The sequence below is a fragment of the Nosocomiicoccus sp. HMSC09A07 genome, from assembly GCF_001808485.1.
GTDB lineage: Bacteria > Bacillota > Bacilli > Staphylococcales > Salinicoccaceae > Nosocomiicoccus > Nosocomiicoccus ampullae_A.
In genome coordinates this window covers 1-41,760 of record NZ_KV793636.1, presented here as the reverse complement: position 1 = coordinate 41,760, position 41,760 = coordinate 1, and the positions used below count along the sequence as shown (strand labels likewise).

42 protein-coding genes and 1 tRNA gene are annotated in these 41,760 nt (G+C 37.2%); 7 read left to right on the top strand and 36 right to left on the bottom strand.

Annotated elements, in window-relative coordinates:
* Window positions 1-155: 155 nt before the first annotated feature.
* Window positions 156-662, bottom strand: coding sequence for a MogA/MoaB family molybdenum cofactor biosynthesis protein (locus tag HMPREF3177_RS06990; RefSeq protein WP_070458116.1), 507 nt, complete (start codon window positions 660-662; stop codon window positions 156-158).
* Between the two features lie 10 nt (window positions 663-672).
* Complete coding sequence (locus tag HMPREF3177_RS06985; protein ID WP_070458113.1) at window positions 673-1,674, bottom strand: ThiF family adenylyltransferase; 1,002 nt, start codon at window positions 1,672-1,674, stop codon at window positions 673-675.
* Between the two features lie 157 nt (window positions 1,675-1,831).
* On the opposite strand from HMPREF3177_RS06985, the gene HMPREF3177_RS06980 reads away from it, so the two are divergent.
* On the top strand, window positions 1,832-2,533 hold the full coding sequence (locus tag HMPREF3177_RS06980) for a response regulator transcription factor (protein WP_070458111.1): 702 nt from the start codon (window positions 1,832-1,834) through the stop codon (window positions 2,531-2,533).
* On the top strand, window positions 2,526-4,283 hold the full coding sequence (pnpS, locus tag HMPREF3177_RS06975; RefSeq protein WP_070458109.1) for a two-component system histidine kinase PnpS: 1,758 nt from the start codon (window positions 2,526-2,528) through the stop codon (window positions 4,281-4,283). The genes HMPREF3177_RS06980 and pnpS overlap by 8 nt, the downstream gene beginning before the upstream one ends.
* A 31-nt stretch (window positions 4,284-4,314) precedes the next feature.
* Here the strand turns inward: pnpS and HMPREF3177_RS06970 are convergent, their stop codons facing one another.
* Complete coding sequence (locus tag HMPREF3177_RS06970) at window positions 4,315-4,941, bottom strand: hypothetical protein (protein WP_070458106.1); 627 nt, start codon at window positions 4,939-4,941, stop codon at window positions 4,315-4,317.
* A gap of 125 nt (window positions 4,942-5,066) precedes the next feature.
* On the opposite strand from HMPREF3177_RS06970, the gene HMPREF3177_RS06965 reads away from it, so the two are divergent.
* Together HMPREF3177_RS06965 and HMPREF3177_RS06960 are read left to right on the top strand one after the other, a co-directional pair.
* A complete protein-coding gene (locus tag HMPREF3177_RS06965; RefSeq protein ID WP_068129717.1) occupies window positions 5,067-5,819 on the top strand; it encodes a hypothetical protein in 753 nt (250 codons plus the stop codon).
* Window positions 5,819-6,415, top strand: a complete 597-nt coding sequence (locus HMPREF3177_RS06960; RefSeq protein ID WP_168161320.1) for an LOG family protein — start codon at window positions 5,819-5,821, stop codon at window positions 6,413-6,415. Before HMPREF3177_RS06965 ends, HMPREF3177_RS06960 begins: the two co-directional genes overlap by 1 nt.
* Window positions 6,416-6,432: 17 nt before the next feature.
* Here the strand turns inward: HMPREF3177_RS06960 and HMPREF3177_RS06955 are convergent, their stop codons facing one another.
* The 3 genes from HMPREF3177_RS06955 to HMPREF3177_RS06945 are packed head-to-tail and all read right to left on the bottom strand — an operon-like array spanning window position 6,433 to window position 7,540.
* The gene (locus HMPREF3177_RS06955) at window positions 6,433-6,984 is read right to left on the bottom strand and encodes a GNAT family N-acetyltransferase (protein ID WP_070458102.1); all 552 of its coding nucleotides are present in this window, start codon (window positions 6,982-6,984) and stop codon (window positions 6,433-6,435) included.
* Complete coding sequence (locus HMPREF3177_RS06950) at window positions 6,981-7,292, bottom strand: hypothetical protein (RefSeq protein ID WP_068129709.1); 312 nt, start codon at window positions 7,290-7,292, stop codon at window positions 6,981-6,983. The genes HMPREF3177_RS06955 and HMPREF3177_RS06950 overlap by 4 nt, the downstream gene beginning before the upstream one ends.
* 5 nt (window positions 7,293-7,297) lie before the next feature.
* Entirely contained in the window at window positions 7,298-7,540 is a 243-nt protein-coding gene (locus HMPREF3177_RS06945; RefSeq protein ID WP_040929517.1) for a hypothetical protein, read from the bottom strand.
* 107 nt (window positions 7,541-7,647) lie between these two features.
* On the opposite strand from HMPREF3177_RS06945, the gene HMPREF3177_RS06940 reads away from it, so the two are divergent.
* Window positions 7,648-7,899: a hypothetical protein gene (locus tag HMPREF3177_RS06940; RefSeq protein WP_040929518.1), complete on the top strand. Its 252-nt coding sequence runs from the start codon at window positions 7,648-7,650 to the stop codon at window positions 7,897-7,899.
* 28 nt (window positions 7,900-7,927) lie between these two features.
* On the opposite strand, the gene HMPREF3177_RS06935 is transcribed toward HMPREF3177_RS06940, so the two are convergent.
* The 13 genes from HMPREF3177_RS06935 to HMPREF3177_RS06875 all read right to left on the bottom strand — a co-directional run bounded on the left by HMPREF3177_RS06935 (window position 7,928) and on the right by HMPREF3177_RS06875 (window position 20,173).
* Window positions 7,928-8,410, bottom strand: coding sequence for a DUF456 domain-containing protein (locus HMPREF3177_RS06935; RefSeq protein ID WP_068129706.1), 483 nt, complete (start codon window positions 8,408-8,410; stop codon window positions 7,928-7,930).
* Window positions 8,411-9,616: a sugar efflux transporter gene (locus tag HMPREF3177_RS06930; protein ID WP_070458099.1), complete on the bottom strand. Its 1,206-nt coding sequence runs from the start codon at window positions 9,614-9,616 to the stop codon at window positions 8,411-8,413.
* Window positions 9,617-9,624: 8 nt separating this feature from the next.
* Window positions 9,625-10,473 carry a LysR family transcriptional regulator gene (locus tag HMPREF3177_RS06925; RefSeq protein ID WP_070458096.1) on the bottom strand — a complete coding sequence of 283 codons (849 nt, stop codon included), beginning with the start codon at window positions 10,471-10,473 and terminating at the stop codon, window positions 9,625-9,627.
* A complete protein-coding gene (locus tag HMPREF3177_RS06920; protein ID WP_070458093.1) occupies window positions 10,463-11,005 on the bottom strand; it encodes a ribonuclease FAU-1 family protein in 543 nt (180 codons plus the stop codon). Before HMPREF3177_RS06920 ends, HMPREF3177_RS06925 begins: the two co-directional genes overlap by 11 nt.
* A 396-nt stretch (window positions 11,006-11,401) precedes the next feature.
* Window positions 11,402-13,387 (bottom strand): hypothetical protein, encoded by a 1,986-nt coding sequence (locus HMPREF3177_RS06915; protein WP_070458090.1) that lies wholly within the window; start codon window positions 13,385-13,387, stop codon window positions 11,402-11,404.
* On the bottom strand, window positions 13,359-14,264 hold the full coding sequence (locus tag HMPREF3177_RS06910; protein ID WP_070458088.1) for an ABC transporter ATP-binding protein: 906 nt from the start codon (window positions 14,262-14,264) through the stop codon (window positions 13,359-13,361). Before HMPREF3177_RS06910 ends, HMPREF3177_RS06915 begins: the two co-directional genes overlap by 29 nt.
* Before the next feature lie 18 nt (window positions 14,265-14,282).
* Window positions 14,283-14,648 carry a GntR family transcriptional regulator gene (locus HMPREF3177_RS06905; RefSeq protein WP_040929525.1) on the bottom strand — a complete coding sequence of 122 codons (366 nt, stop codon included), beginning with the start codon at window positions 14,646-14,648 and terminating at the stop codon, window positions 14,283-14,285.
* 124 nt (window positions 14,649-14,772) lie between these two features.
* Window positions 14,773-15,672, bottom strand: a complete 900-nt coding sequence (locus HMPREF3177_RS06900) for a Rossmann-fold NAD(P)-binding domain-containing protein (RefSeq protein ID WP_070458085.1) — start codon at window positions 15,670-15,672, stop codon at window positions 14,773-14,775.
* 3 nt (window positions 15,673-15,675) lie between these two features.
* Window positions 15,676-16,821, bottom strand: a complete 1,146-nt coding sequence (locus HMPREF3177_RS06895; protein WP_070458082.1) for an MFS transporter — start codon at window positions 16,819-16,821, stop codon at window positions 15,676-15,678.
* A gap of 88 nt (window positions 16,822-16,909) precedes the next feature.
* Entirely contained in the window at window positions 16,910-17,746 is an 837-nt protein-coding gene (locus HMPREF3177_RS06890) for a nucleotidyl transferase AbiEii/AbiGii toxin family protein (RefSeq protein ID WP_070458078.1), read from the bottom strand.
* Window positions 17,743-18,342 carry a type IV toxin-antitoxin system AbiEi family antitoxin domain-containing protein gene (locus HMPREF3177_RS06885; protein WP_070458075.1) on the bottom strand — a complete coding sequence of 200 codons (600 nt, stop codon included), beginning with the start codon at window positions 18,340-18,342 and terminating at the stop codon, window positions 17,743-17,745. The genes HMPREF3177_RS06890 and HMPREF3177_RS06885 overlap by 4 nt, the downstream gene beginning before the upstream one ends.
* Before the next feature lie 111 nt (window positions 18,343-18,453).
* On the bottom strand, window positions 18,454-19,641 hold the full coding sequence (locus HMPREF3177_RS06880; protein ID WP_068129682.1) for a dicarboxylate/amino acid:cation symporter: 1,188 nt from the start codon (window positions 19,639-19,641) through the stop codon (window positions 18,454-18,456).
* 28 nt (window positions 19,642-19,669) lie between these two features.
* Entirely contained in the window at window positions 19,670-20,173 is a 504-nt protein-coding gene (locus tag HMPREF3177_RS06875) for a GNAT family N-acetyltransferase (protein ID WP_068129679.1), read from the bottom strand.
* Window positions 20,174-20,280: 107 nt separating this feature from the next.
* Here HMPREF3177_RS06875 and HMPREF3177_RS06870 point away from each other — a divergent pair, with 107 nt between their 5' ends.
* Window positions 20,281-20,559 carry a hypothetical protein gene (locus HMPREF3177_RS06870; protein ID WP_040929530.1) on the top strand — a complete coding sequence of 93 codons (279 nt, stop codon included), beginning with the start codon at window positions 20,281-20,283 and terminating at the stop codon, window positions 20,557-20,559.
* Window positions 20,560-20,615: 56 nt separating this feature from the next.
* Here HMPREF3177_RS06870 and purD read toward each other — a convergent pair whose 3' ends face one another.
* The 9 genes from purD to HMPREF3177_RS06825 all read right to left on the bottom strand — a co-directional run bounded on the left by purD (window position 20,616) and on the right by HMPREF3177_RS06825 (window position 30,888).
* The gene (gene purD / locus HMPREF3177_RS06865) at window positions 20,616-21,857 is read right to left on the bottom strand and encodes a phosphoribosylamine--glycine ligase (RefSeq protein ID WP_070458071.1); all 1,242 of its coding nucleotides are present in this window, start codon (window positions 21,855-21,857) and stop codon (window positions 20,616-20,618) included.
* Between the two features lie 13 nt (window positions 21,858-21,870).
* Window positions 21,871-23,349 carry a bifunctional phosphoribosylaminoimidazolecarboxamide formyltransferase/IMP cyclohydrolase gene (gene purH, locus HMPREF3177_RS06860; protein WP_068129673.1) on the bottom strand — a complete coding sequence of 493 codons (1,479 nt, stop codon included), beginning with the start codon at window positions 23,347-23,349 and terminating at the stop codon, window positions 21,871-21,873.
* A complete protein-coding gene (purN, locus tag HMPREF3177_RS06855; RefSeq protein WP_068129670.1) occupies window positions 23,346-23,903 on the bottom strand; it encodes a phosphoribosylglycinamide formyltransferase in 558 nt (185 codons plus the stop codon). Before purN ends, purH begins: the two co-directional genes overlap by 4 nt.
* The gene (gene purM / locus HMPREF3177_RS06850; protein ID WP_070458068.1) at window positions 23,896-24,915 is read right to left on the bottom strand and encodes a phosphoribosylformylglycinamidine cyclo-ligase; all 1,020 of its coding nucleotides are present in this window, start codon (window positions 24,913-24,915) and stop codon (window positions 23,896-23,898) included. Before purM ends, purN begins: the two co-directional genes overlap by 8 nt.
* A 2-nt stretch (window positions 24,916-24,917) precedes the next feature.
* Window positions 24,918-26,300 carry an amidophosphoribosyltransferase gene (gene purF, locus HMPREF3177_RS06845; protein ID WP_371440541.1) on the bottom strand — a complete coding sequence of 461 codons (1,383 nt, stop codon included), beginning with the start codon at window positions 26,298-26,300 and terminating at the stop codon, window positions 24,918-24,920.
* A 24-nt stretch (window positions 26,301-26,324) separates the two neighbouring features.
* Window positions 26,325-28,487, bottom strand: a complete 2,163-nt coding sequence (gene purL / locus HMPREF3177_RS06840) for a phosphoribosylformylglycinamidine synthase subunit PurL (RefSeq protein WP_070458065.1) — start codon at window positions 28,485-28,487, stop codon at window positions 26,325-26,327.
* A 30-nt stretch (window positions 28,488-28,517) separates the two neighbouring features.
* On the bottom strand, window positions 28,518-29,624 hold the full coding sequence (gene purK / locus HMPREF3177_RS06835; RefSeq protein ID WP_070458062.1) for a 5-(carboxyamino)imidazole ribonucleotide synthase: 1,107 nt from the start codon (window positions 29,622-29,624) through the stop codon (window positions 28,518-28,520).
* The gene (gene purE / locus HMPREF3177_RS06830) at window positions 29,611-30,093 is read right to left on the bottom strand and encodes a 5-(carboxyamino)imidazole ribonucleotide mutase (protein ID WP_070458059.1); all 483 of its coding nucleotides are present in this window, start codon (window positions 30,091-30,093) and stop codon (window positions 29,611-29,613) included. Before purE ends, purK begins: the two co-directional genes overlap by 14 nt.
* Window positions 30,094-30,237: 144 nt before the next feature.
* A complete protein-coding gene (locus tag HMPREF3177_RS06825) occupies window positions 30,238-30,888 on the bottom strand; it encodes a DsbA family oxidoreductase (RefSeq protein WP_070458055.1) in 651 nt (216 codons plus the stop codon).
* A gap of 161 nt (window positions 30,889-31,049) precedes the next feature.
* On the opposite strand from HMPREF3177_RS06825, the gene HMPREF3177_RS06820 reads away from it, so the two are divergent.
* A complete protein-coding gene (locus tag HMPREF3177_RS06820) occupies window positions 31,050-32,033 on the top strand; it encodes an oxygen-dependent tRNA uridine(34) hydroxylase TrhO (protein ID WP_070458052.1) in 984 nt (327 codons plus the stop codon).
* A 30-nt stretch (window positions 32,034-32,063) separates the two neighbouring features.
* On the opposite strand, the gene HMPREF3177_RS06815 is transcribed toward HMPREF3177_RS06820, so the two are convergent.
* The 8 genes from HMPREF3177_RS06815 to HMPREF3177_RS06780 form a co-directional block, all read right to left on the bottom strand.
* Complete coding sequence (locus tag HMPREF3177_RS06815; protein WP_070458049.1) at window positions 32,064-32,579, bottom strand: C40 family peptidase; 516 nt, start codon at window positions 32,577-32,579, stop codon at window positions 32,064-32,066.
* Window positions 32,580-32,629: 50 nt separating this feature from the next.
* Window positions 32,630-36,322, bottom strand: a complete 3,693-nt coding sequence (locus HMPREF3177_RS06810) for a S8 family serine peptidase (RefSeq protein ID WP_070458046.1) — start codon at window positions 36,320-36,322, stop codon at window positions 32,630-32,632.
* 165 nt (window positions 36,323-36,487) lie between these two features.
* Window positions 36,488-37,834 carry a phosphoglucosamine mutase gene (gene glmM, locus HMPREF3177_RS06805; RefSeq protein ID WP_070458043.1) on the bottom strand — a complete coding sequence of 449 codons (1,347 nt, stop codon included), beginning with the start codon at window positions 37,832-37,834 and terminating at the stop codon, window positions 36,488-36,490.
* 9 nt (window positions 37,835-37,843) lie between these two features.
* Window positions 37,844-38,782 carry a CdaR family protein gene (locus HMPREF3177_RS06800; protein ID WP_070458040.1) on the bottom strand — a complete coding sequence of 313 codons (939 nt, stop codon included), beginning with the start codon at window positions 38,780-38,782 and terminating at the stop codon, window positions 37,844-37,846.
* Window positions 38,769-39,590 carry a diadenylate cyclase CdaA gene (gene cdaA, locus HMPREF3177_RS06795; RefSeq protein WP_070458036.1) on the bottom strand — a complete coding sequence of 274 codons (822 nt, stop codon included), beginning with the start codon at window positions 39,588-39,590 and terminating at the stop codon, window positions 38,769-38,771. Before cdaA ends, HMPREF3177_RS06800 begins: the two co-directional genes overlap by 14 nt.
* A gap of 17 nt (window positions 39,591-39,607) precedes the next feature.
* Window positions 39,608-40,546 carry a helix-turn-helix transcriptional regulator gene (locus HMPREF3177_RS06790; protein ID WP_068129601.1) on the bottom strand — a complete coding sequence of 313 codons (939 nt, stop codon included), beginning with the start codon at window positions 40,544-40,546 and terminating at the stop codon, window positions 39,608-39,610.
* A gap of 101 nt (window positions 40,547-40,647) precedes the next feature.
* Window positions 40,648-41,556: an arginase gene (gene rocF / locus HMPREF3177_RS06785; RefSeq protein WP_070458031.1), complete on the bottom strand. Its 909-nt coding sequence runs from the start codon at window positions 41,554-41,556 to the stop codon at window positions 40,648-40,650.
* A gap of 131 nt (window positions 41,557-41,687) precedes the next feature.
* Window positions 41,688-41,760 (bottom strand) — tRNA-Lys (locus HMPREF3177_RS06780).

Below are 41,760 nucleotides of genomic sequence, written 5' to 3'. Positions count from 1 at the left end.
TTTGTTAATTATCTTGATATATCTAACAAATTCATAGAATTTTTGTAAATAAGCGCACCACACACAGCAAAGCACTCTTACTTCTCTTTCCAAAAGAACAAAAACCTACTCCGACCGCACGTCTTTACAACTTACTACAATAGTTCGTGCCCCGACTAGTTCTCTTTGTTTAACTCAAATACTAAATGGTTTAACTCTGGGACGATGAGTTTGTCCATACCGAGTTTGACTGCACCTGTTGAGCCTGGGAGGCTGATGATGAGTTGGTTATCGTGCGTGCCCATTGCTGCGCGTGATAATAGACTTCTAGAGCCTATATCTTCTGTGTAAGATAACATTCTAAATAATTCTCCGAACCCTTCGACTTCTTTGTCAAAGAGCTCGCTCACCGCTTCTATTGTGACGTCTCGCTTTGCGATTCCTGTACCGCCTGTCGTGATGACGACGTCTAGATCTTTTTCGAGTAATCCAACAACCGCTTTACGGATTTTTTCTTTATCGTCTGTCACGATTAAGTGATTATCATCTTCGACAACTGCGTTAATGTCATTTAACTTTTCGATGACGAGTTTTCCGCCTTTGTCTGTTTCTTTTGTACGCGTATCACTTACTGTAATTACGCCAACGTTAATATCTCTCTCAATTCTTTCAACGATACTCATATTATCTCTCCTATCCAAATAGTTGTGCGACGATTGTGCGTGCTTTTTCAATTCTTTTTAGACCGTGTATTAACATTCGACCGTTTTTAAATACGATAATTCGATAATCATCATAATAAAATTCGATGAAGTACGGTGTCTCCTTATAGTCACCGAGTCGCTTCGCGGTGTTTAACGAAAGTTCATAAGTAATAGTGTCATCATATATTTGAACGGTGTCTCTTCCACATAAGCTTAACGCTTGATGTGATTCATTATATGAGGGATAAAGTTCCAACTCACACGTGTCGCACTCTTTATTTTTAATGTTATCAAACGCGATGCGACTATGCTCTCCTGACCATAATTCTCCAAATGTCATATAGTGTCTGTCAAACGTTTCACCGATGAGTAATTTGATTGCCGTCGTAACTTGTATTGACACGGCCGTATGAATGGCTGGAGATATCACACCTACTGTGTCACACGTTAACGTGTTTGACGGAAGTACTGGCATCACACATCTATAACACGGTGAATCCTGTGTAAATGGTGCCACTAAGTATGACGCTTCGACGACAGCTGCGTGGACCCACGGAATCCCGACTTTATACGCCACGTCGTTAATTACGAGTCTCGTTTCAAAGTTATCTGTTCCGTCTAAAATTAAATCGACGTCATGAGTTTTTACGAGCGATTCTAAAAAGAGTGCGTCTACGTGATTCACATGAACTTCAATATCGAGATCACTACGAATTTCTTTTAAATGTTCGAGTGCCGCGATTGCTTTTGGTTTTTGTTCATCTGCGTCACGTTCAGTATATAACGTCTGACGTTGTAAGTTCGATAGCTCAACGTAGTCTCGATCGACTAAAATGAGTTTTCCGATACCTAAACGCGCAAGCATCTCACTTGAAACTGAACCGAGTGCACCGACTCCGACAATTAAAACTGTACTTTCAAGCAGTTTTCGTTGACCGTCTTCACCTATATTTTTATATAAAATTTGTCGACTATAACGTTCGATATCCATAGTTTCACCTTAAAAAGTATAATCTCAATTACAATACTATATTCTACACTATTCCATGAGTATTCTACATTGTAAAGATTGTGTAAAATATAAGTGAATAATTGTAAACATGATAAAATGATTAACATATAACAAATTCGATATGCAGGAGGTTACTATGCATAAAATTCTCGTTGTTGATGATGAAACATCAATTGTAACGTTACTTAAATTTAACTTAGAACAAAATGGCTTTGAAGTTGTTACAGCAAACGACGGTTTAGAAGCAATTGAACAAGTGAAAAAAGAATCACCGGACGTAATGGTTTTGGATTTAATGCTTCCAAAAATAGATGGTATGGACGTCGTGAAAACTTTACGACTCGATAAAATTCATGTGCCTGTTTTAATGCTCACTGCAAAAGATGATGAGTTCGATAAAATACTCGGTCTTGAAATGGGGGCGGATGACTATATGACAAAACCGTTTAGCCCGCGAGAAGTCGTAGCGAGAGTTCGCGCTATATTAAGACGCATTGACTTCGAAGCAAATCAAGAGACTACAGAAGACAACACTGTAATAATCGGTGAACTAACAATCGATTATGACAACTATGCTATTTATAAAAACGATAAAAAAATCGACCTCACTAAAAAAGAATACGAGCTTCTCGTTTACTTAAATAAAAATAATGGACGTGTGCTATCTCGCGACCAACTGTTAAACGGAATTTGGCAGTTTGATTTTGACGGTGATACACGAATTGTCGATGTCCATATCGGTAAACTAAGAGAAAAAATTGAAGACAATCCGAAGTCGCCGAAATACATTCATACCGTTCGTGGATTCGGTTATAAGATGGAATATATCGATGAATAAACTATGGGTGCGCATCACACTTTCGTTTTTCATCGTGTTAATTGTCGGATTATGTATGATGTTTTTCTTTGTAGATAACGTGAACCGTACGACGTATAACGCGATGACGAGTAAGCAACTTACTGAAGAAAGTGAACTGCTCGAAAGTATGATTACAAAAGATTTGCTAACCATTCGTAATACGAAGGAAATGTTTTCAAATCTTAAGTTGCCTGAAAACTTACGCTTTACGATTATCGACAAGGACGGGAGAGTCATTTTCGACACGGATTCAAACATTTGGACGATGAGTAACCACATCGATCGCCCAGAGATTAAAGAAGCGAAACGAAAGAAAACGACGAGTGAATCTTACATTCGACAAAGTGACACTGAAGAAATACAGATGATGTACGTCGCTGTACCGATAACTGAAGATGGTGAAGTCATTGGGTATGTCCGTAGCTCTACACCACTTGAGACAATCGAAGCAGCTGCACAACAAAAATGGGTGTCAATCGTCATCGTATTTACACTCATTTTAGTCGCAACGATCATTTCAGCAGCACTACTCGCATATAAAATTACGAATCCAATTCAAAAAATTATAGAAGTGACAGAGCGTCTGAAGAAAAATGATTATAGCGCACGTATTAACGACACTTTTCCTGGAGAACTGTACACGCTTAGTGAGTCCGTCAATTCTCTAGCAATTAGTCTAAATGCCCACGTCACAGAGATTAAAGACCAGTCTAAACAGCTTGAGAGTATTTTATCGAATTTAAACACGGGTGTTATTTTGATTAACCCAGAAGGTGAAATTGACGTGATTAACGACGCAGCGTTAAAAATGATCAACCAAACGCGAGATAAAATTCTCAATAATGACTATCAGGAAAGTCTTGTTAAATTAAATGTACTAAGAGACATTCGTCACGTTTATAAATACGATGAAGTAAAAACGAGTGAAGTACATTTATACAATCCTGAAGAAATGATTTTAAACTTTTATGCTGCACCGTATTACGGTGAACGTTGGGAAAAGCGTGGTGTAATCGTTGCGCTTCACGATATTACGGATATTAAGCGCCTTGAAAATATACGAAGAGATTTCGTGGCAAACGTGTCTCATGAGTTAAAAACGCCGATCACATCTATTCAAGGGTTCTCTGAAACGTTATTAGAATCCGGTGATTTACCTCGAGAAGTTGAGAGAGAGTTTTTAGAAATTATATATAACGAAAGTGTTCGGTTAAATAAGCTGATCATCGATATTTTAAATTTATCGAAAATAGAAAAACACCAAATTCGACTGAACGAAACGAATTTTGATTTAACTGAACTCGTTCATACGACAGCACGTCCAATGAAACGTTTATTTAAAGATAGAAACTTACAACTCCATTTACCAGAAAATGAGGAGCACATGCTTTATGCGGATAAAGAACGCGTCGCGCAAATACTCGTAAACTTACTTTCAAACGCTGCAAATTACACGCATGAAGGCGACACCGTTGAAGTAAAAATAGAAGAGACGAACGATTCTATAGAGTTAAGTGTTCATGACACAGGGGCTGGAATTCCAGAAGAAAGCCTCAGTCGACTGTTCGAACGATTCTACCGCGTCGATTCTGCACGTAGTACAGCAGATGGTGGTACTGGCCTAGGATTATCGATTGTCAAACACCTCGTCGAACTTCATAATGCGTCTATAACTGTAGACAGTGTTGAAGGAGAATATACGACATTTACGGTAACATTTAAAAAGTAAAATGACGCCACTTTTAAAAGTGGCGTCATTATTATTTTCGGCGAATTAATTGTTCAAGTGCAATCATTTCTACAGCGACCTGCTCTAAACGTTCTAATCTATCATAGACAAATTCTACATCAGCATCGAGTGGCTCACTATTATAATCATTCGAGACATCTCGTAATTTCTCAAATCCTTTAACGATTTCCTTTTCTTTACTTTCAACTTCTACGTTATACACTTCCGCATGTTTATCTGAAACGACAAGCGGGTGTACCGTATCTTCGAGAAGTTCACTATAATCATTTAAAACTTGTTTGACTTTATCGTATGCGTGATGCACGTTTTCGTCTTTTAATTTTTTCTTCGACACTTTTTTAACATATTCATGTAAAACGGGCAATTCATCTTTTAAATCTTCGATATAACGGTCGTGTACTGTTTTTGTAAGATCTTGCTTCGTATGATTGACGTAATTTGTGACATGCTCGTCTTCTACAAAGTCTTTTAAATCGTTCACGACAGCTTCTACATCTAAATTATTTTTAACCGCGACATCTTCGACTGTTACCGTATCGTCGACAGCAAATTTAAGTGATAAAGGACGGATGACCTCTCCGATATTTGGATAATCTATAAATAAATGTTGTACGCGTGTAGTTTTATCTAACGCCATAATTAACGCCTCCTCGTTTACTTACATATTGCCGATTATTTATTTTTATAAACACAGTCGTTTCGTGTAAATGATTAACGGGTACGTTATAATAATAAGTAATTCGTTAACCGGAGGTTATTTTTATGAAAGAGAAGCTAAGAATGGCTGCGACAATTTTACCTGTTTTACTCGTACCATTACTCAAAAACAGAAATGAAATTAAAGACCATCCAGACGTGCAAAAACTCGCAAAAAACAGTAATATTTTATATAGTAAAGCTAAAGATAAAACACAAACTGTCACTGAAGCGGGTGTTAAAGGATTTAACGAAACGCGTGACTTCGTTTCAGAAAAATACCACGCTTCAAAAGATAAGCGCGAGTATAATAAACAGATGAAAGCACACGACAAATCGTTAAGTAAACTTAACAAACTAGAGGCACAGTTTGAAGCTGACAAAGAAAAACATCGTAAAAAACGTATGGAAAGTCTCGTTTCAACAGAGACTCTAAATCACGATGAAAAAGAATCACGTATGAACGTATCGAAAGGACATCAGAAATTGACTACTGAAAGACCAGACACAACAAACGTAAAAGAACTCAATGAACAATTCGTTGAACAAACGGAGTATGAAGATGATTATTCTCCAGGTGCATTACATTTAAAACATAAAGATTTACTCGACCCAAGAAGTGCACACCTTCGTGAAGAAGCTAAAGAACGTAAAGTTGAAAGAGCCGAAAAGAGAGACGACTCACTATTTGGTAAACATCGCCGTCAAAATGAGCGCCACATCGAAAATCACGGAAGAAAAACAGGATACGGTGAGAAATATCAAAAATCTGATTCTCTAAAACAATTTATCGAATGGAAAGACAAACACAACGACTAATGGAAATTAGTAAGGTTTCTGTTTTTTGTGGTGCACGTTTAGGTAATAGCGATAAATTTAGAGAAGATGCATACACGCTCGGCGAAACGCTCGCAAACGAAAATGTCGAACTCATTTATGGTGGGGGCGGCCTCGGTTTAATGGGGGCTGTTGCGAACGGTGCGTTAGACGCCGGAGGCGACGTGACTGGCATTATCCCGACAGTATTAGTCGATAAAGAAATGGCACACCCTCGCGTTAAAAACATGAAAATCGTCGACACGATGAGCATACGTAAAGATATGTTAATCGACGAAGCGGATGCGATCATCATTTTACCTGGTGGCGCAGGCACGATGGAAGAGTTTTTCCAAGTATTTGTCGGTGGACAAATTGGACACGCTCAAAAGCCAATTGCACTCGTCAATACAGATGGTTATTATGATTCACTTTTTGATTTATTTGAATCATTTATTGAAAACGACTTTTTAGAGCGCAGATTTTTAGATTTAATTATTAAACTCGATTCAATCGAAAACGTACTCGACGAATTAAAACAATTCCGTCCAGTTGCTGGACGTAGTCGAGAAGATATAGAAAACGGACATCATGATTAATTTCAAGATGTCCGTTTTTATGTGTGTATTTTAAAAATTAAACTATCCGCTTTACGATGCCCTTCTACATAATACGGGTTCGTATATTCAAATATAGGATCCATGCCAATTTTGTCGATTACATTTAACCACGGAAGATTGAGCTTGGAAGTGAATGCATATACTTCTTGAATGTCTGTTTTTTTACGTACAAACTTCATCACCGCTTCAGCCGCTTCAGTTGCGAGCCCTTGATTCCAGTATCGTTTGTCAAGTAATAAATATAACTCAACACACGGAAATAAATGTTCGATTTCATCTAAATTTAGATGTTCGTCGTACTGTTTAATACGAATGCCCGCGATTCCTATCATTTCATTATTACTTTTTCTTTCTACCGCAAACACTCCAAATCCTCTGTCGCGAATACTTCCTGACATTTCTCTCACAAGCGTTTCTATTTCAACGTCAGATAACGGACTTGGAAAGTACTGCACGACATCTCTATCACGCATCATGTTTCTAATACGATCGATATCAGACGACGTATAATCTCTTAATAATAAACGCTTTGTTTTGATATGTGTCATTGTCGGTCACGTTTATTATAGTTAATTAACTTTACAGTAAGTCCTTTTTCATTTAAATCATAATCGACTAAATGCTTTTCTTTACTTACATCAGCTACAACGCTAACAAAATCATTAGAACCTTCAACATCAAAATGAATGTAGAACGTGTCGTAACGATCTTCAGGTTTTGGTTGTTGTGAGACGCTACGCTTCGTTTGTTCAGCGTTATATACGCACTTATTTTGAATGATGTTGCTGAGTTCTTGACGTAATGCTTCTAAAGACATCGTTTCGTTTTCCATTAAGACAAAATCACTTTCGTACATACTCTTTACTCCTCTTCTTCATCTTCTTTATCTTTTTCATTATCTTCTTGTTCGATTTGACTGAGTTCATCTTGTTTCGTTTTTAACTTCTGTTTTAAATCATCGTTATCTCTTTTTAATTCGTTAATTTGGCGTTCTAAGTTTGTAATGCTTTCTTCGAGTGCTTGGATGTCTTTTTCTTTTTGAGATTGTCCACTACACGCACTGAGAAACACCGTGCATATTAACAATATTAAAACACGTTTCATATCATCACCTACATATATAATAATAGTATAGCACTTCACATATACGTTGAAAATTCTCTTGTAGATTCTATCATTTTAAGCGATACTAAACTTAAGAGGTGGAACGAATGTTTGAATGGATTAAACTCGGAGTTACTGTTGTTTTCATCATTTTAATGCTCGTCGTGTTTTTTAAAAATAAAAACGTTACTCGTTCATTGATCATACTACTTATCGCACATTCTATTATTATATTTTCACTTCGCTTTTTTGTCGGTAACGAACCGTTAGTCGATTCTATATTAGGCGCAGTGTATTTAATTGTAATTGCTGTGTTTTCAGTATTAATATTTAGAGCGTTAAAACAACAAGACAATTGATAAAACGTCCCAATTTTGGGACGTTTTTTTAAAATACAAATACGTCTAATACGAACCATAAAATAATTAATGTGTAAACGACTGCTTTAAAAACAATTGTCGTTACAAATGCAGCTAAACTACCAAGTGCTGCCTTTAATGCTTTCGATGCATCTTTATAAATGACAAATTCTGTAAAGAATACTAGAAATAGGGGCACAAAAATAACACCGAGAGGTGGGTATATAAACATCCCTAATACGACACCGATAAGCGCCGCCCATTCCCCTTGTTTAGTACCTCCGAGTTTGCCGACGTAATATTTTGTGATCGCCATGTCAGAGACAAACGTAAGTGCTGTAAATACTCCGAGTATTAACCAGAACATAATTCCTAAATTATCACCGATGAAGAACGCGTATATCGCAGCACCGAGCCAATACATAAATATAGACGGAATGACTGGATATACAAGTCCAACATATCCAATGACAAACGATAAAACAACTAAAAGCCAAAGTAATGCTTCCACTTAAATCTCACCTTCTCTAAACTGTGTTTTCGTAAACATAAACAATATGACAGACGTAAACATTAAACCACTGCTTACTAAAAATGCAGTATTCACACTAAACATATCTGATACAAATCCTCCGATTAAGTTTCCGAGCAACTGACCAACGACCATTGCATTCGCAAATAATGTCGATGCGTATCCTGGAAAGTCAGGGAGTAAATCTTGGAAATAACTAATTCCTAATCCAAGTAAAATTGCTAAGAAAAATGCAAGGACCACTTGTCCAATAAGTATAACTGTAAAACTTTGGAATAGCCCAATCGAAAGGAAGAATAATCCTCCGACAACTCCAGCAAACATGAGTAAATGTTTCGTTTCAAATCGAGACGCGATCCAGCCAATCCCAATCATAAACGGCACTTCTAATCCTGCACAAAGCGATGCAAGAACTCCGACTTTCCCTCTATCTTCACCGAGTACTTCCGTCACGTATAGAGGCATATTTAGTAAATACCCCCACTGCCCGACGTGTAACATTATAAATGCAATAAACGGAACGATTAGGACGGGTGCACTGAATAATGACGGCGCTCTTTTTTCATCGATTTGTTGAATAGATAATTCGCGTTCTGTTTTTACTGGTTTAATAAAAAGTGTCGTAATAAAGACGACCCCAAATAAAATCATCGTTCCAACAAACAGCCCAGTAAAATCGTATCTCGCAATTAAAATTGAACCGATTAATGGACCAAATAAAAATCCGAAGCTAAACATCGAACGTAAAACAGTATTTGCAAATATTTTTAACCTTGCGTCATTTCCGTTGTCTTTATTAACAGACTCACGTGCTGATGCATATAACTGCGGAATCCCAGGTGCACCGAGTGAGAAGAATATTACGTATCCAACAACTAAAATTATCGTATCTTTGACGATTAAAAATAGACTAAACGTAATAATCTCCATAACGATAGCAACGAGTAATAAATACTTTCTATCAAACGATAGCTTATCGCTAAATCGCCCAACAATTGTATTAACGATAAACGACCCAATCGCTCCAGCAGCCATAAATATACCGTGCTGCGTAATTGTTAAACCGTGCTCTCCTGTCATAAAAAGTACAAGGAATGGCGCCGTAATTGCGATTGCCATTCCAAATAAAATCATATTTACTAAAAATAATTTATAGTTCTCAATTGAAAATAACTTTTTAAACATACGAATTCCTACTTATATTCTTCATCTAATAATTTTAAAAATTTCTCTACTTGCGGGAGTTCTGCCATTTGATGATCGTACGCGACATACGTCGAACGCGTCAATGGTACGTGGTCAATTTCTACTTTTTCAGTATGGAATTTCGATAGATCCATCGTCTTCGTAATAATCGTTGGCAAGACTGTCATCCCTACACCTTTAAGTAACAATTCTCGACACGTCGTCACTTGATCGACATAGAGTTGTGGCTTATATGGTTTATTAAAACTCTTTTCAAAAAACTGTTTGAGCTGGTTAATATACCAAGGGTCTGCTTGAAATTCAATGAGTGGTTCGTTTTCAAGCGACTTATTTTTTGATGCAACTAAATAGTGCTCATCCGTAAATAATAAACGATTTTCCAAATTTAATATTTTATTGCCACGTATAATCGCTAAATGATATCGATCGACGTTATCAATAATTTTTGAAGACGATCCAATCTCAAGCTGTATATCTACGTTCGGATATCGTTTTAAAAACTTCTCGAGTAACGTCGGCATAATCATATACCCAAGTAACGACGCCACTCCGATTTTTAATTTACCTTCAACTTTGTGTTTATTAATATGAATATTTTCTTTTAGTAAAAGCTCTGTTTCAACAATTTGTTTCGCATGCTCGATAATCTTCTCACCAGCACTCGTCTTAATGAGTTCCTTTTTTGTGCGGATAAAAATCTGCACTCCCCAGTAGTTCTCAATTGTCTTTAAACGCTGACTCACAGCAGGTTGCGATATATATAACGCTTCAGCTGCTTGGCGTAACGTCTTTTCTTTATCGAGTGTAACGAGCAGTTCGTAATCATCAAATCTCATTTTCTCTCTCCATCATTTCATACATAAACTGCCCTCTTTTAACGACCTCATCGAACTGATACTCTATTAAACGCTCGACGTATGATGCAACTTTATAGGCAAAATCTCTCTCTTCTGGTGTGACTTTACCGTATTTTAACGCACGAATGATATCATCTTCATCGACGAGTTCGCTTCGGCCGTCTGGTAGAGCTAGAACATCTAAATATAAATCTTCTCGTCTCGCTCGACCGAGTTCTAACGTGTTTGATTTATTTATATCAAAATAATATTGAACCGCTTCATCATTCTCATCGAACATTACTGTAAGACTATAGTGATCGCCTTCACCCATCATCGTAATCCACTTATAATTATCGTCTGCAACTTTAATCTTTTCACCAACAATCGTCACAGTCAGTGGATGATACACTGAATGAATATAATAGCATCCGATGAGAACCTTTTTACCTTCATATGTTGTTAATACTTCTTTATAGTCGGAATGTCTAATTCGGCGCCAGTCTTTTTTATTTAAATACTTTGTCTTCATCGCCTCATCTCCTTCTATAAGTATACAAAATTTATATCGTTAAAGTATAACTTAATACATTAAAAAGGAGAACCTTTCTGCTCTATAGCTATGTTTTTTTACGAATATTTTAGTTGAAACAATGGTGTGCTGCAATTTGCGTCAACGAAATTAATTCATTTTTACGTAAATCGTTTTTGTGTTAAATTGTTTTTCATCTTTTAATACAAAATGCTTTTACGTAAAAAGAGGTGATGATTCGTTAACACAAACTCGCTAATCGTCAAACTAATCAACAGCTCGTTTACGCAAATGCAATTTGCGTAAAATTAACACACGAAACAACCTATCCCATCACGAAATTTTACGGATGAAAAACTAAAAAAGACTGTAGACAATGTCTACAGTCTTAAACTTTTACTTTACAACTACTGATAATTCAACATACATTGGTGCATCTCCATCGTTGTAATGATCTCCGATAATGTAGAGTGTATCTCCTGACATATCAAAGTTCATTTCGTTGAGTTTATTAAATTCTTCTTCTTTGTCTGTTTCAGCTACTTCAACAAAATCGTACTTTTTAGATACTTCACTGTACGGCTTCGTTTTAATATCATTAAATAGTTGCTTCACATCATCGACTTTATTTAAATCGACTTTATATAACATATTTCCACTGTAACCATTAAACTCATAATCGTGTTCTTTCATAAATGACTGAAGTGCTTTGTTGTATAGTGATGTCAGACCGGAATACGCACTAAATACATTGTAATTCGTGTTCACTTCTATATTAATAGTTCCTGTTTCAGTATATATGTTAGATTCTGTGTCGATGTTGTTCATCTCATTTTGATAACCTTTAGCTAATACATTGAAATCTTTTAATGATATCTCTTCTGGATCAAACATCATACTACCAATTGTCATTGTAGAGATTGATTCAAACTTCTCACTTTTTACTTGATATAAAAAGTCTTTGTCTTTACTAAACGATGGTATATCTGAATTGATAATACGCTGCCCGACGTCGCTTGATGCACTGATTTCTCCGAATTGTCGCGACACTAATTTACCATTTTTTAGTAAGTAAGTGATTGTAACAGTTGGTGCGAGTTCTTCATTATTTCTACCTGAATCAGTGCGTACAATTTCGCTATGCAGATCACGTACTTCTTTGATTTTGTCTGTTTCGATATCAAACGTATAGTTTTCGTTAAACTTGTCTGAGTCTTTAACGTTGACATTGTGAATACCATTTCCATCGTTATAGTTTACACCTTTAATGTCTGCTTCATTCGGTACATAACTTGTATAACGATCCCAGTAGACAAAGAATCCGACTAGGAATAATACGACACTTATAAGTGTAATCATCGCTTCTTTTAATCTGAATTTGATGCGCACTGTGTCTTGAGTAAACATGAGTACAAATACGTATGTGACGACTGCACTAAACGTAATGATTAAGATCGATAACGTTCTGTAATCTGGTAAGAGTACTGATAATACACCACTTAATAGTAACATTCCGAGAATCGATAGTAATACGACGAGTACGTAGTACATAAATTGATAGTTAAACGGTTGGTTCACACGCTCGTTACGTCTAATTTTATATAGGTACGCACTGCCGACTAGTAACCCGATAATCACAACTAACCAAATGATGAACGAACTTCCACCAAATCCGCCTTCTCCAAATGCTTTAAATAAGTATATGACTATACTTGTGTTTTCCATCGGTTCAAGTAGCGTTCTAAATCCACCAGCTGTGTATAGCATAATACCGTCAAAGAATGTTGCTGCATTAAATACAATCGCAAACCATAATACATAAGGTACAAACATCATGATGAGTATCATTTCAATATGCAGTGTGATTGAGTTTACGAACATCCCAGCAAACACACTGATAATAAACACCATTACCTGAGCGATTAGTATAAATAATAGCCAAACAGCGATGTGCTTCATTGAAATTGGTATACTGATAAATGTTTTTTCAATCATGATGACGAATGCTGTAAGTAGTGTCGGCACTAAAATTGCACATACACCAACAAAAATTCCGCTATTAAAAATCGCGAGTCGCTTAATTGGAAGACTGTGGATAAAATCATTCGTGTCCGCATTGTTTTTATAGTTATAAATTACGATCGCTAAAGTCGCACTGAAAATAATAGAAATAATTAAATGAGCATGACCATACAAGAATAATACATTATCATTCCCAAAAGTCGTTCCATAATCTGCAGCACCCATATTCAGTGATGATATATATATTGGTAACGGTAATGATAGTAATGATAATAAGAAATATCCGACCGTTAACCACATAACTGAACTCGTAAAGTTTTTAACGAGTACTTTATTCAACAATGATGTTTTCGATTGCATATCCTGTCTCCCCCATTTCATAAGCGAACATCTCATCTAACGTAATTGGTAAAATATCGTACATGAGTGGTTCGTATTTTGAAATATTAACTTCGACATTTTTAATGTCACCTTTAATAATTGCTGTAATCACACGCCCTTGAATAGAGTGTTGAACGACGTTTAACTTTTTGTAGAACGATTCGTCTGGTAACTCTTTAAACGCGATTTGTAGTTTACAATGCGTATCTTTCATATCGTGAATACTGTTTGTGTACAGTACTTTTCCGTCATGCATAATAGATATCGCATCACATATATTTTCCATTTCGAGTAAGTTATGGCTCGATAAGAATACTGTTAAGCCGTAACTTTCAACGTCCTGTAAAATGATGTTTTTAATTTGTCTTCGAACGATTGGGTCTAACCCGTCAAATGGTTCGTCGAGTAATAGTACGTCTGGTTTAGATGAAAACGCGAGTATAAATGACGCTTGACGTCTCATCCCTTTAGACATTTCATTTAATGGTTTTTTCGGATTTAACTTAAAGTAACTATACAGCTTTTCAAAACGCTCGTCGCTCCAGTTACTATAAATCGTCTTATAATGATTTGCCATTTGCATTAACGAAAACCCACTAAAGAAAAACGGCATATCTCCTATAAAAATTACACGGTTTTTCACGTCTATGTTTTCAAAAACAGGTGCGTCATCGAATAGTGCTTCACCTTCATCTGCTTTATAAATACCTGCTAATATTTTTAAAAGCGTCGTTTTACCTGCTCCGTTAGAACCGATAAGCCCGTGAATCGTTCCACTTTTGACGTTTAAGTCAACTTTATTTACTGCAAGTTCATCGATAAAACTTTTGCTGAGCTTGTGTGTATTTATGTTCATTTACTTAACCTCCTATATTTATACTTCGCAACGGTCGACAGCACGTTTGATATCTTCTTTAGTTTCATTCATATGTAATAGCTCGAGTACCACACGATTGAAACTTCCATACAGTTCTTTAATGTATTGGTTATTTTGAGTGTCATCGGCCATTTCTTGTACGTAACTTCCTTTTCCTGGAATCGAGTAAATGTATCCTTGTTGCTCAAGTTCACCATAAGCTTTTTGAATCGTATTCGGACTGATTGTCAGTTGACCCGCAAGCGCCCTTACTGATGGCATCTTTTCATCTGGTAATAATACTTGTTTAATAATCATTTCTTTTATATGATCAATCAACTGTTCATATATTGGGGTATCTTTTGAAAATCTTAAATCGAACATATTGCACCTCCATCTAACTGTCTCAATTAATATGATACAGTTAGTTTTAAAAAATTACAACTGTATTACTCAAATTAATACAGATATTTTTAAAATAAAAAATAGAAGTGGTAATCCACTTCTATTATTCTGGATTATTTTTAATATTTTCTTCAATAATCGTATCGTTGATAATCATTTCCATTTGATATATACGGCTCACTAAACCGTGAAGCGGTGCTTGAGTGATTGCATATATTGGCCATGGTAATGCAGGATCAAAATCATGTAATGCCATAATGAATGATTTTTCGTGTTTTAACTCTCTAAATTCTAACCAACTGTCACTTCTTTTAGCTAAACGTCCTCCGACGACGTCAAAAACGATTTGCCTTTCAGGTGTGTTTTTTCTACGCCTTAATGTGAGTAATGGTGTTCGAGATGTTTCTATCGTCATGTGGATTTCATCGCCAACAGACTCAATTTTAAACATACCGAAAATAATTTCGTCGAGCCATTTAAAGTAATATTTCATAACTCCTTCAAGCGTCCAACCTCTCGGTATTTCAGCGCGCTGAGCACTACGCATCGTTTTGTTATGAGAGTTATTATATTTTAAACTTTTACCGAGTCGCTTCACTCTCGTATCAGTAGCTATCACGTTAACATCATACGATGTCAACGTACGTTTAACGTCTTCATGCACTATTTCTTCTGAAATATAGATAATGTCTTTCACACCATTATATTCGGCTGCACGGCCGACGTTATCTGCAATGAGTTCAAAGAATGTATCGAAACGCCCTTGTGTGATTTTACTGAACCGCATTATTGGATCTTCAAAAAATATAATTAAATCCATTCCTTTAACCACTTCAACCATATGTTCTAATTTATATGGATTTGAATAAATTGGGTGAATTTTATCTAACGTTTCTGTATCCTCTTTGTTCATAAACGCATACAGTTCATTTGTATCTTTTAAAGTTTCATACAGATTTCTACCGATTTCTCCGTATACACCAATAAGTAATATCTTTTTCATGCGTTACACCTCTTTAAAGTTTATACCTCTATCGAGTACTGCAAATACTACTAACAACACGATTAATACGATTGCCATGCTGAAAAATGGAATCGTAAACTGTTCTGTAAAGTACCCAGCAAGTGTAGAACCAACAACTGATCCAACTGAGAAGAACGCATAAAATATACCGTTCGCTTTCCCACGTTCACTCATCGTCGTAAATTGGCCGATTAATTTATTCATCGATGGGAATACGAGCGCATATCCTATTCCGTATATACCGAGTGCTGCGTACAACATGCTCATACCTTGTCCAAAGTGAATGAGAATCATCGCAAGCGAAATAATGACGAGACCGATTTTTATTAATCTGTTTACAGCGACTCGGTTAAACATATTATTTAACGGAGATCCAAATACGATTACAGCTGTAATTCCAAACACACTTAAAAGCATCCCTGTCACTCGATCATCTAATCCGAGCGACATCGTTTTAATCGGTAATGCAAAAGATAAAGCACCCATTGACGTCATTAACGCTAAAGACGAAATGTATGCAATGACTAACGGACGTCTCGTAATTAACGTCGTCCATTTCGTCTCATTATATTCTCTTCTCGACTGTACAGTTGTACTTTCTTTGACCGCAACAATCGTAAGTAAAAGCCCAACCACATACACAAGTGCTAGTATTAAGTACGTATTCGCGTAGCCATACATGCTCGAAAGAATACCGCCTGCTGCAGGACCGAAAATCGCAGCAAGTCCAATCGAAACACCAGTTAACGCCATCGCTTTACCAATCGCTTCACGTCTAGAAATATCTTGTACTAAACTAAACGCAGCCGGCGTAATCATACCGCTCGTAAATCCGTGCACGACTCGTATACCTATTAACACACCAATCGTTGGCGTCGATATATATGAGCTAATAATTAGCACTTGTAGAATCATTCCAAGAAGAAGCGTTCTCTTCCTACCAAATCTATCAGAAAAGTATCCACCGAGAACGTTACCGAGAACATTCGTTACAGAATACGCTGCAACGACGACACTCGCCATAAACTCACTTGCACCAAGTTCAAGCGCGTAAGGGGTAACGATCGGGAATTGAACAAACAAATCTAAAAAACATATGATAATAATGACATATATTAACTTTCTCAAACTAAACCTTCCCTACATTTATATAATAGTTCTATTATATTAAAATAGATGTATAAAGTCATGGTGTGGGGTTGATACTGGTGCACTTCTAAGATATCTTCTGCAAAACTTCTTCTAGTATTTCTATTACTTCAAGGAACTCAACATTTCCAACATATGAATTATCGTTGATGTAATTCACCCAATTTCTTTTTAATTGTGAATCTCTTTTAATATCAGCTGTAATCTCTTTAGATTCTTGTATAAGCATCACAGAGTCTCTTTGCGAAGAGGTATTTTGAATCGCAATTTTAAGAAGATCAAAATTAATAGTCTGCTGGTAAAGCTTATACAATACATATACATCGTAAAAGTCTCTCATTCTTGTTGTTGCGATATTCCTACGTATAATTGTCTCAATTTTTTCTGCTAAAATTGTTTCTATTGGATAAGCCATTATATTAATATAACCGCTATCAAACATTAATGGATATTCATATAATTGTTCTTTAGGAGTGATAAAATCTCCGGTAGTGATATCCAGTTTCATTGGATTATTGATTTTTCCAAGGCGTGCCATGATACTGATACGATAATGTTCATAGTCATCATTTTCTCTGATTTCTGATATACCTTTTAAAGAAAATGTTATTCCATCATCAATATCCTTTTTTAAAATTTCCTTCATCATACTTGTTATGCTATCTTTATTTACGGCCATTCCTTTGATTGTAACGTCCATATCCATAGTTGTTCGACTCTCTATTCCAATTAACGAGGCAATTAGCAGTCCACCTTTTATAATAAAAATATCATGATACCTTGATTTCTCTATTCTTTTTAAAACTCTTTCGAAAAAGTACATCTGAAATACTTCTTGTGGTTTTAAATTCTGTTGTTTTGCGATAGTATTTACAATACTCTTAACCTGAGCGCTCGTTTTCATTGGAGCACCTCTAAGTATTGACGTATTTCGTTTTCTACATTTAATATATCTGCGTATTTTATTAATTCTCTTACATTAATTTGTTTATTCGAAAAGTATTGTTTTATTGCATGAGTGAATATTTGAGGATCAATTTTATCTTTATTCTTTACAACATCACATATTGTGCGCTCAATATTATAAAGAATGATTTCTCCTCCAAAAGGGCTTCTACCTTTCACTTTTCCAAGATCAAGCACATCTTTTTTTACATAATGTACTTTTAGGTTTTCATGTCGCCTTTTTAATCTAGATGCATTATACCCTTGAGGTACAGTAATATGGATGTGTGAAGGAACTCTATCCGATAAATCGTGAAAATATAAAGCCGTATGATAAGAATAAATAACCCGATCACTTGTCTTTTGTAGGAGTACATACTCATCTATAAATTCATCTTTTAGAGCATATATACCATGTGCGATTCTATCAATTTTATTTTCATTTGCTAAATATGATAATTTAAATCGATCAATACCATGTTGTTTTGCTTCTTTAACGTATATGAAGCCATCGTTTTTTGATAGTTGTTCTAATATGTATCTATTTTTGTTCATGATATCCCTCATTTCACATTCGTGCTTTAATTATATGATTTTAAAGTACATTTGTAAATTGATTTATCTCATCACAAAAAATGCTCCTGACTAAATCAGGAGCGTTGTTCGTTATTTATTATTTAAACTTTGGTCATAAGCATCGATGATACCTGCAATAGCACCATCACCTGTGATGTTTGCTGCAGTTCCAAAGCTATCTTGTGCCATATATAATGCAATCATTAACGCGACTGCCGCTTCGTTGAAGCCTAAATGTGATACGAGTATTCCACTGGCTGCCATGACTGCGCCTCCTGGTACACCAGGTGCTGCTACCATCACGACACCAATCAGTAATACGAATCCGAGCATTTTTAACAGACCAGGTGTATCGTATTCTGGTAATACACTCATTACAGCAATAGAACATGATGTAATTGTAATTGCTGAGCCTGATAAGTGAATGTTCGCTCCGAGTGGGATAACAAAATCTGCGATTTTGTCTCGTACTCCCATCTCTTTTGCTTTTGGTAGTGTGACTGAAATTGTCGCTGCACTACTCATTGTACCGAGTGCTGTTACGTATGCTGGGAGCATTGTTTTAATCATCTTAAATGGATTTTTACCAAGTAATGAACCTGCGATTGTATACTGAATTGTAATCCATATCCAGTGGAGTGCAATCGCGATGAGTAATACGACTCCAAATACAGAAAGTGTCTTAAACACTGTACCTGTAGATGCCATTCCAGCAAATACCCCTGCGATGTAGAATGGTAAAATTGTAATGACTACTTTTTCGATTAAAAACTCAACGACCTGTTTACCGTCATGTATCCATTGTTTCATCGTCTCAGCTTTGATGATGTTAATGACGATACCAACTGAAAACGCAAGTACTAGCGCCGTTAGAATATCAAGCGGTGCCGGGATATCAAACTCTAACAGTGGACCGAGCTCTGTTCCTTCCTCTTGAATTTGTCCGCCTTTAGTAACGATTGGCATTAAGAATTTAGCAACGACAAATGCTAAAAGTCCTGCACCAATTGTAGAGATGTATGCAACTCCTATCGTTGCACCGACAACTTTTCCGGCACCTCGTCCAATAGAAGAAACCCCGTCAGCAATAAAGAAAAATATAATTAATGGAATTAAAAAGAATATAAACGATCCGAGTATGCTTTGCATTGTGATGAATAGTCGTGTGACGATTTCCATAATGCTGTGGAACGTTGTGCCATCTGCCGAGAAGTAATAAATTGAACCAACAATAATTCCGGCAATGATTCCTGAAAATAACTTAAGAAGTAATTTCATTTTTTATCCTCCTAATCATTTTAAAATTCTAAAACACCTTTTCGTATGCAACATACCATTCATTTAAATTGTTATGAAGGTTAAGTTTACCTTTGTACTCGTATCCGCGCTTTTCGAATAGTTTTTGCATCGGTAGGTTATTTAGATTGGTGTCCGTATGGACACCGAGATACCCTTCGTTTTTGAAGTATGATTCAACTTCGTCAAATAATTTCGAGGCGATACCTTGCCCTTGTGCTCTTGGGTCGACTGCAGCCCTATGAAAAGCAATACTATCTAATCTTGCAAGCTCCCAAGGAATATCATCGTATTCATACGCATGATGATTATCTGCAACGATAAACCCAAGTACTTTCCCATCTTCTTCATAAATATATAAGTTTTCGTTCTCTATGTCATTTAAAAGCGTGTCACGTGCTGGATAACTTTCGCTCCACTGGTTGTTTCCGCTTTCTTTCATAAGTATAACAACGGCATTTTTTATTGACATTATGTCGTCAATATCAGAATTTTTACCTTTTCTTATCCCCATATTCATCTTCCTTATTAAATTCAGTGCTTTAAAATATTTCTTATACATGATATTATACAGATATATATATCAAGTTTGAAGATAATTTTGAAAAAGGCGGTGCCTAAATGTTTAAGTACGATAAAGACACAAAACCGTACCACATTAAGAATTTTATTTTTTACATTTTTGCTTTTATTGTTTTGGGAGCGATTTACTACTTCGCATTCCTACCACCATTACTTGACGCGACGAGCGGAGAATTCTTTAACGAATTTGGATTTAGACAGTTTGTTGGAAGTATTTTCTTCCTTATCTTATTCGTCTTACCGTTCGCTTTAATTTACGGCGCGTTTTATCATTTTAAAGGCTTTACTGATAAAAATGTAAGAGCACATCAGAAGTAATTATTATTGATTACATAGTAATATCCTCTTAAGTAATAAACTTAAGAGGATATTTTTTATGCTTTATATGCGATATCTTTTCTATAAAAGAAATCTGATGATTCGTATTTCACTTTAGATAGTGTATCATATGCATTTTCTTTAGCTTCTTCGATTGTTTCTCCGCGTCCAATCGCAAGTAATACACGGCCTCCATTTGACTCATATGTGTCACCGTCTAAATGCTTTAGCGCACTGACGTAAATATCAGACATCGTATCTTTTTCGATTATGATCTCTTTTGCTTTCTCATAATCACCTGGATATCCTTCTGAAGCGAGTATGACACCAACCGCATATTCATCTTTAAACGATAATTGAAGGGGCTGTTTATTGTACATACTCTCTAACATTTCAACAAAATCTGTTTCTAATAAGTCGAGAAGAATCTGTGCTTCTGGGTCACCGAATCTTGCGTTATACTCGATTGTTTTAACGCCGTCTTTTGTAATGATGGCACCGAGATAAAGAATCCCGAAATAATTTAATCCTTCATTAACCATTGCATTTACCGTCGGACGTACAATTTTATCTACCGCTTCATCGATTATATTTTGAGAAATATAATCTACAGGCGCATATGCACCCATTCCACCAGTATTTGGTCCTTCATCGTTATCAAATGCACGTTTATGGTCTTGTGCGATAATGTTAAATGGCGTGAACGTATCACCATTTACTAGGACCATTAAACTAAATTCGTCCCCGTCTAAAAATTCCTCAATGACGACTTCGCCGTCCGTTTCCATAAGTTCATCGAGCGCCTTCTTTGCTTCGCTTAAATCTTGAGCGATGATGACACCTTTACCTGCTGCAAGTCCATCTTTTTTAATGACGATTGGAAAATCACCATTTTCTAAGGACGTTGTTGCTTTCGCCTTATCTGTGAACACTTCGTAGCTTGCTGTTGGGACGCTGTATTTTTTCATTAAGTGTTTTGTAAATGATTTCGACGACTCCATTTGTGCTTCATTTTTTCTAGGACCAAATACTTTTAAGTTAAATTTGTCCTCGAGTCTATCTACAATGCCTTCAGATAATGGATCTTCTGGACCAACCACAACCCATTCAACATTATTCTCTTTACAAAACTCACCAATTTGGTCGAACTCAGAAACTGGGATCCCTTCGACAAGAGTCGCTTCCGTCATGCCATCATTCCCAGGTAACGCAAATACTTCATTTACTCTATCTGAGCGATTCAATGCACGCACAATCGCATGCTCTCGCCCACCGCTTCCAATAACTAAAGTATTCATATATTATTCTCTCCTAATGTTTAAAGTGTCTCATACCAGTTGTGACCATCGTCATATCATGTGCGTCACAGTAATCAATCGAATCTTGGTCACGCTTAGATCCACCTGGTTGAATAATTGCGTTGATGCCTGCTTCGTGTGCGACTTGTACAGAGTCTGGCATTGGGAAGAACCCATCACTTGCCATAACAACTGTTCCGTCTAATTCTTTTGTTGCACGTTCAATCGCAATTTTTAACGCACCGACACGGTTCATTTGACCTGCACCGATACCGACTGTACGATGTTCATCAGCAAGTACAATCGCGTTTGATTTTACGTGCTTAACAACTTCTAACGCGAGAGCAAGTGCACGGTATTCACTGTCTGTCGGTTCTTTTTTCGTTACGACTGTTACGTCATCCATATTTAACGGAGCGTTATCTCTATCTTGGATTAAATACCCACCTGATACGCTAACGATTTCTTCATCGCCTGTTTGTTCAGTGAAGTCAATTTCTAATACACGTAAGTTCTTTTTCTCTTGAAGTTTTTCTAATGCCGCTGCAGTGTACTTAGGTGCAATTATCACTTCTAAAAAGATTTTGCTTAATGCTTCTGCTGTTTCTAAATCGACTTCTTTGTTTAACGCAACGATTCCACCGAATATTGACTGTGGATCTGCGTCATAAGCATTTTGAAACGCGTCGTAAATCGTATCGCCAACGCCGACACCACACGGGTTCATATGTTTAACAGCAACTGCTACAGGACCGTTAAATTTACGCGCGAGTAAATACGCACTATCTGCGTCACGGAAGTTGTTGTATGATAGCTCTTTTCCGTTTAAAATCTTTGCATTTAAAATCGTGTTCGGTGCACTTGTCGTACGAATATAACGTGCTTTTTGGTGCGGGTTCTCACCGTAACGAAGTGTTTTTTCAGCTTGACTAAAGAAGTTCGTGATTGCTTGGTCATAATTTGTCGTATGTTTAAATACTTTAACCATTAGCTCTCTTCTAAAATCTTCTGTTAAGTCATCGGTTTGAATTCGGCTAATGACCGCATCGTAATCAGCTGGGTTTACTACTGCGAGTACGTGTTTATAGTTTTTAGCCGCTGCACGTAACATCGTCGGACCACCGATATCGATATTTTCAATCGCATCTTCAATCGTTACGTTTTCATCTTTTACCGTCTCTTCAAACGGATAAAGGTTAACGACAACCATGTCGATTAAATCAATATCTTGCTCTTTTAGTTCATCTAAATGAGACTGTTTACTACGATCTGCAAGTAAACCACCATGTACTGCTGGATGTAATGTCTTCACTCGGCCATCCATAATTTCAGGGAAGTGCGTGAGTTCTGACACACTTTTTACAGGGACGTTCGCGTCTTCTAACGCTTTAAGCGTACCTCCTGTACTAAATAATTCGTAGCCGTTATCTACGAGTTTCTGTCCAAATTCAGTAATTCCTGTCTTATCTGAAACACTGAGTAACGCTCTCATTCTTTTACCTCCAACACTTTTTTAAGCGCGCGAATATATAACTTATATTCGGCTTCGTGAATTTTCTCTTCAAAACTTTCTAACGTATCGTCATCTCTTAAAACTACTGGTTCTTGATCGATAATTTCACCAGTATCGATACCACTGTCGACGTAATGAACCGTAACTCCACTGACTTTTACACCGTAATTATAAGCATCTAATATGCCGTTTTTACCTTTAAAGCTCGGTAATAACGACGGGTGGATGTTAATAATCTTACGGTCGTATCTATCGATAAATTCTGCGGATAAAATTTTCATAAATCCTGCGAGTAATATGTACTCGATATTTTTGTCTTTTAAAATATTTAATATTTCTGCTTCAAACTCTTCTTTAGTTTTACCGCTTCTTTCGACAATTTCATACGGTACATTTAAACGTTTTGCGCGTTCAATTGCTTTTGCGTCTTTATTGTCGACAATTAATACTTTTATAGACAGTGGTAAGTCGCTCGTCGCGATATTTTCAAAGTTACTTCCGCTTCCTGAAGCGAAAACTGCAACATTAACCATGGATTGTAAGTCCTTCTTCATTCACTACTTTACCTAAAACGACTGGACTTTCACCTGACGCTTTTAAGTTTTCAAGTGCTTTGTCTTTATCGTTTTCGTCGACGACAATCATAAAACCTACGCCCATGTTAAAGACGTTATACGCCTCGTCACGGTTAATGTTTCCTTGGTCGATTAACCACTCTAAAATCTCAGGTAGTTTAACGTCTGTCACGTCAACTTCAGCACCGAGCCCTTCTGGTAACGCACGTGGAATGTTTTCATAGAAACCTCCACCTGTAATATGGCTCATCGCTTTAATTTTAACGTCTTCTTGGAGTTTAAGTATTTGTTTGACGTAGATTCGAGTTGGCTCGAGTAGTAAATCGATTAAAGGCGTACCGTTTAACGTATCGTTTACGTCAACGTTGTTATCTTTAATGATTTTACGAACGAGTGAATATCCGTTTGAATGAATACCACTTGAGGGTAACCCGATAATGACGTCTCCAGCATTGACGCTATTAAAATCAACATATTCTGATTTCTCAACTGCACCGACTGCAAATCCTGCGATATCATACGCACCTTCATCGTACATATCACCCATCTCGGCAGTTTCTCCACCGATTAACGCACATCCTGCTTGTTTACATCCTTCACTTACGCCTTTAACGAGATCAGCAACTTGTTCAGGGACTACTTTATTTACAGCAATGTAGTCTAAAAAGAATAGTGGTTCTGCACCTGTCGTTAAAATATCGTTCACGCACATCGCAACTGCGTCAATTCCAATCGTATCGTGGCGATTTGAGTCGATCGCAAGTTGTAACTTCGTACCAACACCATCCGTACCCGATACGAGTACTGGCTCTTTTAAATTTAACTGCGATAAATCAAACGCTGCACCGAAGCCTCCAAGACCTCCGAGTACTTCTTTACGCATAGTTTGTTGTACGTGCACTTTCATTTGTTTAACCGCTTCATACCCTGCTTCAATATCTACGCCAGCTTGTTTATATTGCTCAGACATAATTAAACTCCTTTAGATTTTTGTTCTTTTTCTTGTGGTAATAAATCGTCCACAACTTCAATCGGATAATCTCCTGTAAAGCATGCGTCACACTCACCTCTAGAACCGAATTGTCTATAGACGTCATGCATACTTTCGACAGATAAATACGTGAGAGAATCTGCATCAATTTCTTCACAAATTTCTTCAACAGACTTTCTTGAAGCGATAATCTCTGCATGAGTTGAGACGTCGATACCGTAATAGCACGGATCTTTTAACGGCGGCGACGAGACACCCATGTGCACTTCTGTTGCGCCTGCTTTTCTCAGTGCGCGAACGATATACTTACTCGTCGTCCCTCTCACTATTGAATCATCGATGACGATGACTCGTTTCCCTTCAACGATATCTCTCACCGGAGATAACTTCATACGTACTGCACGTTCTCTAGCTTCTTGACCTGGTGTAATAAACGTACGTCCGACATATCTATTTTTAAGTAGTCCAGCCTCTTGTTTAATACCAGATTCTGATGAAAAACCTCTCGCTGCAGCGAGACTTGAATCGGGCACCCCGATAACGAGATCTGCTTCATGTTTAAACTCTTTCGCAAGTGCAGCTCCGAGCGCTTTACGAATACGGTATGTGGACTGATGACGAAACTCTGAGTCTGCGCGCGCAAAATAAATATATTCCATCGAACATAAATTTGGACGCTCGACATAAGAGTACTTATCAAAGTCGATACCGTCGTCAGTAATCGTTATAAATTCACCTGGTTCAATATCACGGACATACTCCGCACCGATTGCAGTAAATGCACACGTTTCACTCGCGACACACCACGCATCGTCAATTCGTCCGAGCATTAACGGACGAACACCGTGGTTATCCATTGCAATCGTTAAACTATTTTCTTGTAGTAGTAAAAATACAAAAGCACCTTTGACTTGTCTAAGTGCACTTTTAATTCTATCTTTATTAGTTCTTGCTTTAGATCGTTTTAAAAGATGCGCCATCACTTCGACGTCTGTCGTCGTTTGAAAGATTGACCCTTCAGATTCTAAAGCTTTTCGTAATTGTATCGCGTTCGTTAAGTTACCGTTATGACATATACCTAAGTCACCAGAATAACTTTTTAGTAATATCGGTTGGACGTTTGCGAGTTCAGACGAAGTTTTTGTCGCATAACGGACGTGTCCAATCGCATTTTTAAACGGCTTTAATGACTCGAGCTGTTCTTTAGATATCGCGTCATTTAAAAGGCCCATACCGCGCGCACCAAATAAGTAGTCCTCATTTGATGCGACGATACCTGCACCGTTTTGTCCTCGATGTTGTAAACTATGGAGCGCGATATATGTGAGTTCTGATGCATTTTCATGACCCCATATACCAAACACGCTAAATTCCTCCTCCAGTTATTCTTAATTTAAGCGACTTGTAATTGCTGTTTCATATAGTTCTTTTACTTCTGACATCGGTAAGTCTAATTCAAAGCCTTCGGCTTTCACTTTAAAGTTTTCACCTGTCACTGTACCGATTTCTACAGCGTCTTTAATATTTAATCCTTTTTTACCAACTACGATATACGTACCTGCTGTTTCACTGAATAATAGATCACCACGAACGTCTAATTGAACGTCTGCCCCTAAGTCATAGTGCGATAGGAGTTGTGCAAGTTTGATAATGAAACCACCACGACCGATCGGTGCGATTTTTTCTAAATCACCATCTAATAATAGTTGTCTTAACTCCATACCACGTGCGTATTCTTTATCTAAATCAACCGTACGTTCTGTATGACGCACTGTGTTGTCGACGAGTTTTTCGATTTGGCTTCCACTAAATTCAGGTGTTAACTCTCCAACGACGTAAATGCTGTCGCCTTCTTTTACAAATCGCTCAGTTAAATACGTCACGTCTTCAATTAAACCGACCATACCGATAATTGGTGTCGGTAATACTGGGCCGTCTTTTGTCTCGTTATATAACGAAACGTTTCCTGAAATTACTGGTGTATTTACAGCAACTGATGCTTCAGCCATACCTTTAGTTGACTGTTTAATAATTTCATACATTTCTTTATTTTCAGGGTTACCGTAGTTCAGGCCGTCCGTCATCGCAATTGGTAACGCACCTGTTGCAAGTGTCGTTCTAAACGCGTGTAATACTGTCTCTTTCCCACCGTTATATGGATCTGCTTCAACGTAACGTCCTTTACCGTCAATCGCTACAGCAATCGCTTTATTGCTGTCTCCAATACGGACAATTCCTGCACCAAATCCAGAACCTTGTAGCGTATCTTCTTTACGATCGAATTTGTTGTAAATGTATGACTTATCTCCAAGTGTTGGATGGTGAATGAGTTGTTTAAAGACGTCGACTAAATCTTCGTTACTATAGTCTACTCTACTTTCATCTAATTCTCTTTCTTTACCTTCTAAAATAACTTCTGGTGCGTTTTCTAAATGTTCTGTTGGAAGGTCTGCATACTTTTCACCTTCGTAATATAAAACGAGTGATTCACCTTCAGTAACTTCACCGATCACTGCAGCTGGTAAGTCATGTTTCTCGAAAATTTTAAGAAATTCTTCTTCTGAACCATCTTCTACGACGAGAAGCATTCTCTCTTGTGTTTCAGATAACATCATTTCAAATGGTGAAATTGTATCGTCAGATACAGGTACTTTATCTAAATGCATTTCAATACCGTATCCACCTTTAGCTGCCATTTCTGCTGAAGATGAAGTAAGACCCGCTGCACCCATATCTTGAATACCGACGAGCTTATCATGTTTGATTGCTTCTAGTGTTGCGTGCATTAAACGTTTACCGATTTCAGGATATCCTTCTTGAGTATCTGGAATTTCTACTTTACGGTCCTCACCTAACTCTTCACTTGAGAATGATGCACCTAAAATGCCGTCTTTACCTGTTTCAAGACCTGCATAAACGACTTTGTTCCCGACACCTTGTGCGAGTCCTTTTTGAATATCATCATGATTAATTAAACCGACCGCCATCGCGTTAACGAGTGGACGTCCTTGGAAACGTTCATCGAATTCTACCTCTCCAGTTACAGCGCTAATTTCCATCGTATTACCATAGAATTGTAAACCGTCTGTTGCTTCTTTTAATAACCACTTACTGTTATCGTTATCTAGTTCACCAAATCTAAGAGAGTTTACGAGCGCAATTGGCGTTGAACCGATCGATACGATGTCACGTAAAATTCCTCCAATACCAGTCGCAGCGCCATGGAACGGCGCAACCGCTGACGGAGAGTTATGAGATTCCACTTTAAATACGACCGCTTCATTATCTCCAATATCAACAACACCTGCACCTTCACCAGGTCCCATTAATACACGTTCACCTTTAGAATTAAACTGACGTAAAAATGTTTTAGATGTTTTATAGCTACAATGTTCACTCCACATTGATGCGAAGATTCCAGTTTCAGTATAGTTCGGTTTTCTTCCGAGTAACTCAACTACCTTTTTATATTCGTCTTCACGTAGCCCCATTTGTGTGTAAAGTTTTTCTTCTTCAATTTGGTTTGCAGTAGGTTCATTAAATTTAGTCATTATTTTCCTCCAACGTTTTAATTTCTTATTTTAGAAATGTTGTTTAATATCGTTTAATGTCGTTTCGATTTCATCTGTGAGTATTGTGACGTGGCCCATTTTACGTTCAGGTTTACGGTCTGATTTTCCATATAAGTGAACGTTCCAGTCTGAGTGTTTATATAGTTCATCTTCTAAGCGATCTAAATCTTGTCCGAGTAAGTTCATCATAATCGCTGGCTGATGCTGATAAACTTCTGGTAATGGTAAATCACATACCGCTAATATATGTGCGTCAAACTGACTGATGTTACACGCTTCAATCGTATAATGTGCTGAGTTGTGAGGTCTTGGTGCGATTTCATTGACGTAGACGTTGTTGTCTTTGTCCACGAAAAATTCTACTGTAAAGACTCCGACGAATAGTAACTCTTCCATAATGAGTTCAACTTGTCGCTTAGCCTCTTCAAATACGTCAATTCTTGACGGTGCAATCGTACGATATAGAATTTGATTGCGATGTAAGTTTTCTTGAAGTGGGAAGACGACTGTTTCACCACTTGCGCTTCTTGCTACTGTTAAAGACACTTCTCGTTCTAGGTCGATATATTTTTCTGTAACGAGTTCAACGTCTCCAAATGGCACGTCTTTAATATCTTTTTCTGACTCAATTAAATATTGCCCTTTACCATCATAACCACCTGTTGCAGTTTTTACGATCACAGGGTAATCATGTTTTTCGATAAACTGCTGCAATTCTTCTTTTGTATTCGTCTTTTGATACGGTACGACTGTCGCTCCTGATTTTTGAATTGCTGCTTTTTCAGTTTCTCTGTCTTGAAGGGTGAGTACTGTCTCTGCACCTTGAGGAACATAGTGATGTTCGACTAAATCTCTCAGTAAATGTGCATCGATGTTTTCAAATTCATACGTTAGAACATCTGACATTTCTGCAAGTTGTTTAAGCGCACTTTCATCACTAAAGTCCGAATGAATAAATTCGTGACACGTCGCACGAGCAGGGGCATCTTCAGATGGATCTAAAATCGCAACTTTATAACCCATTCGAAGGGCACTTTGTGCGAGCATTTTACCGAGCTGTCCACCACCGATAATCCCGATTGTTTTCATTGGTAATATCGTCTTACTTGAGGTCATTTTGCATATCCTCCACTTTTTTTTCTAATGATTTTGTGTATGCTTCTAATTTGTCATAGACTGATTCGTCTTCTATCGCGATCATTTTCGCCGCATAAATTCCAGCATTCGTCGCTCCAGCTTCACCAATTGCCATCGTCGCCACTGGTACGCCACCTGGCATTTGAACGATAGAATATAACGAATCGATACCGCTTAACGCTTTCGTTTGTATTGGTACACCGATGACTGGTACGTTCGTCATCGAAGCGATCATCCCTGGTAAGTGCGCCGCACCACCGGCACCTGCGATGATTACTTTCGTTCCTTTTTCTTTTGCATTTGTAGCAAATTCATACATATTTTTAGGCGTACGATGCGCACTTACGACTTCGACATTTGTTTCAATCCCGAAATAGTCGAGCATGTCTTTTGCTTTTTTCATCGTTGGCCAATCAGAAGAACTACCCATTACGATACTAACTACCAAAATACTCACTCCGTTTTTTAAGAATTCATTAATAATATACCACATAAAACATCGACAAAAAACCGAAAATACGAACGTTTTTTATTTTTTAAAAGCGAATGTTTGTGTTTTAACGAAAACAAACATAAAAAAGGGCGATTTAAATTATAAATCGCCCTTTTTTATATCATCTAATGTTTTTTCAATTGCATAAATATATAAATCTACTTCAGCTGCTCCGTTCATTTTAAAGCGCTCGTTAAAAATAAAGTGTGGCACACTTTGAACGCCGAGAATTTTCCCGTAATTAAAGTCCTCGAGTACAAGTTCAGCAAATTCTGATTCATCTTCAATCACTTCTTTTGCGCGTGCTGTATCGAGTTCTACCGCTTCAGCAACTGATAAAAGCACATCTTTATCAGCAACATTTTCGTTCAACTTAAAATTACGGTAGTATAATTCGTCTAACATTTCACTACCTTTTCCTTCTTGAATAGCAAACTTTAATAAACGATGCGCATCACGTGTATTTGATGGCACAACGTTTTCTAAATTCAATTCAATACCTTCTGCTTTTGCAGACTCGATTAAAATACGGTATTGTCTCTTAATTTCTTCTTCAGACACACCGGTTCTTTCTGATAATGACGTAATCAACGTTTCCTCTGGATATTTTGGTGCTTCATAGTTGAGTTCAAAGCTTTTATATTCAATGTCAAAGTCGACTTCGTCAAATTCCTTTAACGCTTCTTCAAATTTCTTTTTAGCGATATAGCAATACGGACATGCGATATCTAAATATATTTTAATATTCATACAGCTCATCCTAATTTCAAATAGTCGTACTTTTATTTTACCAAATATTATACTTTTTTGAACAGTATCATGCGAAAACAGACCGTTTCTGCTATAATATTTAATGCATGATTATCTATCGGGTATAACTTGCAATTATATGTATGATAGGAGAAAACAAAATGAAATATCGAGTATTACTGTATTACCACTACGTTACGATTGAAGATCCAGTAGAATTTGCTGATGAGCATCTTCAGTTTTGTAAAGACCTCGGTCTTAAAGGCCGTATTTTAGTTGCGAACGAAGGGATTAACGGTACAGTGTCTGGTGATTACGAACAGACTGAAAAGTACATCGAGTACATGAACAATCACCCACTCTTTAAAGGAATGCCGTTTAAAATTGACGAAGCTGATACACACGCATTTAAGAAAATGCATTGCCGTCCACGTCCTGAACTCGTGAACTTAAGTTTAGAAGATGACATTAACCCACACGAAATTACAGGTGACTATTTATCACCTGAAGAGTGGATGGAAGCCATTCAAGATGAAAACACTGTAGTATTAGATGTAAGAAATGACTACGAATATGACGTTGGACACTTCCGCGGTGCAATTAAACCTGAAGTTTCAACATTTAGAGATACACCGGAATGGGTGAGACAAAACAAAGACCTATTTGAAGGTAAACGTGTCTTAACATATTGTACAGGTGGAATTCGTTGTGAGAAATTCTCTGGCTGGTTAAAACGTGAAGGTATTGGAGAAAACGTCGGACAACTTCACGGCGGTATCGCAACTTACGCTAAAGACGAAAATACAAAAGGTCAACTATGGGACGGTCAAATGTACGTATTTGATGAACGCCTAACAGTACCGATTAACCAAGTCGACCCAACAGTTATCGGTGTAGATCATTATGACGGCACACCATGTGAACGCTACGTCAACTGTGCGAACCCAGAGTGTAACGCACAAATTTTATGTAGCGAAGAAAACCAACACAATCATTTAGGCGCTTGCTCAATGAAATGTGCAAAGCACCCTAGAAACAGATATATTACGGTTCATAACATTCCACAAGAAGAAGTCGAAGAACGCCTTGAAGCAATGCGTAATAGTGACTTTGCTAAAACTGAAATGATCGGACCACGCGCATAATAAAAACACGTCACAATTGTGACGTGTTTTTTAGTATCTATAATACCCGTCCACTTTACCATGGACATATGATACTGCACGTAGTCCGACACCTTCGTCTGGATTTAATGCGTCGACCATCATTCCATCTCCAACATATACACCAACGTGTGCAAAGTCGTTAAAGAACACTAAGTCTCCTGGTTCAGGGTTTTCTACTCGTGTACCTTCTCTCACTTGATCATATGTTGTTCTAGAGATGTTAATCCCTTTAAATTCTCTTAAAAACTGCTGTGTAAACGCAGAACAATCAACTTCTGTATTAGAGTTCCCACCCCATACATATCGTTTCCCTACAGCTAGTTGTAACGCAAAATCCGCAGCGTCAGTATCAGGTTGTACAAAATGTTCATCTACAAACTTTCCATATGTATACGTTATAGAATCATTTTCCTCTTCTTCTTCAGAGAATGGTTGACTCGGCTGTAACATTAACGCATGCGCTTCGTTTGATAATACAAAGCACGCACATGCTGATAAAACAAAAGAAAGTATTAGCTTCTTCATATAATCCTCCTCTTCTAAAGAATAGAAGAACGAGCTTTCGCTCGTTCTTACTATTGTTCTACAACTACATATGCGCTAAACTCTTTAGTTTTCAACTCAAGTTGTCCAGATTTTTTATTAAATAATCCATTACCTTTGAATTGTTCACCAGAGTTAACATTTAACACATTAACTTTTTGTTTTGGCGACTCTAGAAGTACGACAAAGTTTGAATTTAACTGAGATACTTCTTCTGCGGCACCATTTGATTCAACGATAAGTTTTACATTAAGTTGATCTGATAATCCATCTGATTCAAATTTTTCGAGAACAACATATACGTTGTCATAGCCATTTAATTCTTTGAAGTTATCTACGTTAAACTTAACGCCGTAACCACCTAAATCAAATGTTAACGATTTGTTCTTTTTAAGTTTTGAAAGTGTGTTTAGTGCATTATTATCTAACTCAACAGCTACGCTGTTGTATTCAGAAAAATCAGCGACAACATCACTTCTACCATTTACGAATAAGCCGTCATAGTTGTTTGGATCGAATGAAACAACTTCTCCTTCAAACTCTCCTTCGTCATCACCTGGCTCTGGTTCTGGCTCAGGATCTGGCTCTGGTGCTGGTTCGTTTGGTAATTCGTGATGTCCTTCTTTTACATCATTTTCAGCAGGGTTTACAGTGTACTCATATGTCTTACTGTTACCAGCTGCATCCGCAAAGTCGATAGTTAAGTGGTAAGCAGTATCGAACTTCTGATCGAAGTTGAACTTACCTTCTTTAGTGAATTGTCCGTTACCAGTTAACTCTTCTTCACCATTACTTAATTTCACTTTACCTTTAACGAATAAGTTCGGATCGTAATCTAATCCATAAAGCTCTTTAAGTTTTGGTAATGCGTTGATATAAAGATCGTCTACAGTAATATCTAAGTTGCCATCTACAACTTTTGCTTCTGTAATTTCAGTCGCTTTACGTTTAACGAATAATGGACCGTCGAACTCAGAGTTTAATTGAGATTGTCCATCAATTGATAGAACATCTACTGTGTATACACCGTCATCAATTTTACCAGGTACACGTTTTTCATCTACGATATTGTACATATCACCTGTAATCGGTAATTGATTTTTTAATTCTGGTAAGAATAAGAAATCAATCGTACCTTCATACCCATCGTTATCTGGACCAGATTTAGGGTCGAGTAAGTTAAAGTATGAAACAAGTGCATAGCTTTGTGGTTGACCAAACTCGAGGTCGAGTACAGTTTCATCTTGTACGCCGTCATCGTTTGGTGAAATGTGTAAGTCTTGTAATTCAACTTTCTTAATGCTTTCGCCACCTGCATCATCACCGATTAAAGCAGCAAATGGAACGCTGTAATCACCGTGGTCACTCTTCACGTGAATGTAACCTTGGACTTCTGTTCCGTCTGGTGTGTCTTCAGGAGCATCAATCGTAAACTCTACAGACGCGTTGTCTGCTGTTGATACTGATGTTTCGCTCGCTTGAAGGTTAATTCCAACATCTGATAACATCTCAATTTCGATGTTGTAGTTTACAGATGAACCACTATTATTCTCGATGAATAATTCTTTAGTTTTTGATTCACCACTTTGCATTTTTCCAAATGACATTGTACCACGTGTATGCTCATGAACTGTTCCGTCCATTTCTGTTTCATGATTCACTTTAAGTAGTGAGTCAGTCGTTGCAGCTGCATACGGCTGTACAAGTCCAGCACCTTGATCGAATACATCAAATGTAGATGTGTCGAGTAATTTCGCTGTGTTTGAAAGTGCAGATTTCACGTCAAACGGCGTGTAATCAGGGTTTAACTCTAAGATTAACGCTGCAATACCTGCAACATGTGGAGTTGCCATAGAAGTCCCTGTGTACTCTGCGAATGCATACGTGTAATCCATATTTTCATCGAATGCTTTAAACACTGGTACTGTAGATAAGATGTTTGTACCTGGTGCTGAAACATCCGGCTTAATGTCAAAGTTTGGTTTCGACGGACCTCTAGAAGATGAATCGTTCATTTCGTCTCCGCCTGATACTTCATCTTTAAATGAGTTGAACGTCACTTTACCTTCTTTGTTTTTGTCGATTGCTTCTTTGAACTCTTTACCGTCAGTGTAGCCAACATCTAATGTCGGTACGTAGTGGAATGATTTACCTAAGAATAATCCTGTTGGACCAGGTGCGCCGCTTCCACTTTCAGAGTTATAAATAATAACTCCTTTTGCACCTTGCTCTTTAGCGTTTTGAATTTTTTCAACAAATGGAATATCTCCACGTTGAATGAGTGCAACTTTATCTTTTACATCAAGACCTTTAAAGTCTTCTACTTTACCAACATTCGGTACTGCAACTACTTCTTCAGTATCACTTAGTTGGTCTGCTGGATTTTCATTCATTGTGTATGTCATAAAGAGTACGTCTTTTAACTCTTTTTTATAGTCTCCAGATTCTAACGTAACATTTGCGTAGTATTTTAACTCAGGTAGTGTCGTGTTACCTACACCGATACCAATCGCACCTGAAGCTGGACCACCAACTGTAGAACGATTAGGGCCTGAGTTACCTGTCGCTGATACTGCAACTGTACCAAGTAACATCGCGTTGTTTACAGCAAATGAGTTTGCTTGTGCTTCTTCTGGTGAGCCGTTACCGAGTGATAAGTTAATAACGTCCATGCCGTCTTTAACTGCGTCTTCAATACCACTTACAATCCAGTTCGTATATCCGCTACCATATGCTCCAAGCACGCGGTATGCATATAATTGAACGTTCGGCGCAACACCAACAACACCGTATTCGTTGTTACCTTGTGCTGCAATTGTCCCCGCTACGTGTGTACCGTGAGTTGTCCAGTACTCACTTCCGTTTCTTTCTTCTGGAACATTGTCTGGACGCTCTGCCGGATTAGTTTCATACGGATCATCTGCTGCACGTGGTGATTTGTATTCATTACCTTCTACGTAGTTACGTCCACCTTTATAAACATCTTTTAAGTCTGGGTGGTTGTAGTCAATTCCAGTGTCGAGTACTCCGACTTTAACGCCGTTACCTTTTTCACCAATTTCCCAAACCTTTTCGATTTCAAGGTGTTTTAAAGCAGGTATTAGGTTAGATGAAACATCATCTTCACCTTTTGCTACTTCAGCTGATTCTGGAGTATGTACTTTCGTAATTTCAGGGTCTAAAGTTACAACAGTATCTTTTTCAACAAATGCAACATCTTTAAGCTCTAAAAGCTTATCTAAGTCTTTTGCATCAACTGTTAATGCCTCAGCATTTAAGACTACGTCGTATTTCTTCTTCTCCTTAACTTTTATCTTCTTAAACTTTCTTTCTTTTTGAACACGTAATCGCTCTTTTGCGATATCGTTTTTAATCTTCTTTTCGTCTGCTGCTGTAAAGTTTTTGCCTTGCGCATTCGCGATACCTTTCGCTAACCCTACAGACGGCGTACGGTAGTGGACAATTACATCTACTTGCCCTGTCTCTCCTTCTAAGTTTTCAGAGATTGTTGCTGGACCATTAATAAGTTCTAATTGTTCAGCAATTGCTCGCTGTTGTTCAAGTTGTTCTTTTGTCAGTTTAACATCGTGCTTTAATCCTTCTACTCTAAGCGTACTGTCTAAATCAAAATCATTTTCAGCCGCATTAGCGAGTGGCGAGAACGAGGTTAAAACAATTAGAACGATCGAGAACAGTAAAAACAAACGTCTAAGTTGCTCTACCATATACAAGCCTCCTAAAAATTTTAATATCGAATTCTGAAAATTTGATATTTACAGTTATGTTAACGCTTTAGTAAAATTAATGCAATACAATTTATAAAAACTATTTTAAAATCCGAAATAAAAAACGCACATCGAGTTGATGTGCGTTTTATATGAATGAAATTTTTATAATCCCATTTCTTCTTCGACTATTTGAGCAATTTTTTCTGCATAAGATTTCGCTTGTTCTTCTGTCTCAGCTTCTACCATTACACGTACGAGTGGCTCTGTTCCGGATGCACGAACTAAAATTCGTCCATTGCCTGCCATTTCTTCTTCGACAGATTGTATAACTGATTTTACTTTTTCGTTATCAGTGACATGATATTTGTCCTCAACTTTTACGTTCACAAGTTCTTGAGGGAATTTCACCATTTCACCATGTAATTCACTTAGTGTCTTACCACTTTTCTTAATGATGTGTGCGAGTTGTACACCTGTTAATAACCCGTCACCTGTCGTATTATGGTCGAGCATAATAATGTGACCAGATTGCTCTCCACCTAAGTTATAGTTGTGTGTTTTCATTTCTTCAACTACGTAACGATCTCCAACTTTTGTTTTGTCGCTTTTAATATTTAACTTTTCAAGTGCTTGATAAAACCCTAAGTTACTCATTACTGTACTTACGACCATGTCGTCATTTAAAAGACCATTTTCTTTTAAGTCCTTTGCTAAGATGTACATGATTTTATCTCCGTCGACGAGCTGTCCTTTCTCGTCAACCGCAATGATACGATCGCCATCTCCATCGAACGCAAGACCAAAGTCAGCACCGAGTTCGACGACTTTTTCTTGTAATTTCTCTGGATGTGTTGAACCGAATCCAGCGTTAATGTTTGTACCATCTGGATTACAGCCAATCGTATCAACGTCCGCTTCTAAGTCACCGAATAAGTACGGAGCAAGTGAATACGTCGCACCATGTGCACCGTCAAGGACGATATGTTGATCGAGTAGATCTCCGTCAATTGTCGCTTTTAAATGACTTAAATATTTTTGACCACCTTCGAAAAAGTCTGTTATAAATCCAACATCGACACCTGTCGGACGTGGCAATTCAGCATCTTCTTCTAACATACTTTCAATTTTTGCTTCTGTCTCGTCATCGAGTTTAAATCCGTCGTTTTGGAAGAACTTAATACCGTTATCCTCCACTGGGTTATGTGATGCAGAAATCATCACACCGAGGTCCGCTTCCATATCTTTTGTTAAATATGCAACACCTGGTGTTGAAATAACCCCAAGTCGAATGACTTCTGCTCCGATTGATAATAATCCAGCAATGAGTGCAGATTCTAACATCTCTCCAGAAATACGTGTATCTCTTCCGATCAGAACGCGCGGTCTTTCTTCTTTACTATTTTCAAGTAAAACACTGCCTCCAACACGTCCAAGTTTAAATGCGAGTTCTGGTGTTAAAAAGTCATTTGCTACTCCTCTAACACCGTCTGTTCCAAAATATTTACCCATAATTAACTCCTATTTCTTACTTATTTTGACTTCAGCTTTTACGTTCGCTGGTTCAGTTTTTTGTATATTACTTGGTAGTGATAGTGATACATTAAAACTACCAGATTGATCGATATCTTCTAAATTAATTTCCGCTTCGACTCCGACGATTTCATCGAGCATATCTTGTGGTCCGTATATTGTTATCGTCTCATTTTCTAATGAGATACCATCGAGTTGGTATCCACTTTTTAAACTACCGACGACATTTAAATAGACCGGCACTTCTTTACTATTTTCTTTCACTTTAATATCTACTGCAACTTTCTGCGGCTCGATTACGACATCTAATTTGTTATAAACGCCGTCAAAGACACTCACTTCCGCACTTTCTCTAATCGCATCAGTAATCTTCTCAGTGCCAGAAATCATTGCACGAACATACTGTATACGTGCCATATCATCTTCTCCACCTCTAACAGTGACGACTTCTGGGTCTGTCGTAATAGACTCGATTGTATAGTTAGATGATAAACGACTTTCATTTACTTCCGCCTGAACTTCAAATGTTTGTTCGACTAAGTTTTGAATCGATACCATAGTCTTTTTCGGTAAAACTGTTGCTGTGACGTCTTCAGGTATTCCTTCTACTTCATACGTCACTTCAAACTCACCAAGCTCATAATTTCGTAAATCTAATATGACGTTAAAGTTATCTGTCGCTTGAATTTGCTTTAACTTTGATGGTGTTCCTGAGAAGTTCACTTGGACTGTTTTTTGTGCCCCTGTCACGTAGTACTCTTCTTCATCATACTTTAATTCAACAGGTACATTTTCAATCGTAATCGTATTATTACCACCACTTTGTCCAAACAGATTAAAATCTTCAAATATCTTATTGGCACTCGCAACCATGAATAACGCGAGTATCAGTGATACGAAAAGTATACCCGGTTTACTTTCTAGCAAATAGACCACCTCCGTCTTTCTTTACGGATGTCATTATCCAGTACTTCTTTAATTCTTCATCGAGTTCGTCTATCGAAATATTTTTTCTTAAACGGCTGTCAATAGTCGTAGAAACGTCACCAGTCTCTTCAGAAATGACGATTGTAAATGCATCTGTAACTTCTGAAATACCGACAGCTGCTCGGTGTCTAGTCCCAAGTTCTTTGCCGATTTTATTACTCTCTGATAGCGGTAGATAACTCCCTGCTGTAATGATTTTATCGTCTCGTACAATCATCGCACCGTCGTGGAGTGGCGTATTCGGTACGAAAACGTTAATTAGTAATCCAGCAGTTAAATCTGCATTCATCGGCGTTCCTGTTTCGATATAGTCTTTTAATCCAGTTTCACGTTCAAACACAATTAAAGCCCCGATTCTACGTTTGGCCATATATTTCACAGCAGTAATCATTTCTTCACGATACTTCTCTAATTCGTCTTCACGATTTGTCGTCGACTTTTTAAAGATCTTTCCTCGTCCGAGTTGTTCTAACGCTCGTCTTACCTCAGGCTGGAATATTACAATTACTGCTAAGAATCCCCATTGAAGTACAAGGTCAAATATTTGTGTCGTCGTCGTCAGTTCAAGGAAGTTACTCACTGCTCGACCGATGATTATGAAAAATATACCTTTGATTAACTGGATTGCTTTTGTCCCTTTAATCACATTAATTAGTTGATAAAATACAAACCATACAATTAATAAGTCGACAATACTTGTAATTAAATGGAGTGTTGGTGTTTCTTCAAATAGTTTTCCTATAAGCATGTCGTTTCTTTTCCTCTCTAGATAATAGATTTGAATCGCTCGTCGAGTTCGTCTATTATCTCATTCAATGCATTGAATTCACGCGTGAATTCAATCGTTCCATATATATCAAGCGCAGACTTAACGTCCCCTTTCGCAAGAAGTGAATATGAATACAATACTTTATCGTACACATTAGTTTTGTGTGCTGTAATTAGTTCTAGTGTATCAAATTTTTTCTCATGATACAGGCAAATACCCTTCATATAACGTACGTCGTCCTCTTTATAAGTGATATTCACTTGACGAGATAGATATTCCATTCTATTGATAATTCTAAGTACTGTATAGTACTGCTTTTTATCGAAATAAATATTCGCCATTAAAAATAAGTTTTGAATCGATTCTAGTTGAAACTGATTCGTATATGACATTTCAACGAGTGCACGTTCTAAAACGTCGAGTGCTTCATCATAATCATTATTTTTAACATAGTAGCGACTGATCACATTCGTATAACGAATAAAATAATCGTTCACAGGCATTTTTAACAGTATATCTGCTGCATCGTCTAGATATCGTTTACATAACTTGTATTGAGATCGATTTAAATAATATTCTCCATATATTAAATAGATTCTCGCTAGATCTAACTTTTTAATATCTTCTTTTTCTTCATAGTGGTTGTCGATAAATTGTTCAATGACGTCAAATTCTTCATTTTGAATTTTATTTTCATAAAAAATTATCTCACGACTCATATCGATATCGCTGTATTGATAGTTCTTACTTTCAACCATCAAGTCATTCACATTTACACCAAGTCGTTCACTTAACTTAACAAGCACGTTATTCGATGGCTGAACCGATCCTTTTTCAATTAAACTTAAATACGTTCTCGATACGATGCCCTCAGACAATTCTTCTTGAGTTAGTTTTTGATTGTTCCTTAATTCTTTAATTCTATTACCAATCATATGTACACCTCACGTTTCACTCTTTTAGAGTATGAACGTTTTTATAACAAAATGCAACAATGTTTAATAAACGTTAAAAAAGCTAGTGCAATTGCACTAGCTTACTTTGTACGTTTACCGAATAAATATTCTGTTACGTGTACAGCTGTTTCTGCTGTTTTATTTTCCTCATCGAGTAAAGGATTCACTTCTACTAAATCCATTGAAGTGAGTTTGTTTGTTTTACTTAATTCTTCCATAAACATGATGACTTCAGAAGTAAAGAGTCCTCCTGGTACTTTAGTACCTGTACCTTTTACTTCCATCGGGTCAATTGAGTCTACGTCAAATGATAAATGTAAACCATCTGTATGCTTTAAATGCTTTAAAGTACGGTTTAAAATCTCATTTAAACCAAGTATTCTTACGTCACTCATAGAGAACGTTAAAATATTCTTTTCTTTAATTAGTTCTTTTTCTCCATCGTCTAAATCTCTAACTCCGATTAAGACGACGTTTTCAAATTTAAGTTTTGCATTAAAGCCGTTCACCGACGTTAACTTATCATTACCTACACCTAATAATTCTGCTAAAATCATACCGTGAATATTACCACTCGGAGATGTTTCTGCTGTATTTAAATCACCGTGTGCATCAAACCAAATGACGCCTAAGTTGTCATAGTGAGGTGCAATTCCTGATAAACTACCAAGCGCAAGCGAGTGATCCCCACCGATAGTTAAAGGGAATTTATTGTTTTCTACACTTGATGATGTTGCTTTAGCGAGCGCTTCAGAGTAGTCTCTTACTTCATCTAAATTTTTAAGATCATCTGTTACTTTAATATTTTGTTTAGTAAAATTATGAGGATAGTTACCGATAATATTTCCAACATCAGTAACAGTATGTCCATTTTGTTCAAGCATTTCTACAATGCCCGCGATTCTTAAAGCATCTGGTCCAAAAGTCACTCCAGGTTTACCTTGCCCAAATGCTGTTGTTGCTCCAATTAAGTCAATCTCAAATGACATATTAAAACCCACCTTTATGTATTATATATATAGTTTATATGAGGTGAGATGGATAAACAATATGTAAATTAAAACGTTTTCATGTATATATTATGCATAAAAAAAGCACTAGCTATTGCTAGTGCTATTAGTGAGCCGTACAGGAATCGAACCTGTGACCCTCTGATTAAAAGTCAGATGCTCTACCGACTGAGCTAACGGCTC

Coding starts and splice junctions, on each gene's coding strand:
- HMPREF3177_RS06810 (WP_070458046.1), bottom strand. CDS start 36,322: ATGGTAGAGCAACTTAGACGTTTGTTTTTACTGTTCTCGATCGTTCTA.
- purL (WP_070458065.1), bottom strand. CDS start 28,487: ATGACTAAATTTAATGAACCTACTGCAAACCAAATTGAAGAAGAAAAA.
- HMPREF3177_RS06905 (WP_040929525.1), bottom strand. CDS start 14,648: ATGTTCGATTTAAGATTTTCAAAAGATACCCCAATATATGAACAGTTG.
- HMPREF3177_RS06990 (WP_070458116.1), bottom strand. CDS start 662: ATGAGTATCGTTGAAAGAATTGAGAGAGATATTAACGTTGGCGTAATT.
- HMPREF3177_RS06900 (WP_070458085.1), bottom strand. CDS start 15,672: ATGAAAAAGATATTACTTATTGGTGTATACGGAGAAATCGGTAGAAAT.
- purM (WP_070458068.1), bottom strand. CDS start 24,915: ATGTCTGAGCAATATAAACAAGCTGGCGTAGATATTGAAGCAGGGTAT.
- HMPREF3177_RS06815 (WP_070458049.1), bottom strand. CDS start 32,579: ATGAAGAAGCTAATACTTTCTTTTGTTTTATCAGCATGTGCGTGCTTT.
- HMPREF3177_RS06980 (WP_070458111.1), top strand. CDS start 1,832: ATGCATAAAATTCTCGTTGTTGATGATGAAACATCAATTGTAACGTTA.
- glmM (WP_070458043.1), bottom strand. CDS start 37,834: ATGGGTAAATATTTTGGAACAGACGGTGTTAGAGGAGTAGCAAATGAC.
- HMPREF3177_RS06910 (WP_070458088.1), bottom strand. CDS start 14,264: ATGAACATAAATACACACAAGCTCAGCAAAAGTTTTATCGATGAACTT.
- HMPREF3177_RS06945 (WP_040929517.1), bottom strand. CDS start 7,540: ATGAAACGTGTTTTAATATTGTTAATATGCACGGTGTTTCTCAGTGCG.
- HMPREF3177_RS06985 (WP_070458113.1), bottom strand. CDS start 1,674: ATGGATATCGAACGTTATAGTCGACAAATTTTATATAAAAATATAGGT.
- HMPREF3177_RS06950 (WP_068129709.1), bottom strand. CDS start 7,292: ATGTACGAAAGTGATTTTGTCTTAATGGAAAACGAAACGATGTCTTTA.
- HMPREF3177_RS06940 (WP_040929518.1), top strand. CDS start 7,648: ATGTTTGAATGGATTAAACTCGGAGTTACTGTTGTTTTCATCATTTTA.
- HMPREF3177_RS06955 (WP_070458102.1), bottom strand. CDS start 6,984: ATGACACATATCAAAACAAAGCGTTTATTATTAAGAGATTATACGTCG.
- HMPREF3177_RS06965 (WP_068129717.1), top strand. CDS start 5,067: ATGAAAGAGAAGCTAAGAATGGCTGCGACAATTTTACCTGTTTTACTC.
- HMPREF3177_RS06915 (WP_070458090.1), bottom strand. CDS start 13,387: ATGCAATCGAAAACATCATTGTTGAATAAAGTACTCGTTAAAAACTTT.
- HMPREF3177_RS06925 (WP_070458096.1), bottom strand. CDS start 10,473: ATGAGATTTGATGATTACGAACTGCTCGTTACACTCGATAAAGAAAAG.
- HMPREF3177_RS06790 (WP_068129601.1), bottom strand. CDS start 40,546: ATGATTGGTAATAGAATTAAAGAATTAAGGAACAATCAAAAACTAACT.
- HMPREF3177_RS06825 (WP_070458055.1), bottom strand. CDS start 30,888: ATGAATATTAAAATATATTTAGATATCGCATGTCCGTATTGCTATATC.
- HMPREF3177_RS06890 (WP_070458078.1), bottom strand. CDS start 17,746: ATGAAAACGAGCGCTCAGGTTAAGAGTATTGTAAATACTATCGCAAAA.
- HMPREF3177_RS06960 (WP_168161320.1), top strand. CDS start 5,819: ATGGAAATTAGTAAGGTTTCTGTTTTTTGTGGTGCACGTTTAGGTAAT.
- HMPREF3177_RS06880 (WP_068129682.1), bottom strand. CDS start 19,641: ATGAAATTACTTCTTAAGTTATTTTCAGGAATCATTGCCGGAATTATT.
- purK (WP_070458062.1), bottom strand. CDS start 29,624: ATGACCTCAAGTAAGACGATATTACCAATGAAAACAATCGGGATTATC.
- purH (WP_068129673.1), bottom strand. CDS start 23,349: ATGAGAGCGTTACTCAGTGTTTCAGATAAGACAGGAATTACTGAATTT.
- pnpS (WP_070458109.1), top strand. CDS start 2,526: ATGAATAAACTATGGGTGCGCATCACACTTTCGTTTTTCATCGTGTTA.
- purN (WP_068129670.1), bottom strand. CDS start 23,903: ATGGTTAATGTTGCAGTTTTCGCTTCAGGAAGCGGAAGTAACTTTGAA.
- cdaA (WP_070458036.1), bottom strand. CDS start 39,590: ATGCTTATAGGAAAACTATTTGAAGAAACACCAACACTCCATTTAATT.
- HMPREF3177_RS06930 (WP_070458099.1), bottom strand. CDS start 9,616: ATGTTTAAAAAGTTATTTTCAATTGAGAACTATAAATTATTTTTAGTA.
- HMPREF3177_RS06875 (WP_068129679.1), bottom strand. CDS start 20,173: ATGGGGATAAGAAAAGGTAAAAATTCTGATATTGACGACATAATGTCA.
- HMPREF3177_RS06870 (WP_040929530.1), top strand. CDS start 20,281: ATGTTTAAGTACGATAAAGACACAAAACCGTACCACATTAAGAATTTT.
- rocF (WP_070458031.1), bottom strand. CDS start 41,556: ATGTCATTTGAGATTGACTTAATTGGAGCAACAACAGCATTTGGGCAA.
- HMPREF3177_RS06920 (WP_070458093.1), bottom strand. CDS start 11,005: ATGAAGACAAAGTATTTAAATAAAAAAGACTGGCGCCGAATTAGACAT.
- purD (WP_070458071.1), bottom strand. CDS start 21,857: ATGAATACTTTAGTTATTGGAAGCGGTGGGCGAGAGCATGCGATTGTG.
- HMPREF3177_RS06970 (WP_070458106.1), bottom strand. CDS start 4,941: ATGGCGTTAGATAAAACTACACGCGTACAACATTTATTTATAGATTAT.
- HMPREF3177_RS06820 (WP_070458052.1), top strand. CDS start 31,050: ATGAAATATCGAGTATTACTGTATTACCACTACGTTACGATTGAAGAT.
- HMPREF3177_RS06885 (WP_070458075.1), bottom strand. CDS start 18,342: ATGAACAAAAATAGATACATATTAGAACAACTATCAAAAAACGATGGC.